The organism is Cypionkella aquatica (assembly GCF_030161095.1).
In the GTDB taxonomy this organism is placed as follows: domain Bacteria; phylum Pseudomonadota; class Alphaproteobacteria; order Rhodobacterales; family Rhodobacteraceae; genus Cypionkella; species Cypionkella aquatica.
Genome location: NZ_BSPP01000007.1, coordinates 623,206 through 680,011, shown reverse-complemented (window position 1 = coordinate 680,011; position 56,806 = coordinate 623,206). Strand labels below are relative to the sequence as shown.

54 protein-coding genes and 1 tRNA gene (2 of these 55 running past the window's edge) are annotated in these 56,806 nt (G+C 60.4%); 23 read left to right on the top strand and 32 right to left on the bottom strand.

From position 1 onward, the window contains the following. On the top strand, positions 1 to 2,993 hold the 3' portion of the coding sequence (locus QQJ98_RS11875) for an efflux RND transporter permease subunit (protein WP_284325537.1). Its footprint begins 322 nt before the window's first position; the window shows 2,993 of its 3,315 coding nt (coding positions 323-3,315); the start codon falls outside the window, past its left edge; its stop codon occupies positions 2,991 to 2,993. Between the two features lie 367 nt (positions 2,994 to 3,360). On the opposite strand, the gene QQJ98_RS11870 is transcribed toward QQJ98_RS11875, so the two are convergent. The 3 genes from QQJ98_RS11870 to fabD form a co-directional block, all read right to left on the bottom strand. Continuing rightward, positions 3,361 to 3,594 carry an acyl carrier protein gene (locus QQJ98_RS11870; RefSeq protein ID WP_054008607.1) on the bottom strand — a complete coding sequence of 78 codons (234 nt, stop codon included), beginning with the start codon at positions 3,592 to 3,594 and terminating at the stop codon, positions 3,361 to 3,363. 156 nt (positions 3,595 to 3,750) lie between these two features. Continuing rightward, positions 3,751 to 4,488 carry a 3-oxoacyl-[acyl-carrier-protein] reductase gene (gene fabG, locus QQJ98_RS11865; RefSeq protein WP_284325536.1) on the bottom strand — a complete coding sequence of 246 codons (738 nt, stop codon included), beginning with the start codon at positions 4,486 to 4,488 and terminating at the stop codon, positions 3,751 to 3,753. A 97-nt stretch (positions 4,489 to 4,585) separates the two neighbouring features. After that, the gene (gene fabD, locus QQJ98_RS11860; protein WP_284325535.1) at positions 4,586 to 5,515 is read right to left on the bottom strand and encodes an ACP S-malonyltransferase; all 930 of its coding nucleotides are present in this window, start codon (positions 5,513 to 5,515) and stop codon (positions 4,586 to 4,588) included. A 102-nt stretch (positions 5,516 to 5,617) separates the two neighbouring features. Between fabD and QQJ98_RS11855 the strand changes: the two genes are divergently transcribed. The 5 genes from QQJ98_RS11855 to QQJ98_RS11835 all read left to right on the top strand — a co-directional run bounded on the left by QQJ98_RS11855 (position 5,618) and on the right by QQJ98_RS11835 (position 8,833). Beyond that, complete coding sequence (locus QQJ98_RS11855; RefSeq protein WP_284325534.1) at positions 5,618 to 6,037, top strand: PACE efflux transporter; 420 nt, start codon at positions 5,618 to 5,620, stop codon at positions 6,035 to 6,037. Between the two features lie 371 nt (positions 6,038 to 6,408). Next, the gene (rpsF, locus tag QQJ98_RS11850) at positions 6,409 to 6,852 is read left to right on the top strand and encodes a 30S ribosomal protein S6 (protein WP_284325533.1); all 444 of its coding nucleotides are present in this window, start codon (positions 6,409 to 6,411) and stop codon (positions 6,850 to 6,852) included. A gap of 29 nt (positions 6,853 to 6,881) precedes the next feature. Then, positions 6,882 to 7,109, top strand: a complete 228-nt coding sequence (gene rpsR, locus QQJ98_RS11845; RefSeq protein WP_054008603.1) for a 30S ribosomal protein S18 — start codon at positions 6,882 to 6,884, stop codon at positions 7,107 to 7,109. Positions 7,110 to 7,122: 13 nt separating this feature from the next. After that, complete coding sequence (gene rplI, locus QQJ98_RS11840; protein ID WP_284325532.1) at positions 7,123 to 7,707, top strand: 50S ribosomal protein L9; 585 nt, start codon at positions 7,123 to 7,125, stop codon at positions 7,705 to 7,707. Between the two features lie 184 nt (positions 7,708 to 7,891). Next, positions 7,892 to 8,833, top strand: coding sequence for a DMT family transporter (locus QQJ98_RS11835; protein WP_284325531.1), 942 nt, complete (start codon positions 7,892 to 7,894; stop codon positions 8,831 to 8,833). On the opposite strand, the gene QQJ98_RS11830 is transcribed toward QQJ98_RS11835, so the two are convergent. From QQJ98_RS11830 to QQJ98_RS11820, 3 genes are all read right to left on the bottom strand, one after another. After that, positions 8,804 to 9,550, bottom strand: a complete 747-nt coding sequence (locus QQJ98_RS11830; protein ID WP_284325530.1) for a hypothetical protein — start codon at positions 9,548 to 9,550, stop codon at positions 8,804 to 8,806. The two genes, QQJ98_RS11835 and QQJ98_RS11830, sit on opposite strands and share 30 nt — an antisense overlap. 72 nt (positions 9,551 to 9,622) lie before the next feature. Further along, positions 9,623 to 10,957, bottom strand: coding sequence for a trigger factor (tig, locus tag QQJ98_RS11825; protein WP_284325529.1), 1,335 nt, complete (start codon positions 10,955 to 10,957; stop codon positions 9,623 to 9,625). A 24-nt stretch (positions 10,958 to 10,981) separates the two neighbouring features. Further along, a tRNA-Leu gene (locus QQJ98_RS11820) sits at positions 10,982 to 11,066 on the bottom strand. Between the two features lie 203 nt (positions 11,067 to 11,269). Here QQJ98_RS11820 and QQJ98_RS11815 point away from each other — a divergent pair. Beyond that, complete coding sequence (locus tag QQJ98_RS11815) at positions 11,270 to 11,743, top strand: Hint domain-containing protein (protein ID WP_284325528.1); 474 nt, start codon at positions 11,270 to 11,272, stop codon at positions 11,741 to 11,743. 65 nt (positions 11,744 to 11,808) lie between these two features. Here the strand turns inward: QQJ98_RS11815 and QQJ98_RS11810 are convergent, their stop codons facing one another. Then, a complete protein-coding gene (locus QQJ98_RS11810) occupies positions 11,809 to 13,425 on the bottom strand; it encodes an NAD(P)H-hydrate dehydratase (protein ID WP_284325527.1) in 1,617 nt (538 codons plus the stop codon). 183 nt (positions 13,426 to 13,608) lie between these two features. Here QQJ98_RS11810 and QQJ98_RS11805 point away from each other — a divergent pair, with 183 nt between their 5' ends. The 4 genes from QQJ98_RS11805 to dddP all read left to right on the top strand — a co-directional run bounded on the left by QQJ98_RS11805 (position 13,609) and on the right by dddP (position 18,074). Continuing rightward, the gene (locus tag QQJ98_RS11805; protein ID WP_284325526.1) at positions 13,609 to 13,947 is read left to right on the top strand and encodes a P-II family nitrogen regulator; all 339 of its coding nucleotides are present in this window, start codon (positions 13,609 to 13,611) and stop codon (positions 13,945 to 13,947) included. Between the two features lie 113 nt (positions 13,948 to 14,060). Continuing rightward, entirely contained in the window at positions 14,061 to 15,470 is a 1,410-nt protein-coding gene (gene glnA, locus QQJ98_RS11800; protein ID WP_284325525.1) for a type I glutamate--ammonia ligase, read from the top strand. Positions 15,471 to 15,691: 221 nt separating this feature from the next. Then, a complete protein-coding gene (locus QQJ98_RS11795; protein WP_284325524.1) occupies positions 15,692 to 16,519 on the top strand; it encodes a hypothetical protein in 828 nt (275 codons plus the stop codon). A 214-nt stretch (positions 16,520 to 16,733) separates the two neighbouring features. Continuing rightward, positions 16,734 to 18,074 (top strand): dimethylsulfonioproprionate lyase DddP, encoded by a 1,341-nt coding sequence (dddP, locus tag QQJ98_RS11790; RefSeq protein WP_284325523.1) that lies wholly within the window; start codon positions 16,734 to 16,736, stop codon positions 18,072 to 18,074. A gap of 153 nt (positions 18,075 to 18,227) precedes the next feature. On the opposite strand, the gene QQJ98_RS11785 is transcribed toward dddP, so the two are convergent. After that, positions 18,228 to 18,866, bottom strand: a complete 639-nt coding sequence (locus QQJ98_RS11785; protein ID WP_284325522.1) for a CDGSH iron-sulfur domain-containing protein — start codon at positions 18,864 to 18,866, stop codon at positions 18,228 to 18,230. Positions 18,867 to 19,128: 262 nt separating this feature from the next. On the opposite strand from QQJ98_RS11785, the gene purB reads away from it, so the two are divergent. The 4 genes from purB to QQJ98_RS11765 are packed head-to-tail and all read left to right on the top strand — an operon-like array spanning position 19,129 to position 23,352. Beyond that, positions 19,129 to 20,433, top strand: a complete 1,305-nt coding sequence (purB, locus tag QQJ98_RS11780; RefSeq protein ID WP_284325521.1) for an adenylosuccinate lyase — start codon at positions 19,129 to 19,131, stop codon at positions 20,431 to 20,433. Between the two features lie 60 nt (positions 20,434 to 20,493). Then, a complete protein-coding gene (locus QQJ98_RS11775) occupies positions 20,494 to 21,555 on the top strand; it encodes a flagellar motor switch protein FliG (protein WP_284325520.1) in 1,062 nt (353 codons plus the stop codon). Positions 21,556 to 21,607: 52 nt separating this feature from the next. Then, entirely contained in the window at positions 21,608 to 22,486 is an 879-nt protein-coding gene (locus tag QQJ98_RS11770; RefSeq protein ID WP_284325519.1) for a DMT family transporter, read from the top strand. Between the two features lie 2 nt (positions 22,487 to 22,488). Then, positions 22,489 to 23,352 carry a lysophospholipid acyltransferase family protein gene (locus tag QQJ98_RS11765; protein ID WP_284325518.1) on the top strand — a complete coding sequence of 288 codons (864 nt, stop codon included), beginning with the start codon at positions 22,489 to 22,491 and terminating at the stop codon, positions 23,350 to 23,352. A 33-nt stretch (positions 23,353 to 23,385) separates the two neighbouring features. Here the strand turns inward: QQJ98_RS11765 and QQJ98_RS11760 are convergent, their stop codons facing one another. Continuing rightward, entirely contained in the window at positions 23,386 to 24,096 is a 711-nt protein-coding gene (locus QQJ98_RS11760; RefSeq protein WP_284325517.1) for a DUF1223 domain-containing protein, read from the bottom strand. Positions 24,097 to 24,347: 251 nt separating this feature from the next. Here QQJ98_RS11760 and acnA point away from each other — a divergent pair, with 251 nt between their 5' ends. Further along, positions 24,348 to 27,032 carry an aconitate hydratase AcnA gene (acnA, locus tag QQJ98_RS11755; protein WP_284325516.1) on the top strand — a complete coding sequence of 895 codons (2,685 nt, stop codon included), beginning with the start codon at positions 24,348 to 24,350 and terminating at the stop codon, positions 27,030 to 27,032. A gap of 443 nt (positions 27,033 to 27,475) precedes the next feature. After that, a complete protein-coding gene (locus QQJ98_RS11750; protein WP_284325515.1) occupies positions 27,476 to 28,645 on the top strand; it encodes a Hint domain-containing protein in 1,170 nt (389 codons plus the stop codon). 365 nt (positions 28,646 to 29,010) lie between these two features. Here QQJ98_RS11750 and QQJ98_RS11745 read toward each other — a convergent pair whose 3' ends face one another. From QQJ98_RS11745 to ccmA, 6 genes are read right to left on the bottom strand one after another with little or no spacing between them, the layout of a single operon-like run. Next, complete coding sequence (locus QQJ98_RS11745; RefSeq protein ID WP_284325514.1) at positions 29,011 to 29,403, bottom strand: hypothetical protein; 393 nt, start codon at positions 29,401 to 29,403, stop codon at positions 29,011 to 29,013. Beyond that, entirely contained in the window at positions 29,400 to 29,933 is a 534-nt protein-coding gene (locus QQJ98_RS11740) for a DsbE family thiol:disulfide interchange protein (protein ID WP_284325513.1), read from the bottom strand. The genes QQJ98_RS11745 and QQJ98_RS11740 overlap by 4 nt, the downstream gene beginning before the upstream one ends. Further along, positions 29,926 to 30,084 (bottom strand): heme exporter protein CcmD, encoded by a 159-nt coding sequence (gene ccmD / locus QQJ98_RS11735; protein ID WP_284325512.1) that lies wholly within the window; start codon positions 30,082 to 30,084, stop codon positions 29,926 to 29,928. Before ccmD ends, QQJ98_RS11740 begins: the two co-directional genes overlap by 8 nt. Next, the gene (locus tag QQJ98_RS11730; protein ID WP_284325511.1) at positions 30,081 to 30,809 is read right to left on the bottom strand and encodes a heme ABC transporter permease; all 729 of its coding nucleotides are present in this window, start codon (positions 30,807 to 30,809) and stop codon (positions 30,081 to 30,083) included. The genes ccmD and QQJ98_RS11730 overlap by 4 nt, the downstream gene beginning before the upstream one ends. A gap of 36 nt (positions 30,810 to 30,845) precedes the next feature. Further along, complete coding sequence (gene ccmB, locus QQJ98_RS11725; protein ID WP_284325510.1) at positions 30,846 to 31,502, bottom strand: heme exporter protein CcmB; 657 nt, start codon at positions 31,500 to 31,502, stop codon at positions 30,846 to 30,848. Further along, positions 31,499 to 32,116, bottom strand: coding sequence for a heme ABC exporter ATP-binding protein CcmA (gene ccmA, locus QQJ98_RS11720; RefSeq protein WP_284325509.1), 618 nt, complete (start codon positions 32,114 to 32,116; stop codon positions 31,499 to 31,501). The genes ccmB and ccmA overlap by 4 nt, the downstream gene beginning before the upstream one ends. Positions 32,117 to 32,216: 100 nt before the next feature. Here ccmA and QQJ98_RS11715 point away from each other — a divergent pair, with 100 nt between their 5' ends. Next, the gene (locus tag QQJ98_RS11715; RefSeq protein WP_284325508.1) at positions 32,217 to 33,209 is read left to right on the top strand and encodes an aldo/keto reductase; all 993 of its coding nucleotides are present in this window, start codon (positions 32,217 to 32,219) and stop codon (positions 33,207 to 33,209) included. 81 nt (positions 33,210 to 33,290) lie between these two features. Here QQJ98_RS11715 and QQJ98_RS11710 read toward each other — a convergent pair whose 3' ends face one another. The 5 genes from QQJ98_RS11710 to QQJ98_RS11690 form a co-directional block, all read right to left on the bottom strand. Then, positions 33,291 to 33,644 carry an Mth938-like domain-containing protein gene (locus tag QQJ98_RS11710; protein WP_284325507.1) on the bottom strand — a complete coding sequence of 118 codons (354 nt, stop codon included), beginning with the start codon at positions 33,642 to 33,644 and terminating at the stop codon, positions 33,291 to 33,293. A gap of 63 nt (positions 33,645 to 33,707) precedes the next feature. Then, positions 33,708 to 34,685 (bottom strand): protein translocase subunit SecF, encoded by a 978-nt coding sequence (gene secF / locus QQJ98_RS11705; protein ID WP_284325506.1) that lies wholly within the window; start codon positions 34,683 to 34,685, stop codon positions 33,708 to 33,710. Positions 34,686 to 34,696: 11 nt separating this feature from the next. Further along, the gene (gene secD / locus QQJ98_RS11700) at positions 34,697 to 36,364 is read right to left on the bottom strand and encodes a protein translocase subunit SecD (RefSeq protein WP_284325595.1); all 1,668 of its coding nucleotides are present in this window, start codon (positions 36,362 to 36,364) and stop codon (positions 34,697 to 34,699) included. A 50-nt stretch (positions 36,365 to 36,414) separates the two neighbouring features. After that, positions 36,415 to 36,747: a preprotein translocase subunit YajC gene (gene yajC / locus QQJ98_RS11695; protein WP_284325505.1), complete on the bottom strand. Its 333-nt coding sequence runs from the start codon at positions 36,745 to 36,747 to the stop codon at positions 36,415 to 36,417. A gap of 270 nt (positions 36,748 to 37,017) precedes the next feature. Continuing rightward, a complete protein-coding gene (locus tag QQJ98_RS11690) occupies positions 37,018 to 37,899 on the bottom strand; it encodes an acyltransferase family protein (RefSeq protein ID WP_284325504.1) in 882 nt (293 codons plus the stop codon). 334 nt (positions 37,900 to 38,233) lie between these two features. Between QQJ98_RS11690 and serS the strand changes: the two genes are divergently transcribed. Continuing rightward, positions 38,234 to 39,523: a serine--tRNA ligase gene (gene serS, locus QQJ98_RS11685; protein ID WP_284325503.1), complete on the top strand. Its 1,290-nt coding sequence runs from the start codon at positions 38,234 to 38,236 to the stop codon at positions 39,521 to 39,523. A gap of 30 nt (positions 39,524 to 39,553) precedes the next feature. Next, positions 39,554 to 40,267 (top strand): tryptophan-rich sensory protein, encoded by a 714-nt coding sequence (locus QQJ98_RS11680; RefSeq protein WP_284325502.1) that lies wholly within the window; start codon positions 39,554 to 39,556, stop codon positions 40,265 to 40,267. A 218-nt stretch (positions 40,268 to 40,485) separates the two neighbouring features. Here the strand turns inward: QQJ98_RS11680 and der are convergent, their stop codons facing one another. From der to QQJ98_RS11665, 3 genes are all read right to left on the bottom strand, one after another. Then, a complete protein-coding gene (der, locus tag QQJ98_RS11675) occupies positions 40,486 to 41,955 on the bottom strand; it encodes a ribosome biogenesis GTPase Der (RefSeq protein WP_284325501.1) in 1,470 nt (489 codons plus the stop codon). A 48-nt stretch (positions 41,956 to 42,003) separates the two neighbouring features. After that, positions 42,004 to 43,365 carry an outer membrane protein assembly factor BamB family protein gene (locus QQJ98_RS11670; RefSeq protein ID WP_284325500.1) on the bottom strand — a complete coding sequence of 454 codons (1,362 nt, stop codon included), beginning with the start codon at positions 43,363 to 43,365 and terminating at the stop codon, positions 42,004 to 42,006. A 71-nt stretch (positions 43,366 to 43,436) separates the two neighbouring features. Further along, a complete protein-coding gene (locus tag QQJ98_RS11665) occupies positions 43,437 to 44,123 on the bottom strand; it encodes a hypothetical protein (protein WP_284325499.1) in 687 nt (228 codons plus the stop codon). Between the two features lie 263 nt (positions 44,124 to 44,386). Here QQJ98_RS11665 and QQJ98_RS11660 point away from each other — a divergent pair, with 263 nt between their 5' ends. Further along, positions 44,387 to 46,075: a calcium-binding protein gene (locus QQJ98_RS11660; RefSeq protein ID WP_284325498.1), complete on the top strand. Its 1,689-nt coding sequence runs from the start codon at positions 44,387 to 44,389 to the stop codon at positions 46,073 to 46,075. A gap of 18 nt (positions 46,076 to 46,093) precedes the next feature. On the opposite strand, the gene QQJ98_RS11655 is transcribed toward QQJ98_RS11660, so the two are convergent. Next, positions 46,094 to 48,733 carry a caspase family protein gene (locus QQJ98_RS11655; RefSeq protein ID WP_284325497.1) on the bottom strand — a complete coding sequence of 880 codons (2,640 nt, stop codon included), beginning with the start codon at positions 48,731 to 48,733 and terminating at the stop codon, positions 46,094 to 46,096. Between the two features lie 54 nt (positions 48,734 to 48,787). After that, positions 48,788 to 50,557, bottom strand: coding sequence for an ABCB family ABC transporter ATP-binding protein/permease (locus tag QQJ98_RS11650; RefSeq protein ID WP_284325594.1), 1,770 nt, complete (start codon positions 50,555 to 50,557; stop codon positions 48,788 to 48,790). Between the two features lie 189 nt (positions 50,558 to 50,746). On the opposite strand from QQJ98_RS11650, the gene QQJ98_RS11645 reads away from it, so the two are divergent. Next, entirely contained in the window at positions 50,747 to 51,103 is a 357-nt protein-coding gene (locus tag QQJ98_RS11645) for an ArsR/SmtB family transcription factor (protein ID WP_284325496.1), read from the top strand. Here QQJ98_RS11645 and QQJ98_RS11640 read toward each other — a convergent pair. Continuing rightward, positions 51,081 to 52,574, bottom strand: coding sequence for a LysM peptidoglycan-binding domain-containing protein (locus QQJ98_RS11640; protein ID WP_284325495.1), 1,494 nt, complete (start codon positions 52,572 to 52,574; stop codon positions 51,081 to 51,083). The genes QQJ98_RS11645 and QQJ98_RS11640 overlap by 23 nt on opposite strands. A 110-nt stretch (positions 52,575 to 52,684) precedes the next feature. Between QQJ98_RS11640 and QQJ98_RS11635 the strand changes: the two genes are divergently transcribed. Further along, positions 52,685 to 53,242, top strand: a complete 558-nt coding sequence (locus tag QQJ98_RS11635) for an LOG family protein (RefSeq protein WP_284325494.1) — start codon at positions 52,685 to 52,687, stop codon at positions 53,240 to 53,242. Between the two features lie 3 nt (positions 53,243 to 53,245). Here QQJ98_RS11635 and QQJ98_RS11630 read toward each other — a convergent pair whose 3' ends face one another. From QQJ98_RS11630 to QQJ98_RS11605, 6 genes are all read right to left on the bottom strand, one after another. After that, positions 53,246 to 54,061: a metallophosphoesterase gene (locus QQJ98_RS11630; RefSeq protein ID WP_284325493.1), complete on the bottom strand. Its 816-nt coding sequence runs from the start codon at positions 54,059 to 54,061 to the stop codon at positions 53,246 to 53,248. A gap of 75 nt (positions 54,062 to 54,136) precedes the next feature. After that, on the bottom strand, positions 54,137 to 54,736 hold the full coding sequence (locus tag QQJ98_RS11625; RefSeq protein WP_284325492.1) for a superoxide dismutase: 600 nt from the start codon (positions 54,734 to 54,736) through the stop codon (positions 54,137 to 54,139). A gap of 84 nt (positions 54,737 to 54,820) precedes the next feature. Next, positions 54,821 to 55,258: a hypothetical protein gene (locus QQJ98_RS11620; protein ID WP_284325491.1), complete on the bottom strand. Its 438-nt coding sequence runs from the start codon at positions 55,256 to 55,258 to the stop codon at positions 54,821 to 54,823. Between the two features lie 50 nt (positions 55,259 to 55,308). Further along, positions 55,309 to 55,722, bottom strand: coding sequence for a hypothetical protein (locus QQJ98_RS11615; RefSeq protein ID WP_284325490.1), 414 nt, complete (start codon positions 55,720 to 55,722; stop codon positions 55,309 to 55,311). Positions 55,723 to 55,802: 80 nt separating this feature from the next. Beyond that, the gene (locus QQJ98_RS11610) at positions 55,803 to 56,369 is read right to left on the bottom strand and encodes a sarcosine oxidase subunit gamma (protein WP_284325489.1); all 567 of its coding nucleotides are present in this window, start codon (positions 56,367 to 56,369) and stop codon (positions 55,803 to 55,805) included. Further along, positions 56,362 to 56,806 carry the 3' portion of a sarcosine oxidase subunit alpha family protein gene (locus tag QQJ98_RS11605; RefSeq protein WP_284325488.1) on the bottom strand. Its footprint extends 2,564 nt past the window's final position, so only the last 445 of its 3,009 coding nucleotides appear in the window; its start codon lies beyond the right edge, outside the window — the gene reads right to left on this strand; it ends in the stop codon at positions 56,362 to 56,364. The genes QQJ98_RS11610 and QQJ98_RS11605 overlap by 8 nt, the downstream gene beginning before the upstream one ends.

Here is a 56,806-nt window from a genome sequence, read left to right as displayed (position 1 = left end):
TGAAAGACGCAGTGGACCGGGTGCGCAGTCAGCTGCCCGCTGCGGTGGAAACACCGAAGATCACCAAGATCGACGTTGAAGGCAATGCGATCATGACCTTCGCGGTCTCGGCCCCCGATATGACCATCGAAGAGGTGTCGTGGTTCGTTGATGATGTGGTGGTGCGCGGCCTTCAGGGTCGCCCCGGCGTCGGCAAGATCGACCGTTACGGCGGGGCGGATCGTGAGATTCTGGTGGCACTGGACCCGGTCAAGCTGAACAGCTTTGGTATATCTGCCGCTGCGGTGAATGCGCAGCTGCGTGCAACCAATACCAATCTCGGTTCGGGCCGGTCCGAGATCGGCACAGGCGAGCAGGCGATCCGCACACTGGGCGATGCCCGCACCGTGCAGGGGCTGGCAGAAACCACGATTGCGCTGCCTTCGGGGCGGCATGTGCGGCTGACCGATCTGGGCGATGTGCAGGACAGCTATAAGGAATTGCGCAGCTTTTCGCGGCTGAACGGCGAGCAGGTTGTGACATTCGCCGTGTTCCGCGCCAAAGGGGCGTCTGAGGTTTCGGTGGCAGAGACCGTCAACCAGACGCTGGACCAGATCCGCGCTGATTATCCCAAAGTCGGCATCAAGATCGTCGATGAGACCGTGTTCTACACCTATGGCAACTACGAATCCGCGCTGCACACCCTGATCGAGGGTGCTTTGCTGGCGGTGCTGGTGGTGATGGCCTTCCTGCGCAACTGGCGTGCCACCCTGATCACGGCCGTGGCCTTGCCGCTTTCGGCGGTGCCGACGTTCTGGGTGATGGATATGCTGGGGTTCTCGCTGAACCTTGTGTCGTTTCTGGCGGTGACGTTGGCGACAGGCATCCTTGTCGATGATGCGATTGTGGAAATCGAAAATATTGCGCGACATATTCGCATGGGCAAATCGCCCTACCGTGCCTCGATTGAAGCGGCGGATGAAATCGGTCTGGCCGTGATGGCGACCACCGCCACCATCATCGCGGTGTTCATGCCGGTGTCGTTCATGGGCGGGATTCCGGGGCAATATTTCCGACAATTTGGCTTGACGGTGGCGATCTCGGTGGCGTTTTCCCTGCTGGTGGCACGCCTGATCACACCGATGATGGCCGCCTATCTGATGAGCGCGAAAGATGCCAATGTCGGGCATCACGAGGGCGGCCAGGACGGCTGGTTCATGCGCAACTACCTGAAAATGGTCAAAGCCACCACCACGGGCGGATTGCCCCTGCCGTTCCTGCCCAAAGCCAAATCCGGCCGCTTCCGCCGCTTTCCAGCGTATTATTTCACGCTGATGACGGCGATTGGCGTGTTGATCGTGTCGATCTATTTCATGGTGCAGGTGCCGGGTTCGTTCCTGCCACCCGAGGATGTCAGCCGCATTTCGATCTCGGTCGAATTGCCACCGGGCTCGACCTTGGCGGAAACCGACAAGACCACCGCTGAAATCCGCGACCATATCAAGGACGTGCCTTGGGTCGAGAATGTGTTCGTGATCGGCGGCACCTCACCCAAAGGTGATCTTGACGTGCGCCGGGCCTCTGTCACGGTGACGCTGGTAAAGCTTGACCAAAGCCTGCTGCTGAAACTGTCGCAACTGGGCCGCAAGATCCCACTGCTGGGCGCGATTGTGCCAGAAGTCACCGATACTGGTCGCTCTGTCCCGCAAAACGTGATCGAGGCGCAGATTTTTGCCAGCCTTGCCACCGTGCCGGATATCCGCGCGTTCAAATTGAACGACCGCGGCGAGCGTGACATTGCCTATTCGATCCTCGCCAATTCCGAAGCCGATCTGAATACCGCCACCGCAGCGCTTGAATCAGCGTTGCGCGCCGAGCCTTTGCTGGCCGATGTGGCCTCGGAAGGGGCGCTGCCCCGGCCCGAAGTGCAGATCACCCCTCGCGCCGAAGAAGCCGCCCGGCTGGGCATAACCACCCAAGACATCGCAACCACGGTGCGGGTGGCGACGATCGGCGATATTGATGTGTCGCTGGCCAATCTGTCGATTGACGACCGCCTGATCCCGATCCGAGTGCAACTCGCCACGGCGTCGCGCGAAGACCTTGGCCGCATCGCCGCGACCAAACTCACGACCAACACCGGCACTTCGGTGCCCCTGTCAGCGGTGGCTGATATCGCCATCGGCGAGGGCCCATCCATCGTCAAACGCCTGAACCGGCAACGTCAGGCCACCATCGGCGCCAGCCTGCCCGTTGGCGTCGCCCTCGGCACCGCCAGCACGCGTCTGGCAGAGATCGTCAAAGCCACCAAGCTGCCCGCAGGCGTCGTGGTGAAGGAATCCGCCGATGCCGAGGTGCAGACCGAGCTGTTCGCAAGCTTTGGCAAGGCCATGCTGTTGGGGCTGATGCTGGTGCTGACCGTGCTGATCCTGCTGTTCCAATCGGTGATCCAGCCCTTCACCATCCTGTTGTCTTTGCCCTTGGCGATTGGTGGCGTTGCGGCAGCGCTGATCCTGACCAATTCGGCGCTGTCGATGCCGGTGCTGATCGGGATTTTGATGCTGATGGGGATTGTGACCAAAAACGCCATCTTGCTGGTGGATTTCGTGATTGAGATGCGCCGGCACGGCATGGGGCGCCTTGAAGCCATTATCGAAGCAGGTCACAAACGCGCCCAGCCCATCGTGATGACCTCTATCGCGATGTCGGCAGGCATGCTGCCGTCGGCATTGGGGGTTGGCGAAGGCGGTGCCTTCCGCGCGCCCATGGCCACAGCGGTGATCGGCGGGATTATCGTCTCGACCGTGCTCAGCCTTGTGGTGGTGCCTTCGTTTTACCTGATCATGGATGACCTTTCACGGCTGATTTCCTGGGCCTTCAAAGGCATGATCGGTGCAAAAGAAGTGGAACACGAGCCTGCCTCCGCCGAAGCACTCGAGGCCCGCATCGCGGCACTGGAAGCAGATCAACACGTAAAATCGCTGCCGCGCGTCCCCGGCCTTGCGGCGGAGTAAACCCGCAACAAGAGCGGTCTCGGGGGGCATCGAACCCCCGCTCAACCGCTGCTGTCGCAGCCCGGGCTTCAAGCCGGGGTTGTGGCTGTAGATCTGGAAGCCTCCGGCGGGAGTATTTCAAAAAGAGCAATGACTTCAGCCGCGCGCAAGATCTCACGCGATGCCGCCACTTTCCAACCTTCTGAATTGCTCTTTTTGAAATACTCCCGCCGGAGGCTTCGACATATCCACTGTGCCATCATCTGCAATTTCAGACCCGGCAGCCGGGTGAGGCTGGCTCGATGCCAGCCGAGACCGTCCTCTTTTCAGAATCCAAAACAAAAAAAGCACCCCGAAGGGTGCTTTTTCGTTTGATCTGCAAAAGCGATCAGGCAGCGGAGGAGATGAACTTCACCGCATCGCCGAAAGTCTGGATGGTTTCAGCGGCGTCATCCGGGATCTCGATGCCGAACTCTTCTTCAAACGCCATGACCAGCTCGACGGTGTCGAGGCTGTCTGCGCCCAGATCGTCGATGAACGAGGCGGTCTCGGTCACTTTTTCTGCTTCGACGCCCAGATGCTCGACGACGATCTTTTTCACACGATCAGCGATGTCGCTCATGTTCTTTCCTTATACCGTTTAGGGGTCGCCCCCGGTCTTTACCCTGCCCTGTTACGGGCGCTCGGCACCAAGGGCATTGGCCGCTGGCGTATTCTTGCGCGCCTATAGCAAGGGCGCGCGCATTAGGCAAACGGTTTCAAACCGCTTCTTGCAGCCTTATGACATATCACCGCCGCCGTTGATATGCAGCGTTGTGCCAGTGATATACGCGGCCTCTTGTGATGCCAAATAGAGCACACCTGCCGCGACCTCTTGCGGTTTGCCCATGCGGCCTGTGGGCACGCCGACCAGAATTTTCGCGCGCTGCTCGTCGTTCAGCTTTTCGGTCATCGGGGTTTCGATCAGGCCCGGGGCTACGCAGTTCACCGTGATATTGCGGCTGGCGACTTCTTGAGCCAGCGACTTGGACATCGCCAGCACCCCGGCTTTGGTGGCGGCGTAATTGCCCTGCCCCGGATTGCCCGAATGCCCCACCACCGAGGTGATGTTGATGATGCGGCCCCAGCGCGCCTTCATCATGCCGCGCAATGCGCCGCGCATCAGCCGGAAGGTGGCGGTCAGGTTGACGTCAATCACCGATTGCCATTCATCATCTGACATCCGCATGAACAGATTGTCGCGGGTGATGCCCGCGTTGTTCACCAGAATATCAAGGCTGCCCATCGCTGCCACAGCCTGCTTGATCAACTCGTCCACCGCAGCAAGGTCGCTCAGATTGCAGGGCAGCACATGCGCGCGGTCGCCCAATTCGGCTGCCAAAGCCTGCAAAGGCTCGATCCGGGTGCCAGACAGGCCAACCGTGGCCCCCGCCGCATAAAGGCTGCGGGCGATTTCGCCGCCGATGCCACCCGAAGCGCCCGTCACCAGCGCCGTCTTTCCTGTCAGATCAAACATGTTCTGTCCTCCCAAAAGCGGTGCCACTGGCCCCGCCGTTTATCCAGATCGCGGCGGCGTCAGAACCGGGCCACGATTTTTCCCAAAAATCGGGCCCTTAGCCCTTGGCGGCCAGCACGTCATCGGGGGTGCCGACGGCGCGGGTGCTGGCATCTTTGGCGATGCGCTTGATCATGCCGGACAAGGCTTTGCCCGCGCCGATCTCCCAGAATTCGGTCACGCCTGCGCCCGCCATCCACAGCACAGATTCGCGCCAGCGCACCGAGCCTGTGACTTGCGCCACCAACAGCGCCCGGATGCGGTCAGGTTCGGTCACCGCTTCGGCGCGCACGTTCACCACGACCGGCACTTTCGGCGCTGAAATCACCACGCCTGCAAGCGCCTCATTCATCACCGCGGCGGCGGGCTGCATCAGGCTGCAATGGAACGGTGCCGAGACTGGCAGCAGCAAAGCCCGCTTCGCCCCCTTGGCCTTGGCGATGTCCAAAGCACGCTCCACCGCGCCACGATGGCCCGATACTACCACTTGCGCCGGGTCGTTGTCATTGGCGGCTTGGCAAACCTCGCCCTGTGCAGCCTCAGCCGCAACTTCGGTGGCTTGGGCAAAGTCGAGGCCGAGTAGGGCCGCCATAGCGCCCACGCCCACCGGAACCGCCTCTTGCATGGCTTGGCCACGGATGCGCAACAGCCGCGCGGTGTCGGACAGCTCCAGCGCGCCCACGGCACAGAGAGCTGAATATTCCCCCAAGGAATGGCCTGCGACAAAAGCAGCCGTGTCGATGCCGATGCCTTCGCTTTCCAGCGCCCGCAGCGCCGCGATCGAGGTCGCCATCAGCGCAGGCTGCGCGTTTTTCGTCAGGGTCAAGTCTTCAATCGAACCTTCCCAGATCAGCGCCGACAGCTTTTCACCCAAAGCCTCATCAACTTCGTCGAACACGGCTTTTGCCGCCGGATAAGCCTCGGCCAAAGCGCGGCCCATGCCGATGGTTTGGGCACCCTGCCCCGGAAATACGAATGCGCGGCTCATCTGGCCCTCCCTTTTATTCCCTTTGGCTTACCCTGTGAAAGCCATTCGTGCAACGTCTTGCCCGTCCTTGACTTGGCGCGCGGCGGATTCCACACCTACGCCATGACGCCAACCTTTCGCAAAATCCTCTACGCGGTCAGCTTTGAAACCCTTGGCATCGCGGTGGCGACGTTGGGGCTGCTTGCAATGTCTGATGCGGCCCCAGCGCAATCCTTGATCCTGTCGGCAATCACGGCGACGATTGCCATGACATGGAGCATGGGCTTCAACTGGCTTTTTGAGGCATGGGAGGCGCGGCAAGCCACAAAGGGCCGCAGTCTGGCGCGGCGCACGATGCATGCTTTGCTGTTTGAAGGCGGCTTGGTGGTATTGGTGTTGCCGATCATGGCGTGGTGGCTGGGCGTCGATCTGTGGACGGCGCTGAAGTATGAGGCCGGGCTGATCGTGCTATTCATCATCTATACTTACGTTTTCACTTGGAGCTTTGATCGGATTTTCGGCTTGCCCGCGTCGGCGCGGTGAGGTGAGGCTTCAAGTCGACAGAAAACTCTGCGGGGCAGAGTTTTCCGGCTTGTTGCGCATAAGGCGGAACGCAGTTGCGCAAGGGGCGTGATGCAGCAAACCGGCCGCCTGATAATCTGCCCGCGCCTGCCCGGGCTGGCGCAATCGCGCCTGCCGAGGGGCAGGCAGGCGCGGGCAGATTTGTCGCGGGACAAATCCGCCAAGAAAATAAGGCGAAGCGCCCCGTCCCAAGCCTTGCATCCCCACCGCTTTCCTCTATAAGCCCCCAATCTTTCCGCATTTCCACGCAACGGCGCAGCCTCTCGTGGACGGGCCGCGGAAAGTGTTTGCCCGTCCTATGAAATGCGCCACATAGACAGATCGGAGTTAACATGCCCCTTTACGAGCATGTGATGATCGCGCGTCAGGATCTTTCCAACGCGCAGGCTGAAAGCCTCATCGAGCACTTCTCCACGGTTCTGGCCGACAACGGCGGTAAAGTTGTCGAGCACGAATACTGGGGCGTCAAGACGATGGCCTACAAGATCAACAAAAACCGCAAGGGCCACTATGCCTTGCTGAAAACCGATGCACCCGCTTCGGCAGTTCTGGAAATGGAACGCCTGATGCGCTTGCACGATGACGTCATGCGCGTGTTGACCATCAAGGTCGACGTACATGCAGACGGCCCGTCGGTTCAGATGCAAAAGCGTGACGAGCGTGAGCGCGGTGATCGCCCTGAGGGTGGTTTCGGCGGCGAGCGTCGTGAGCGCCCTTCGTTCGGTGATCGCCCAGACCGCGGCGAGCGTCCGTCGTTCGGCGGCCCGCGTCGTTGATCCTCAGCCTTTGGAAAGGAGCCTAAACCATGGCGAATAAACCATTTTTCCGCCGCCGCAAGGTCTGCCCGTTCTCGGGCGACAATGCTCCGGCAATCGACTACAAAGACACGCGCCTGCTGCAACGCTATGTATCCGAGCGTGGCAAGATCGTGCCGTCCCGTATCACCGCAGTCTCGGCCAAGAAGCAACGTGAACTGGCGCAAGCCATCAAGCGCGCCCGCTTCCTCGCCCTGCTGCCCTATGCTGTGAAATAAGGAGCACCCAGATATGCAAGTGATCCTGCTTCAACGCGTGGCCAAACTTGGCCAAATGGGCGAAGTCGTCAATGTCAAGGACGGCTACGCGCGCAACTTCCTGCTGCCGCAAGGCAAAGCGCTTCGCGCAAACTCGGGCAACATTGCCCAGTTTGAAGTGAAGAAAGCTCAGCTGGAACTCACCAACCTGGAAACCCGCAAAGAAGCCGAAGCTGTCGGCGAAAAACTGGATGGACAGACCTTCATCATCATCCGTTCGGCTTCCGATTCGGGTGCTTTGTACGGCTCTGTCACCACCCGTGACGCAGCTGATGCGGCAATTGCGGACGGTTTCACCGTCAACCGTGGCCAAATCGTGCTGGACCGTCCGATCAAAGAGCTTGGCGTGCACACCGTTTCGGTGGTTCTGCACCCGGAAGTCACCGTGAAATTCAGCCTGAACGTTGCACGTTCGGTTGAAGAAGCGGCGCTGCAAGCTTCGGGCAAGTCGATCCAGGAACTCGCAGCCGAGGCAGAAGCCGAAGCCGATTTCGAGATCGCCAACCTGTTCTCGGAAATGGGCGCAGCGCAAGACGGCGAAGACCTGACCCGCGACTAAGCTGGTTTTGGCTACAGATCAGAAACCGCGCGCGGGCAACCGCGCGCGGTTTTTTATTGCACGGGGGCAGCAGCGCAAGGACTGGCTGTCTGATCGCAAAGCTCACTAAACATGCCTTCCAATTTGATCAAACCATGTCGCAAACCGACCAGCCGCACAGCCACCGCCCGCTTAGCGTGGCGTAATGGACCGTAAAACCACCACGCTGGGCATTGTCTATCTGATCGCCGGAATCTCGGTGTTTTCGGTGCAAGACCTGATTCTGAAGCTGATCTCGGGCGGCTACCCTTTGTATCAGGCGATGCTGATCCGCGGCTTCACCTCGATCCCGTTCCTGCTGGCTTTCGCGCATTTTGACGGCGGCATCCGCACGTTGTTCAGCGCGGGCGTGGGCAAGATGCTTTTGCGCGGGCTGGTGATGTTTGTGGCCTATTTCAGCTTTTACATCGCCCTTGCGGGACTGCCCTTGCCGACCACAGTGGCGCTGTACTATTCCGGCCCACTGTTCATCACCGTGCTGTCAGTGCTGTTCTTGGCCGAGAAGGTCAGTGCCACCGCTTGGGCCGCCGTTCTGGTTGGGTTTCTGGGCGTGATCATCATGGTGCGGCCGGGATCGGATCTGTTCGACTGGGCTGCGCTGCTGCCGATACTGTCTGGCCTCACCTATGCGATGTCGATGATCACCGCGCGCAAGATGGGCGGCACCGAGACAGCCGCGGCACTGGCGTTCTGGGCGACAGTGATCTTTCTGTCCGGGGCCGCGCTGATGGCGCTGTATTATCACGACGGCAGCCACACCAACACCAGCCACGCCAGCCTCGCCTTTCTGACCCGTGGCTGGATTACCCCGACCAGCACCGATTTGGCGCTGATGATGGCTTGCGGCGTGGTAGCCTCGATCGGGCTTTGGCTTTTGACCCAAGCCTACCGGATCGCAGCCGCCTCGGTGGTGGCCCCGTTTGAGTATCTGGGCCTGATCTGGTCTGTGCTCTGGGGTTGGCTGTTCTGGCATGATTGGCCGGATGCGCAAGGCTGGATCGGGATCAGCATCATCGCAGGTGCAGGTCTGTTCGTGCTGTTTCAGGAACGCAGGCGTTCACCCCAACGCGCCGAACCGGTCGTGTAGCGCGCCGACATGGCCCGCGAGTTTCGCGGATTTGGCCCATTGGCCGAGCAGATCTTCCCAGCGCAGCGGCACAAAGCTGACGGTATCGCCCGCCACCAGCTTGGCAAACTGCGCCACCTCGCGGCGATGCAGCGCAAGCCGCTTCGGATCAACCGGTTTGCCCGAGGCCCATGCAGCAGGCTCGGCATACAGATAGACAAGCACGCCACCGACAGCACGTTTTTCAGAACGGGTCAGGATCGCGTAAGCCGATTTGATCAGCTGCACCGCGTCCAAGGTCTGAAACCCGGCCTCGCCCGCCACCATATCATCGCGCAGCTTGGTAAAGCGTGCCAGCTTTTCACCCCAGACCGGGCGATCAAAAATCTCGGCAAAACCATTGGCTTTCATCGGGCGAAACGGCTCATACCGCCGGGCTTCAATGCCGATCAACGTGGTGTGGGTTTCAATCGCCACATCCAGCCATGGATGCCGCCCTTCCGCCCACGGAAACCGCATCTCTGCCTCTAAGGTCACGCTTGCCACCTGCCCCGCTGGCACCCCCGGCAGCGGCGGCAAGTCCTGCGCGCGGTTCAAAAACCAGCCAAAAGCGTTGGCGGTCAGCGCTGCAGAGGATTCAGGCCCGTCCATCTTGCCCGAGCGCGCTTCATGCCCCGGCGAGCGGTTGAGACATTCCATGATGCCATCAACAGGCAGATCGGGCAAAAATTCGGGCATCATCGTCTCCGGTGCGGAAAGAAAAGGGCCGCCCCAATGAGGCGGCCCCAGATCATTAGCAGAAAGTTTGGATTACATCTCGTCCAAAGCTTCGATGAACTTTTGCAGCTCTTCTTTGCTGACTTCTTTCTCGGTCACTTTGGCACCAGCCACGATGTGATCGACAACCTTGTCTTCAAAGATCGGCGCGCGCAGCTGTTGCTGCATGTTCGGGTTCTTTTGCACGAACTCGAAATACTGACGCTCTTGGCCCGGATATTGACGCGCTTGCGCCAGCACCGCTTGGGTCATTTCAGCATCCGACACGGTGACTTCGGCTTTACGACCGATTTCAGCCAGAACCAGACCCAAACGCACGCGACGCTCTGCCAGTTTCTTATGCTCTTCAGTTGTTTCGACCGAACCGTGGTTGTGATCATGCACATCCGGGTTTTCTTCGTGCCACAGCTGATGCGCGATCTGCGCAGCCTCTGCGTCAACCAAAGCAGGCGGCAGGTCGAATTTGACCAAGCCATCCAACTGATCCAGCAGCGAACGCTTCAGCACAGCGCGCGAAGCGCCTTTGTATTCGGCCTCCAGACGATCCGAGATTTGGCCTTTCAAAGCAGCCAGATCTTCAGCGCCGAATTTCTTCGCCAGCTCGTCATCCAAAGCGGCCGGAACCGGCTTTTTCACAGCTTTGACGGTGCAAGCAAACACAGCGTCTTTGCCAGCCAGATGCGCCGCACCGTATTCGGCCGGGAAGGTCACTTTGACGGTAACTGCGTCGCCCGCAGCCGCACCAACCAGTTGCGCCTCAAACCCAGGAATGAACGAGTTCGAGCCCAGAACCAGCGGATAATCCTCGCCAGCGCCGCCTTCAAATTCAACGCCGTCCACCGAACCTTTGAAGTCGATGGTGACTTGGTCGCCGTCTTTCGATTTCACGCCCGCTTTGCGCTCCTTGAAATCCTGCGCAGTGGCCGCAAGGTTTTTCAGGGCTTCTTCAACCGAAGCCTCATCCGCTTTCACCGACAAACGGTCCAACGTGATTTTCGACGAATCCAGCTCCGGGATCGGCGGCAGAGCTTCATAGCTCATGTCAACGACAACGTCCTGGCCCTCTTTCCAGGTCTCGCCGCCCTGCATTTTCACGTCGGGCTGCAACGCCGGACGGTCGCCGGTTTTCTCAAAATGCTCTTTCATCGCGCCATCAATGGCGTCCTGCATCGCATCGCCCATCAGGCGCTGACCGAATTGCTTTTTCAGGATCGCCAGCGGCACTTTGCCCTTGCGGAAGCCCTTGATTTCGACCTCGGGCTGCGCCTCAAGGAGTTTTTCCTGAACTTTGGCTTCCAGCTCGGCGGCGGACACCGTGATGGTGTAGGCGCGCTTCAAGCCGTCTTTCAGGGTTTCGGTGACCTGCATGTGTCCGTCCTTCTCACAAACCTTTGGTGCGGGTAGAGGGACTTGAACCCCCACGCCTTGCGGCGCCAGAACCTAAATCTGGTGCGTCTGCCAATTTCGCCATACCCGCATATGTCAACAAGCCACAACCCCACCGAAAGACGGGAGATGCGCCTTGAAATCCGCGCCCTTCTAACAAAGCCCCGCGCGGGAAGCGAGAGGAAAAGTGAAACAGCGATTTGTTGCGGAATTCCCCGAAAAGCCGAAGCCCAAACGCAATCTTGCCGTATTTGGCGGCGACTGAGAGGCACAGAGCGCAGCAAGGGGCAAATCATGACAATCCATTCAAAGATGCAGGCCGCCCAAGCTGCAGTTGGCCTTGATCACGGCCTTGCTGCAGGCACCGAAGTGCTGACGCTTGATGGCTTTCTTCCGGTTGAATATCTGACGCCCGGCGATCGGGTGATCTGCCGCACCGGCGCGCTCAAGCTGAAAGCGATAGAGGTGACCTTGGTGCAAAACCTGCGCGTTGTGCGGATTTTGCAGGATGTTCTGGGGGTTGATTGCCCGGCGCGCGTCATGACCGTCACTCCCGATCAACCCATCTTGATCCGCGATTGGCGTGCCCGCGCGCTGGCAGGCAGTGCAGTCGCGCTGATCGCCGCCGAGCGGCTTGTCGATGGCGCCTATATCCGCGTCGAACAGATCGCCGAGCTGCGCATGTTCACGCTGCGCTTTGACGAAGATGTGGTGATCTATGCAGGCGGGCTGGAGCTGGCCTGCACAGCCGCAAACGTCACCGCATAAGATCGGAATTCGCGCGAATTCCGTGCACGATTTTCGCGCGAAAATCGCCTGTGGCTCGGGTTGCGCTAAACCCCCAAGGCGCGAAACACCTTCGGCAATTCCTCTGGCAGATCTTCGGCAATCAAACCCGGGCCAAAGCTGCGGGCACATTCCACATGCAACCAAGCCGCCGTCTCTGCCGCCTGCATCGGCTGAAATCCACGCGCTAGCAGCCCGGTGATGAACCCCGCCAGCACATCGCCTGACCCGGCAGCGGCAAGCCAAGGGGCGCTGCGCTCATACACCGCTGCATTGATCGAACACCGCCCATCGGGCGTGGCAATCACCGTATCCGCGCCTTTATACAGCACAACGCACCCTGCCCGCGCGGAAGCCTCCCGCGTGGCATCGACCTTGGAATAGGCGGGGCCCTGCGTCGCCGGGGCCGCCAGCCTTTCCGCAATATCCGGGAACAACCGCGCAAACTCGCCAGCATGGGGGGTCAGCACGCAGCGATCATTCAGCAAAGCTAACAGCGCCGGGTCCAGCGCCACAGCCGTCAAAGCATCTGCATCCAGCACGATGCAGGGTGTGTGCTTTGCACGCACCGCCACAGGCAGCAACTCCGCCGCCCGCACCACACCCATCCCCGGCCCGAGACAAACCGCAGTGATCCGCGTATCCGCCAAAACCTCGGCCAGCTTCGCCGCATCTGCCACGGGTTTCAGCATCACCGCATCCAACCGCGCCGCATTTTCGGCCATCGCGGCGGGCGGTGAGGCCACCGTCACCAACCCCGCCCCAATTCGCAACGCCCCGCGCGCCGCAAGTCGCGCAGCACCTGCTTGGCCGTGATCGCCAGAACAGATCAGGGCGTGACCGTGCGAGAATTTGTGGCCGCCCCACTTTGTCAAAATGCTGTTCGCCCCGCGATAATCGCACTCCATCCATCGCTGGGGGAAAAGCACCGCGACAGACCCGTTGGGCTTCGTCTTGGTCAGCGGATCATACCACTCTCCCAAGACCTTCATCGCCGCACCACAGTCAAGGCCGATATCGACACATAGAATTTTGCCGCAATGCTCGGAACCATCAGCAAGGAAATGACCCAGCTTGTGGAATTGAAACGTCACCGTCAGGTCAGCCCGCAACCCACCGCCATTGACGATGCTCAGGTCCCTCCCGCTGTCAGAACAAAGCCCTGATGGCACATCGACGGCAACGATTTGACCCCTGTGATTGCGTGCGGAAGATTCTAGCTCCTTGGAAATTTGACCTGCTGCCCCATTCAATGGGCGGGAAAGCCCGATACCAAAAAGCGCATCGACGTATAGATCAGCTTCGGTTTCCAACGGCGCAAAAGTTTCTGCACTCCGCACCTCGCCAAGCTCGCACCACCGCTCATAATTCACCCGCGCATCCGCCGGCAGCTTGCTAGCATCCCCATAAAGATACACCTCCACCGCCCAGCCGCGCGCCTTGAGCAACCGCGCCACCACAAACCCATCGCCGCCGTTGTTCCCCGGCCCGCACAACACCATCGCCCGCTGCGGCGCAAGCGCCATCTCCGGCCATTCCGCCAGCACCGCAGCCACCACGCCAGCCCCGGCGCGCTCCATCAGCTCCAGCCCGGTCACAACCCCCGACGCAATCGGTGCCGCCTCGATCGCCTTCATCTGCGCCGCCGTCAGCAATTCGCTCATTTCGCCCTCATTCCGTTCACAAACTGCGCAATAAATAAGCACAGTGATCACTACTTAATCACATGCACAATTTTCGCAGCCGCAAGACACGTCCTCTAATCCTACAGAATTGAAGCCCCCGCAGGGAAGTGATCACTACCGATAGAGCCGAAATTTAGTGCAGACTGACTTGGGGAGCAGGCGATGAAGAAAATCGAGGCAATCATCAAACCGTTCAAACTGGACGAGGTGAAAGAGGCCCTGCAAGAAGCCGGAATTCAGGGCTTGTCAGTCACCGAAGTCAAAGGCTTTGGCCGTCAGAAAGGCCATACCGAACTTTATCGCGGTGCAGAATATGTTGTCGATTTCCTGCCGAAAGTGAAAATCGAAGTGGTGTTGTCCGATGACATGGTCGAAGCAGCCATTGCTGCGATCATCTCCGCGGCGCGCACCGACAAAATTGGCGACGGCAAGATTTTTGTAAGCCCTGTCGAGCAGGCCATCCGCATCCGCACCGGCGAGACTGGCGACGACGCCATCTGACGCCACAGCCCCATCGCGCGCAGCCCAAACTGCACGCGCTAAACCGCATAAGGGACAGGCCAACCTGCCCTTCCGATACCAAAGTTTAACCCGAAACCCCGAAAGGCAGCATGATGAGCGCAGTTGCGAAAGCTCTGAAACTGATCAAGGACGAGGAAATCGAGTATCTCGATATCCGCTTCACCGATCCCAAAGGCAAACTTCAGCACGTCACCCTGGTCACCGACCTGGTGGATGAAGACTTCTTTGAAGAAGGCTTCATGTTCGACGGCTCGTCGATTGCAGGCTGGAAGTCGATTGATCAATCCGACATGAAACTGATGCCGGATGCGTCCTCGGTCTATATGGACCCCTTCTACGCCGAGAAAACCCTCTGCGTGCATTGCGACGTGGTCGAGCCGGACACCAACGAAGCCTATGATCGTTGCCCGCGTCAGATCGCCAAGAAAGCCGAAGCTTTCATGAAGTCGTCAGGCATCGGTGAGACCGCCTATTTCGGTCCCGAAGCTGAATTCTTCATCTTCGACGACGTGCGCTATTCGGTATCGCCCCGCAAGGTTTCCTATGAAATCGACGCCGAGGCAGCCGCTTGGAACACCGACACCGTGACCGAAGGCGGCAACTATGGCCACCGCGCGGGCCACAAGGGCGGCTATTTCCCGGTCAACCCAGTGGACGAAGCGCAAGACCTGCGCGGCGAAATGCTGTCGACCATGAAGCGCATCGGCATCCGCGTCGACAAGCACCACCACGAAGTGGCGACCTGTCAGCACGAACTCGGCATGATCTTCGGTGGTCTGGTCGAGCAAGCCGACAACATCCAGAAGTACAAATATGTGATCCACAACGTGGCGCACGCCTATGGCAAATCGGTGACCTTCATGCCGAAGCCGATGAAGGGCGACAACGGCTCGGGCATGCATGTGAACATGTCGATCTGGAAAGACGGCAAGCCGTTGTTCGCAGGCGACAAATACGCAGACCTCAGCCAAGAGGCTTTGTGGTTCATCGGCGGCATCATCAAACATGCCAAAGCCCTGAACGCGCTGACCAACCCGTCGACCAACAGCTACAAACGCCTGATCCCGGGCTTTGAAGCGCCGGTTCTGCTGGCCTATTCGGCCCGCAACCGCTCGGGTGCGGTCCGTATTCCGTGGACCGAATCGCCGAAAGCCAAGCGCGTGGAAGCCCGCTTCCCCGATCCGGCAGCCAACCCCTATCTGGCCTTCGCTGGCCTGCTGATGGCTGGTCTGGACGGCATCCGCAACAAAATCGACCCGGGCCCGGCGTCGGACAAGGATCTCTATGATCTGCCGCCCGAAGAACTGGCCGAAATCCCGACCGTGTGCGGATCTCTGCGCGAGGCTCTGGACGCTTTGGATAAGGACATGGACTTCCTGCTTGCAGGCGACGTGTTCACCCGTCCGATGCTGGAAGCCTATATGGGTCTGAAGTGGGAAGAGGTTTACGCCTACGAGCACACGCCGCACCCGATCGAGTATCAAATGTATTACTCCTGCTGATCCCACCCGGATCGTTGCAAGACCACGCAAAGGCCGCCCCCTCTCGGGCGGCCTTTGGCATTATCAGCCGGGGCGTGGACAATCCGCGCCCACACGCAAAATTGCAAATAAGGCGGAAACAGCACTCAACTTCCGGTTAATAACTTGCTAACGCCGCAATGCCTCCCGGATGCAGGCACAATCATCGGCCAATCATTGATCACCACTGATTGGAGCCCGTGATGAAAGATCATCTAGAGATACAGTTCAGTACGATTGCCGAGTTGTTGTTTCTAAAAACGCCCAGCCTGAACTTTGCCCGCTTGGTGGCAGATCTTGACGTGGTGCTGGCTCGATTTCATGACAGGGATCGCGAACTGACATGGGATTGCGAGGATCTTGCCAGCTTTGATATGCCCGGCACCCGCATCGTGCTGGCAACAGCAGAAAACCCGCGCCCCGGGGTTGCGGCTTCGCTGACCTTGTCGGTCGGGCCGTCACATTTGCCGCCGCGCCTGAACGCCGCGCCAAAGCGCCGGCATCCGCCAGTGCGGCACGAGGCGATGTGCTCAAAACTGGTTGAACGGGTGCAGGCCCGGCTTAACCCCGATGCGGTCTATTGGCATGAATGGGCGCATCCCGTCACCGCCGAGGTGATCGATTCGCTGGCCTATGCCAAGCCGAAATCCAGCCAACGCGCGGAACCCGACCACCCGGTGTTCACCCTGCTTGACGAGGGCAATATCGACGCCATCTACGCGCGCGGCTTCTATCCCAGCAATGATCGGCCACATCTGCCGCTGCCACGCAACCCCGAGCTTGCCCGCTTGCGTGCAGCGCTTTATCCGCCGGAACCGATCGTGCTGCCGCATCTCGATTCGACACAAATGCGGCTTGCGGCGCATACGATGAACGCCACGCTGATGATGGTCGCGCTGCCGGTGGGGGCTGCGATGCTGACCTATTCGGTGCTGCGCGGCGAAAACATGCGACTGACCTCGGCGGCCTTGGTGGGCACCGGCGTTGCATCCTCGCTGATGCACGGCCCAATGGCTGGCATCTTGTTCTAGTACAGGATGTTCTGACATTTAGTGCCTGTCCGGCATCACGACATCGCCCCCCAGCGCCGAAAGGTCGCTGGGGGGCATGCGACTGCGCAAACCAATGCCCTCACAATGCGCGCGCCCAGCCATTTGCGACATGCAGCGTCGCAGCAGGCAAAGATCGCCCCCGCCTGCCTGTCAGTCTGGCCAAAGCCAACGAACCGTCAGCCGGAGCGCACCAATGTCCTACGCCGAAACCCGCCGTAAAATTGACCCCGAGCGCGGCGATCGTCTCGGCGATGGCACCCCGAACGACAATGACCGGGTGGAAATCGGCCCCACCCAACTGGCCTTTGGCGAATGGGCGCAGGCGGGTCTGGCACTGCCAAACCTTGAACGCATGCGCGAATTCCGCTGGAAGCGCCTTGTCGCGTCGATCAACGCCCGCGACTATGGCGGCATGCTGATGTTTGATGCGCTGAACATCCGCTATGCCACCGACACCACCAATATGCAGCTTTGGAACAGTCACAACCCGTTCCGCGCCTGCCTTGTGTGCGCCGATGGTCATATGGTGGTGTGGGAATACAAACAGGCGCCGTTTCTGGTCAATTTCAACCCCCTCGTCAAAGAACTGCGCTCGGGTGCATCGTTCTTCTACAATGTCTGCGGCGATAAAGTGGCCGAGGATGCGACCTCTTTCGCCGCTCAGGTCAATGAAGTCATGCGCGCCCATGCAGGCTCCAATCGGCGCATCGCTGTCGATAAAATCATGATCAACGGCTTGCGCGCGCTGGAACGCGCCGGGTTTGAGGTGATGGAGGGTGAAGAAGTCACCGAACGCACCCGCGCCATCAAAGGCCCCGATGAAATCCTTGCGATGAAATGCGCCCATCACGCCTGCGAAGCCGCGATTGCCGAGATGGAAACCGCCACCCGCGCCGGGGTGCCCGGCGGGCATATGTCCGAAGATGACATCTGGGCCGAGCTTCACAAAGGCAATATCCGGCGCGGTGGCGAATGGATCGAAACCCGGCTGCTGGCCTCTGGCCCGCGCACCAACCCATGGTTTCAAGAATGTGGCCCGCGCTTGGTGTCAAACAACGAAATCGTCGCCTTCGACACCGATCTGATCGGCGCTTACGGCATGTGCACCGATATTTCCCGCACATGGTGGGTCGGCGACAGCAGCCCGCGCGCCGATATGATCTCGGCCATGCGCCACGCGATGGAGCATATCGAGACCAACATGGCGATGCTGAAACCCGGCGTCACCATCCGCGAGCTGACCCACGGCGGCCACCAGTTGGCGGATAAATACTGGAAACAGAAATACTCCTGCAAAATGCACGGCGTCGGTCTGTGTGATGAATGGCCCTTCGTGCCCTATCCCGACGCCCATGTTGACGGCGCGTTCGAGGTGGCGCTGGAACCCGGCATGACGCTGTGTGTCGAAGCGCTGGTATCCCCAGAAGGTGGCGATTTCTCGATCAAGCTGGAAGATCAGGTGCTGATCACCGAAACCGGGTTTGAGAATCTGACGAAATATCCCTTCGATCCGCGCCTGCTGGGCCAAGGCTGACACGGTACCGCGCTGGATAGGCCAAAGGTGCCTCCGGCGGGAATATTTTTACCAGTATGAAATCAGGGGCGCTTGCGATTTCATACTGGCAAAAAATATCCCCGCCGGAGGCTCCTTCAGCCTGACACTTTCCCCGCAAAGCCTTGCGAGGCTCTATTCTGCAACAAACCCCGCTGCCTTATGGCTGCCATCGCAATAGGGTTTGTTCGCCGAATGGCCGCAGCGGCACAAAAACATCTGCGCCGCCCGGTTCACCGTGCGCCCGGTTCCAGACACCACCTCCAGATTGCCCGCGACCTTCAGCGGCCCATTCGGCAGCGGCGACACCTCAACTGCGCCGTCCCGCACTGCCAAAGGCTGCGAGTCTTTTGCAGCAGGCTCACCCGAAGCGGTAAACCCCGCCGCGCTGTGGCTGCCATCGCAAAACGGCTTGTTGGCCGAAGCCCCGCAGCGGCACAGGGTGGCGCGCGGCCCGTCCAGTGCCACCCCGCCCAGCAGGATCGGAGCCTCCAGCGCCAGCGGCCCGTTCTCCCGCACCCGCAAGGTATTCACCACGGGTGGCGCGTCCGACCCCGTCGCGCCATCGTTCCAGAAAACCCGGATCGCGCCAGACGGGCAATTCTGCCCGATCCGCACCACTTCCGCCGCAGGCGCTGCATCGGGATAAATCCACTCGCCCTGCACATTGGGCACAAACACCTCCGGGTGGCTTAGCACGCAGTTGCGCGAATGAACGCAGCGCTTGCCATCAAACACAATCGTCACCTCGCGGCCTTGAACCGTTTCAACCATGGCTACCTCCGTCTTGTCAGTGGCTATGGTGACACTCTGACACGACAAGGCCGCGTTGCCTACTGTCGCGGCGCAGGCAGGGCGATTGCGATCACGGCCCTGCCGAGCCATCTTAACAAATCCTAAACAACCCCCTGCTAACCCATTGATTTCATATAAACTGCCAGAAGCGCCACGCGTGGACACGCCCTGCCCGCTTGCCCTTTGCCCCGTCCCGGTCTAAAGCGCACTATCCCATTTCCAAGCCGCCCGGAGGCACCCGATGATCCCGCGCTATTCCCGCCCCGACATGGTCACCATCTGGTCGCCGGAAACCAAATTCCGCATCTGGTTTGAAATCGAGGCCCACGCCTGCGACGCCCTCGCCGCCATCGGGGTGATCCCGAAAGAAAGCGCCGCAGCCGTCTGGAAAGCCCGCGACGTGACCTTCGATGTGGCCCGGATTGATGAGATCGAGGCCGTCACCAAACATGACGTGATCGCCTTCCTGACCCATCTCGCCGAACATATCGGCGCGGAAGAGGCCCGCTTTGTCCACCAAGGCATGACCTCGTCCGACGTTCTGGACACCACCTTCAACCTGCAACTCGTCCGCGCCACCGACCTGCTGCTGGTCGGGCTGGATCGCGTTCTGGCCGCGCTGAAATCCCGCGCGTTTGAACATAAAAACACCGTCCGCATCGGTCGCAGCCACGGCATCCATGCCGAGCCGACCACAATGGGCCTGACCTTCGCCCGCTTTTATGCCGAGATGGATCGCAACCGCACCCGCCTGATGACCGCCCGCGCCGAGATCGCAACCGGGGCAATTTCCGGCGCCGTCGGCACCTTCGCCAACATTGATCCGTCTGTGGAAGAGCATGTCTGTGCCCAACTTGGCCTGACACCCGAGCCGATCAGCACCCAAGTCATCCCGCGCGACCGCCATGCGATGTATTTCGCCACCCTTGGCGTGATCGCATCCAGTATTGAAAACATCGCCATCGAAATCCGCCACATGCAGCGCACCGAAGTGCTTGAGGCGGAAGAGTTTTTCAGCCCTGGCCAAAAGGGCTCCTCGGCCATGCCGCACAAACGCAACCCGGTTCTGTCAGAAAATCTGACGGGTCTTGCACGTCTTGTACGGATGTCCGTGATCCCGGCATTGGAAAATGTGGCTCTATGGCACGAGCGTGACATCAGCCATTCCTCGGTTGAACGCGCGATTGGACCCGACACCACCATCACCCTCGATTTCGCGTTGCACCGCTTGGGTGGGCTGGTTGAAAAGCTGGTTGTTTATCCTGAAAACTGCCTGAAGAATATGAACCAGTTCAAAGGCTTGGTGATGAGCCAACGGGTTTTGCTGGCGCTGACCCAAGCAGGTGTCAGCCGTGAAGACAGCTATCGTTTGGTGCAGCGCAACGCGATGAAGGTCTGGGAGCATGGCGCGGATTTCAAAACCGAGCTTCTCGGCGATCCCGAAGTCACGGCGGCCCTGACCCCGGCGCAGATCGAAGAAAAATTTGACATCGGCTATCACACCAAACATGTTGATACGATTTTCAAACGGGTGTTCGGCGCTTAAACCGACCTTAACCTGATGCGGTCATTCTACCCCTGAACCAGAACGGATCAGGGGATAGATATGGCGGGCGAACCAGCAGTTCTGGCGCGGATAACTCCGGTGCAACGCAGGGCGCAGGCCCCGCAGCCCAGCCCACGCCAGAAGGCCGCGATCATCGTGCAATTTCTGTTAGCAGAAGGCGGCAGCCTGCCGCTTGCCAAGCTGCCCGATCAGATGCAGGCGGCTTTGGCCGAACAGATGAGCCAGATGCGCACGGTTGATCGCCGCACTTTGGCCGCGGTGATCGAAGAATTTCTTGGAGAGTTGGATCAGGTTGGCCTGTCATTTCCGGGCGGCATTGAGGCGGCTTTGTCGATGATGGATGGCCATATTTCGGCCAATGCCGCCAGCAGGTTGCGCAGGATGGCGGCCAGCAGCGCCTCGTCTGACCCGTGGGAGCGGCTTACCGCGATGCCGGTCGCCAGCTTGCTGCCGGTGTTGGAGCAGGAAAGCATTGAAGTGGGCGCGGTGATGCTGTCAAAGCTGCCCGTTGCCAAATCTGCAGAACTGCTGGGGAAACTTCCCGGCGAAAAGGCGCGGCGGGTGGCTTATGCGGTGTCGCAAACCGGCAATGTTGATCCGGACACCGTGCGCCGTATCGGGATTTCCTTGGCAAACCAGCTTGAATCGCAGCCTTTGCGGGCGTTTCAATCCAATCCGGTGGATCGGGTCGGGGCGATCCTGAATATCTCGCCCGCCCTGACGCGAGAGGATGTGTTGAAGGGGCTGGACGAGGCTGATGCGGGGTTTGCGCAGCAGGTCCGCCGCGCCATCTTCACTTTTGTGCATCTGCCAAAGCGTTTGCTGGGGCGCGATGTGCCGAAGCTGATCCGCATAGTTGATCAGGCGCAGCTGATCACAGTACTTGCAGCCAGCGCGGGCGTCGCCGAGCGTGAAGCTTCGGCAGAATTTTTGCTGTCAAACATGTCGCAGCGCATGGCGCAGGGTCTGCGCGAAGAAGCTGTCAGCCGTGGCCGCGTCAAGGAAAAAGACGCCGAAGATGCGATGAACCAGATCATCAGCGCGGTGCGGCAACTGGAAGCCGCCGGAGAGCTGGTGTTGATCCAGGAAGACGATCAGTAGCGCCGCATGTGCAACCCTTGCCGCCCGGTCGGTGCCGCTTTAGGGTCGCCGGATGAACGCCAAGATCCTGCCCACCGCCGCCGCCACTCGCAAGGGCATCTTGATCCTGATGCTGGGGGTGGCCTTGTTCAGCACGATGGACGCTGTGGCGAAAGGCTTGCTGCAAAGCTATCCCACTGCGCAAGTGGTTTGGGCGCGCTTTATCGGCCAAGCGGTGCTGGTGCTGGTGATCTTGGGCCCCAAACGGATCGGCCCCACCCTGCGCACGCCCTATCCTTGGCTGCATATGGCGCGCTCGGGCTTTCAACTGGCCACGACCGCTCTGTTTTTCCTAAGCCTTGGCTATATTGGCTTGGCCGAGGCGACGGCTTTGGCCGACACCAGCCCGTTGTTGATCACGCTGGGCGCCGCACTGTTCCTTGGCGAAAAGCTGGGGCCGCGCCGGATTGCGGGCGTTGTCGTGGCGATGATCGGCGCACTTATCATCATCCGCCCAGGGGCTGGCCTGTTCAGCCCCGCGGCACTGCTGCCGTTGGCTTGCGCTTTTTGTTATGCGATTTCGGCACTGCTGACCCGGCTTGTAGGGCAAAAAGAAGGCCCCGCGACATCCATGCTGCACGCCGCTTTGTTTGGCGCAGTGGCAACAAGCATCGCGGTGATCTTTGTCTGGCACCCGATTGCGCTGGCGGATCTGCCACGGTTTGTCGCTCTGGGTTGCCTTGGGACCGCCGCACAATTTTGCCTGATCCGGGCGTTCTCGATGGCTGAAGCCTCGGCCATCGCACCGTTTTCTTATCTGGGCATCGTCTATGCCACGCTGTTCGGTATCGCCTTTTACGGTGAATATCCCGACTTTTGGGCGGTCATCGGGGCGCTTGTGATCGCGGGATCGGGGCTTTATGTCTGGCACCGCGAAACCATCAAGCGATAACCATGTCCGATACGCCCTTTCAACCGCTGGCCTTCGCGCAAAACCTTGTGGTGCGCGGTCTGATCGGTTTGGGTCTGGCCTTGCCGTACCGTTGGCGCGTGCCCTTGCTGGGCGCGATCTTGCGCGGCCCGGTCGGGCGGATTGCGGGCTATCGCCAGCGGGCAGAGGCCAATCTGGCTCTGATCTGGCCGGATATGCCGCTGGCAAATCGCAAGAAGATCGCCACGCAATCGCTTGATAATGCAGGACGAACCCTGATCGAGAATTACTCGACCAAGGATTTTCAGGCCCGGCAGGCGCAGATCATCCCGCAGGGCGCAGGCGTAGCCGCTTTGGCAAAGGCGCAGGCCGAGGGTCGCGCGGCGATCTTGGTCTCGGGGCATTTTGGCAATTACGAGGCCGCCCGCGCCTGTCTGGTGGCCCAAGGCTACACGATCGGCGGGCTGTATCGCCCAATGTCCAACCGCTATTTCAACGCGCATTATGTGCAAACGATGGAAGCTTTCGGCGGCCCGGTTTTTCCGCAGGGCCGCGCCGGGACCACGGGCTTTGTCAAACATCTGAAGGCGGGCGGCTTGCTGGTCTTGCTGTTTGATCAACGTGCAGGCAGCAATCAGATCTGTTTTCTGGGCCAACCCGCGCGCACCGCCCTGTCCGCCGCTGAACTGGCGCTGCGCTACAAGGCCGATCTGATCCCGTTCTACGCCACCCGCCAGCCCGATGGCCTTGGCTTTGCGGTTGAATTGGAGGCCCCGATCCCGCACAGCAGCGCGCTAGAAATGACAACCGCGCTGACCCGCAGCCTAGAGGCCCGCATCATCACCAATCCCGGGCAATGGTTCTGGATTCACCGCCGCTGGAAATAGTGTGCAGCACCTGTCACGCGCCACTGGCGCTGATCACTTCAGCCGTGCCGCTGCAATGACTTGCCCCGGCCACGGCCCCGCCTGCAACAACACCACAACCGGGCCCTCGCCCGCTGGCGTCACCAGATCCAACGGGGCCGCACCCGACCAAGATCCGACCTTTTGCCACGCCGTCACGATGTTATGATAGGCGACCTTCATCCCGGCGTTCTCGCCACGATCAATCTCCACCATCGCTTTGTCGGTGTAATGCACCAGTTGCACCGTCACATCCTTCGCCAAGGCCTGCGCCGAACTCGCCTTGATCACCAGATCGCCGCCCTGCCGCGCCAATGTCAGCGCGACTTGGCTGGGGGGCACGGCGGCGAGTGCCGCTGCAACCTGATCCGGCTGATTTCCCGCCACACGCGCACCACCCGCGACGATCATCTGCGGCGTGTAGATCATCTTTTCACCCGAAGCATGCGCATAGGCCTTTTGGCGCTCGGTGAATTGCGCTTTGCCGAAGGTGTCAGTCCAGCCGATGTAATCCCAGTAATCCACATGCAAGGTCAGCCCGATCACCCCCGGCATCGTGGCAAGCTTTGCCATCAATTCATCTGCAGGTGGGCACGACGAACACCCCTGCGAGGTGTAAAGTTCGACCAACACGCCTTGCTCTGACTCGGCCAGCGCCTGAACAGGAAGCATCACGGCTGCAGAAACGGCCAAAGCACCAAGTCCACTGAAAATCTGCTGCATCATGGCGTTTCCCGATCTCTTACCCGCGTGTTTTGTTCTACATGATGCAAGCAACCAGCCGCCAATCAAGGTTTTGCGAGCCATGATCATCAGATATTCACAGACTGGTTCCAAGGATAGCCGCAGCTTGCCAATTCCACACTGGAATATCGGCATACCATTGTATACAATACCGCCAAGACCAAGATGATTCCCTTGCACACACCCCGCCCTTAGGGCAAAGCCAAAGCAATCCGTCAACCGCAGGAGGCCACATGACCGTCACCGTTGGACACGACAGCAGCAAAACCCGCAAAACTTTGACCGCTGGCGGACAAAGCATTTCCTACTACTCGATCCCCGCCGCCGAGGCCGCTGGTTTGGGTGAGTTTTCCAAGCTTCCCGCCGCACTGAAGGTTGTGCTGGAAAACATGCTCCGCTTTGAAGACGGCAAGACCGTCTCGGTGGATGACATCCGCGCGTTTTCCGATTGGGGCAAATTGGCGGGCAAGAACCCGCGTGAAATCGCCTACCGCCCTGCCCGCGTGCTGATGCAGGATTTTACGGGCGTCCCCGCCGTAGTCGATCTGGCGGCAATGCGTGACGGGATCAAGGGTCTGGGCGGCAATGCCCAAGCGATTAACCCGCTCGCCCCCGTCGATCTGGTGATCGACCATTCGGTGATGATCGACGAATTCGGCACCCCGCGCGCATTCCAAGCCAACGTCGACCGCGAATATGAGCGGAACATGGAGCGGTATGTCTTCCTGAAATGGGGCCAGAACGCGTTTAACAACTTCCGCGTCGTGCCTCCGGGAACCGGGATCTGCCATCAGGTTAACCTTGAATATCTGGCGCAAACCGTCTGGACCGATACCGACCAAGACGGCAACATGGTCGCCTACCCGGATACCCTCGTCGGCACCGACTCGCATACCACAATGGTCAACGGTCTGGCCGTGCTGGGCTGGGGCGTCGGCGGGATCGAGGCCGAGGCCGCAATGCTGGGCCAGCCGGTTTCCATGCTGATCCCCGAAGTTGTCGGCTTTAAGTTGACCGGGCAGATGGTCGAAGGCACCACCGCGACCGATCTGGTGCTCAAGGTTGTGCAGATGCTGCGCAAGCATGGCGTGGTCAACAAATTCGTCGAATTCTATGGCGAAGGTCTGGATCGTCTGCCTTTGGCCGACCGTGCCACCATCGCCAATATGGCGCCGGAATATGGCGCGACCTGCGGCTTCTTCCCGATCGACGGCGAAACCATTCGCTACCTGCGCAACACCGGGCGCGAGGAAAGCCGGATTGCACTGGTCGAGGCGTACGCCAAAGCCAACGGCATGTGGCGTGATGCAAGCTATGATCCGATCTACACCAGCACCTTGCATCTGGATATGGGCACCATCGTTCCGGCAATTTCCGGCCCGAAACGCCCGCAGGATTATCTGCCGCTGACCGATGCGAAAGCTTCGTTCGAGAAAGAAATGAACGACAGTTTCAAGCGCGCCTTGGGCAATGAAGTCGCCGTCAAAGGCCATGATTTCACCATGTCGTCGGGCAAGGTTGTGATCGCCTCGATCACCTCTTGCACCAACACATCGAACCCCTATGTGATGATCGGCGCGGGGCTCGTGGCCCGCAAAGCCCGCGCGTTGGGCCTGAAATCAAAGCCTTGGGTGAAAACCTCGCTCGCGCCCGGAAGCCAGGTCGTTAGCGAATATTTGAACGCCGCGAACCTGCAAGAAGACCTTGACGCGGTCGGCTTCAACTTGGTTGGCTACGGGTGCACCACCTGTATCGGCAACTCTGGCCCGCTCGATCCTGCGATTTCGGCCGCGATTGCCGAAGGCGATCTGGTCGCCACCGCAGTTCTCTCCGGCAACCGCAACTTTGAAGGCCGCATCAGCCCCGACGTGCGCGCCAACTATCTGGCAAGCCCGCCCTTGGTCGTCGCCTACGCCCTTGCAGGCGATATGAACATCGACATCACCACCGAGCCTTTGGGCATGGGCACCAACGGCCCAGTCTATTTGAAAGACGTCTGGCCGACCAACCAAGAGATCTCTGATCTGGTGGAATCGACTGTCACCCGCGCCGCGTTCCAGAAGAAATATGCCGACGTGTTCAAGGGTGACGAGAAATGGCAGGCGGTGAAGGTGACCGATTCGGAAACCTATGACTGGCCCGCATCGTCCACCTATATCCAGAACCCGCCCTATTTCCGCGGCATGGCCAAGACCCCCGGCGTGATCAGCAACATCCATGGTGCCCGCGTTCTGGCACTGCTGGGTGATATGATCACCACTGACCACATCAGCCCTGCCGGTTCGTTCAAAGCGGGAACGCCCGCCGGTAAGTATCTGACCGAACGGCAAGTTCCGGTATCCGAGTTCAACTCTTATGGGGCGCGTCGTGGCAACCACGAAGTGATGATGCGCGGCACTTTCGCCAACATCCGCATCAAGAACGAGATGCTCGATGGCGTTGAAGGCGGCTACACCAAGGGCCCGGATGGCGTTCAGACCAGCATCTTTGACGCCTCGATGGCCTACCAAGACGCAGGCACGCCCTTGGTGATCTTTGGCGGCATCGAATATGGTGCAGGCTCCAGCCGCGACTGGGCAGCTAAAGGCACCGCCCTCTTGGGCGTCAAAGCCGTGATCGCCGAAAGCTTCGAGCGTATCCACCGCTCGAACCTCGTTGGCATGGGGGTGATTCCGTTCGAGTTCACGGGCGGCATGACTCGCAAAACCCTCGGCCTAAAGGGCGACGAAGTCGTCAGCATTGACGGTCTGGCTGGCGATCTGAAGCCGCTGTCGACAGTGCCCTGCACCATCACCTACGCCGATGGCAGCGTAAAGGTCATCGACATCAAGTGCCGCATCGACACCGAGATTGAGATTGAATACGTCGAACATGGTGGCGTGCTGCACTATGTTCTGCGTGACCTCGCCTCGCGCTGAATCATATATCAACCTAAAATTGTAATGAAATCAGGCATCCTTCGGGATGCCTGATTTTTTATTGAGCTTAGCGATAACCCATAGGCAGCCCGAATTGTTGCGCACTTGGAAACATTTCGTTTCCCATAGTGTTCCAAGCGGTTAGATTGTGACGGAAGTAAGGCAGGCGGTCATGCCTTGACTGATCCAGACCACACACACCCCCAAGCTAATATATTGTTAACATTAAATTAATATATTTCCGCTTAGGATGCCCTAGGGTAGCACGAAACCATGGGCAGAATAACCGCCCCAAAAAGAACAATTTTTCCAAATACAACCCAAGATGCAATTTGAACAACCTAAAGTTTATATTTGATTAAGGGGGATTAGACTATACTCTACCCATGGGGACTGTAACAACCTATGGGCGATTACTTGCCCTCTGCCGAGGAGCGACTGCCATGCCGGACCGGACGAGAGAGATCGAGCTGTATCAAAATGAAGGGGCCTTGCTGCAGGTCGGAACAAGCCAGGTTATCAGCTTTACCAATTTTGACACCTCGACATCTGCCACCGTGACATTTGACGATTCCAGCCCGAACAACGGCGCGTGGAACTCTGGCGAAACCGCGACGATTGGCGGCAACGCGGCACAACTGCTTGGCACTGGTCTGTCCTATGCCGGCGTCAAAGTGACGATTGCGGGCATCACTTTGGCCAATATCCAACTCAGCACACCGGTGCAAACCGCGCTCTTGACCGCGAATGGTGTGCAATCGCTGCATTTCTATAATGCCGACGGTTCTGAAGCCGATCCTGCGGCGCTGCTCGATTCTCTGGCAACCCAGCTTGTCACCGCACTCAGCACCGGGATTCCGCCGCTGCTGCAAGGCACGGTGAACCTGATTCTCGCCAATCCGCTGCAATATGTGCAGAACAACGCGCTGCTGACGATGAACCTCACCGCGGGCGGTGAGCTGCCATTCGTGCCCTGCTTTGCGGCTGGCACCATGATTATGACCCGTTTGGGTGAGGTGGCGGTCGAGGATCTGTGCGTCGGCGATGAACTTTTGACCATCGACAACGGCTTCCGTCCGTTGCGCTGGATCGGCACGCGCTTTTTGTCGGCGCGTCAGCTGCAGCAAGCGCCGCACCTGCGTCCAATTCGCATTGAAGCCGGGGCCTTGGGCAACGATTTGCCTGTGCGGCCGCTGGTCGTGTCGCCGCAGCATCGTTGCCTGATCCGCTCGGAAATTGCCCGCCGTATCGTGGGTGAACGCGAGGTTCTGGCGGCAGCTAAACATATGTTGGCGGTAGAAGGCATCTCTGTGGTCGAAACCGCAGCGCCCGTCACCTATTATCACCTGCTGCTTGATACCCACGAGCTGCTCATTTCCAACGGCACCCCAAGCGAATCCTTCTTCTTGGGACCAATGGCGATGTCAGGCATATCTGCCGCTGATCGGTTCGAGATCATGACGCTTTTCCCTGAAATCTGCTCGCAAGAGGCGCATCATGTCATGCCACCCGCCCGCAAGTTTCTTGTCGGACATATCGCAAAATCCATCGTCGCGCGTGCGATCAAAGAAACCACGCCAGTTATTGAGTATCGCCAATACATCAATGCCTAAACGCGACGACGACGGCGATGATCGCAAGATCAGCTGGTGGATTGTGCCATTTATCGGCGGCGGTTCGGCTATTTGGGCTGCCGTGATCTACAGCATTCTCAGCTAGCGACGCCGCACGCTGTCGAAGAAACGGATTGTTTCCAGAAATAGGGCCTCGTCCAAGCCGCGGGGCGGTGCGGCCTTATGATGCCATTAATATCTTCAAGGCAGGCTGTTCCCAAACCAAACAGGTACTCAGGATGACCAGCCGCTTTCCACCGCTTATGCCACCCGAGCCACGCAATAGCGCGCCACGGCTGCTGCGGGCCTTGCCGATTGGCGAGGCTGGCGTTCTGCTGGCGATATTTTTGTTGTTGCTGTGCTGATCAGCCTGCGCAGCTGCTGCGCGCACCTGCGGCCATCGGCCAAAGCGTAAAAGCCGCGCCATCCGCCGCTTTGCACGTCAGGATCGGGCGGTTGTAGCCGTTGTTGTGGAACAGACACTCGACCACGATCCCTGCGCTGCTGCCTGTCATCAGATTGGTCACCTCAAACGCCGGGCCAAAGCTCATCGCAAGCACGGGCCCGGTACAAGCGGCGATCACCACGCCCTGCCCGTCTGGCACAATCGTCACAATGTCATTCAGCAAAGCCGCCTGCCCGCTGCGCCCGATCCGCTCGTAACTGCCGCTGAAATACGCGGGTCCCGGCGTGCCGGGCTTTGCCACCGCGACCCCGGGCATAGACAGCATCCCGATCAGCGCCAACCGGGCGATCATTCGGCCAAAGCCTTGTCCAATTCAGGCCGGAAGCGTTGCAGGTAATCGTCGCCGATCATCGGCCCGATGAATTTATACGCAACCGTGCCATCGCCGCGCAGAATAAACGTCTCGGGCGGCGCGGTCACTCCCCAATCCAGCCGGGTCTTGCCCTTGGGATCAAAGGCAATCGCCGCGAAAGGGTTGCCATCAGCGGCCAAAAACGCCGCTGCATCATCCGGGCGATCCATCATGTTGACGCCGACGACATGAACACCTTCAGCCGCCAGAGCCATCAGTGTGCCGTTTTCAGCGCGGCACGGCGGGCACCAGCTGGCCCAGAAATTCACCACCGTCACGCCGCCATTGCGCAAATCCGCATCGGTCAGGGCCGCAAACCCCGGCAAAGCGGCGGCGTTCAGGCTGGGGGCTTGTTTGTCGATGAACACCGATGGCAGCGCATTCGGATCACTGCGCTGCATGCCGACGTAAAACATCGCAGCGAGACCCGCGAACAAAATTGGCGGCAGAAACATCAGCCACTTACCCATGCGTCTTCTCCTGCCGCGCTTCCACTTCTGCCAAGGCACGTTTCACCCGCGCCGCGCGCCAGATCGACAGCGCCACCAACACGGCGATCAACGCGATCGAGGCCGCATAGGACCCGATCACCGCGCTTGCATATTTGCCAAGCTCCATCATGCCACTCTCTCACGCGCCAGCAGCGCCTGCAGCCTGCGTGCCCGAATTTCCGTGCGGGTGCGCAGCAGCACCAGTGTGATGAACAGCAGAATGAACCCCGCGATGCAGACATAGAGCGGGTTGGAATAGACATCCGCGACATGCTCTTCACGGTCCAGCGACAGGCTTGCGCCCTGATGCAGGCCCTGATTCCAGAACAGCACCGCATAGCGCGACAAAAACGCGAAAACTGATCCGACAATGCACAACACCGATGTAAGATCGGCGGCGGTATCGGGGTCTTCAACAGCTTGCCACAGCGCAATATAGCCCAGATAAAACAGCGCGAGGATCAGAAACGAGGTCAGCCGTGGATCCCATGCCCACCACGTCCCCCACATCGGTTGCCCCCAGATCGCCCCGGTCACCAGCCCAATCAGCGTAAACATCAGCCCTACCGGAGCCGCCGCCTTGGCCGACAGTGCCGAGACATGGTGCCGCCGGATCAGCCAGATCAGGCTGGCCACCAGCATCATCATCCAAGCCGAAATCGCCATCATCGCCGCTGGCACATGCAGATAGATGATCTTGACGGTCGAGCCGAACTTGTCCGCATCTGGGGTAAAAAACGCGCCCCAGACCAGCCCGACCACCAGACACACCAACGCCGCCGCCGTCACCCAAGGCAGCGCCACGCCCGATGTCTGCATGAACCGCCTTGGGTTCGCATAGTCCCAGATCGACATTCAGATCCCCTTCATCGTCATCTTAACACGGTCCTCTCAGCGCAGGTTGCTGCGGATTGCCGCAGCCGAGGCGAAAGGGAGCAATGCAGCTGCGCCCAATGTGATCGCGCCCAGCAGGGCCAGTGGCGTTGCTACAGCCAATCCCTGCGCACCGCGCTTCACAACTTCGGCACCAAAAATCAACGTCGGCAGATACAGAGGCAGCACCAATAGGCTTAACAGCAGTCCACCGCGCTTGACCCCCACCACAAGCGCTGCGCCAAACGCCCCGATCACCGACAAAGCCGGGGTTCCCAGCGCCAGACTCGCCAGCAGCCAGCCATATCCCGCGCCATCCAGTTGCAACAGCAGCGCCATCAGCGGCGAGACCACCACCAACGGCAAACCTGTCACCAGCCAATGCGCCAACGCTTTCACCGCCACCACGGATTCAAGCGGCATCGGCGCGGTTGCCAGTAGGTCCAGCGAACCATCCTCGTAATCCAGCGCGAAAATCCGGTCGAGCGACAACAGGCACGCCAGCAATGCGCCAACCCACAAGATACCCGGCGCAATCCGCGCCAACAAAGCAGGCTCTGGCCCGACACCCAACGGCACAATCACCGCCATCAGCAGGAAAAACGCAAGGCCAAGGCCAAAGCCACCGCCCGCCCGCACCGCCAGCCGCAGATCCCGGATCAGCAGCGCGATCATCCAAAGGCCTCATCAAACGCGCCCAAGCGTGCGCCCGCGCGGGCTTTGAAGGCGGCAAGTTCTAGCACCTCGGCCTCTAGCCCCAGATCAATGTGGCTCGCGATCAGCGCAGAGCCGCCGCCGCCCAAATGCCGCACCACCACGCCCGCGAACAGCGCCACCGAATCTGCATCCAGCGACACTGTCGGCTCGTCCATCAGCCAGATTGGCCGTCCCGTCACCAACAGCCGCGCCAGCCCCAGACGCCGCTTTTGCCCCGCTGACAATTGCGCAGCCTGCCGATCCGCCAAGGCCTGCAGATTCATCGAAGCCAAAGCCGGCTGGATCGCCCCGGTGCCGTAGATCGCCGCCCAAAACGCCAAATTCTCGGCCACCGTCAGCGTCGCTTTTACCCCATCGGCATGGGCCGCATAAGCCACGGCCTCAGCCGCCACGCTGACCTTGCCCGCGATGGCTGGCTGCAACCCGGCCAAGCACCGCAGCAAGGTGGTCTTGCCCGCGCCATTCGGCCCGCGCAGCAGCAAGGCCCGCCCCGGCAGCAACCGAAACGACACGCCCTCCAGCACCGCCACGCCGCCTCGCGCCACAGCAAGATCGCTTACCTGCATCTCCATACCTCACCCCTAACGCATCGCGGCGATTGCGAAAAGACCCTGCGACGCCATGGCCCATTCGCCCAGAACGCCCTATATCTGCCGCAAGCAGGAGGATATCATGACCCTATCAACCACGATTTTTGGCCAGACTGGCAAAACCACCACCCGGCTGGGCTTTGGCGCTTGGGCCATTGGCGGCACTTGGGGCGAAGTCAGCCATGACGACGCCAAGGCCGCGCTGCACGCCAGCCTTGATGCCGGTGTGCAGGTCATCGACACGGCCGACGTGTACGGCGATGGCAGATCAGAGCGCATCATCCGCGAGGTTCTGGCCGAACGTCCCGGCACCCGTCCCTTTGTCGCCACCAAAGCGGGCCGCCGCCTGAACCCGCATACCGCCGAGGCCTATACAGGTGCGGCGATAGAATCGTTCATCGACCGCAGCTTGCAGAACCTTGGCGTTGAGTGCCTTGATCTGGTGCAGCTGCATTGCCCGCCAACCCCGGTATACAGCAACCCTGCGATGTTCGCGGCGCTGGATGAGATCAAAGCCAAAGGCAAGATCGCCAATTATGGCGTTTCGGTCGAAACCATTGCCGAGGCGATGGAGGCGATCAAGAATCCCGGCGTGGTCTCGGTGCAGATCATCTACAACCTTTTGCGCCAGCGCCCCGCCGAGGTGTTCTTCAAAGCCGCCCGCGCGCAAAACATCGCGGTGATCGTGCGGGTGCCGCTGGCCTCTGGTCTGCTGACTGGCAAAATGTCGGCACAAAGCCAGTTTGCTGCCGACGATCACCGCAGTTTCAACCGCAACGGCGAGGCGTTTGACAAGGGTGAGACTTTCTCAGGCGTGCCCTATGATGTGGCGCTAGAGGCGGTCGAAGAATTGCGCCCGCTGGTCCCGCAAGGGGCCACGATGGCCGAATTTGCGCTGCGCTGGATCTTGATGGAAGAGGCTGTAACTGTGGTGATCCCCGGTGCAAAATCACCGGCGCAAGCTGAGGCCAATGCGAAAGCTGATGCTTTGGCAGCGCTTTCGCCCGCAACCATGGAAAAAGCGCGTGAGATTTACACGCGCCTGATCGCGCCACACGTTCACGCGCTTTGGTAATTTCAACGCCGCCCCAGAGATGATCTGGGGCGGCGCGTCCTATCACACGAGGCCCCGGATCAAGTCCGGGGCGGCTTGGGATCAAACGGCCAGCACCGCCGCAGCAATCCGGCGGCCCTCGCCCAATAGCACGTTATAGGTCCGGCACGCGGCGGGGGTGTTCATCGGTTCGACACCGATGCCCTGATCCTCTAACGCCTGCCGGAACGCTTTCGGCACCACGGCAATGTCTGCGCCCAGCCCCAGCAGTAAAACGTCGATCTTGCCCACCAACGAGAGTGGCCCCGCCAGATCGTCGAAGCCGCCCCACGCCCCAGCGTCCCACGGCGTGATTAGGGTTGCCCCCCGCAGAACATGGCTACCGACCCGGAAAAACCCCGGCCCATACCCTTCAATCGCCAAGGCAGAGCCATAGGTGATCTCGGTCAGGCGCATATCAAAAGCCTTTCAGGCAAAAGGTTTCCCGGTTGTGCAGCCCGAAAGGCTGCACCCAAACATTTACGCCTCGATATTGGCGAATTCGTGATCGGAAGGCTTGCCGCCTTTCGGCTTTTCGCTGCGATCAAGGCCAATCATCAACACGATGTTCTTCGCCACATACACCGAGGAATACGTGCCCAGCAGAACCCCCATGAAGATCGCGAATGAAAAGCCGCGGATCACATCGCCGCCAAACACCATCATCGAGCCCACCGCAATCAAGGTGGTGATCGAGGTCATCAGCGTCCGGCTGAGAGTTTCGTTCACCGACAGGTTCATCACATCCCGCAGCGGCATGGTTTTGTATTTGACCAAATTCTCGCGCAATCGGTCAAACACCACCACGGTATCGTTGATCGAATAGCCCAGAATGGTCAGCAAAGCCGCCACGATGGTCAGGTCAAACTTGATCTGGAAAAACGCGAAAATCCCGACGGTGATGAACACGTCATGCAGCAGCGCCAGAACGCCGCCCAAAGCAAACTGCCATTCGAACCGCATCCAGATATACAGCATGATGCCGATCGAAGTCACCGCCACCGCCAGAACCGAGCTATACACCAGCTCGCCCGACACTTTCGGCCCGACGGTTTCTTCGGATACAAACTTGATCGCCGGATCATAGCTGCTCAGCGCGGCTTTCACCTGCGCCAGCCCATCCTCACTGACCGCCTCGTCGCTATCAGCCGAGGATATCCGGATCATCGCCACATGCTGATCGGCCCGGAACGACGGGTCGAACACTTCGGTGATCACCACATCACCCAGCGGCAGCCCTTCCAGCGCTGTGCGATAGCCACCAACATCCACCGCCTGCGAGGAATCGGTGCGCAACGTGGTGCCGCCCTTAAAGTCGATGCCGTAGTTCAGCCCTTCGGTGCCCCAGAACAGGAACGCCGCCAGCATCAGCAGGATAGAACCGCCAAAGGTCAGCCATTGGTGGCGGAAAAAGTCGAAGTTGGTTTTCTCGGGTGCAAGTCGCAAACGCCAAGCCATCAGATTTCTCCTTAAACCACGATTTCTTTAGGCTGACGCCAGTTGAACCAGACCGAGATGATGAAGCGCGTCACCCACAGCGCGGTAAACACCGAGGTGACAATGCCGATCCCCAAAGTCACCGCAAAGCCGCGCACAGGCCCCGCGCCCAGGAAAAACAGCACGGCGGCGGTGATCAAAGTGGTGATGTTGGCGTCAACAATCGCCGACATCGCCCGCTCATAGCCAATCTCAATCGCCCGCGCCGTGGTTTTGTGGATGCGCAATTCCTCTCGGATACGCTCATAGACCAGCACGTTGGCATCGACGGCCATACCAATCGTCAACACGATCCCGGCGATCCCCGGCAGCGTCAGTGTGCCACCAATCGCCGAAAGTACCGCGAAAATCAGCGCCATGTTGATCACCAAGGCCACATTCGCAAACAGCCCGAACAGCCCATACGAAGCAAACATGAACAGCGACACCGCCACCATACCGATGATCGCCGCCGTCTTGCCCGCATCAATGCTGTCTTGACCCAGTTCCGGCCCGATTGTGCGCTCCTCAAGGAAATTCATCTTCGCAGGCAACGCCCCCGCCCGCAGCAGAACAGCGAGATTGGTCGATTCTTCGGTGGTGAAACTGCCGGTGATGATGCCCGAACCACCCTGAATGGCGCTTTGGATCGTCGGCGCCGAGATCACCTTGTCATCCAGCACAATCGCAAACGGTTGGCCGATATTGGCCGAGGTATATTCTCCAAACTTCCGCGCGCCCGATACGTTGAACTTGAAGCTGACCGCAGGCCGGCCGTTCTGGTCAAACGATGGCTGCGCATCGGTCAATTCCTCGCCCGACACCACAGGCTCATCGGCGACGATGTAGTAGACGTCTTTCTCATCCGACGAGGCCAGCAGCGAATTGCGCGCACCCGGATCAGCCGCCGGATTGGTGGTGCGCCCAATCACGGTGTTGAACGTCAGCTTTGCCGTGGTGCCAATGATCGCCTTCAATTCAGCGGCCGAACCCAAACCCGGCACCTGAATCAAAATCCGGTCGGTGCCTTCGCGCTGAATGGTCGGCTCGCGCGTGCCAACCGCATCGACACGGCGGCGAATGATTTCCAGACTTTGCTGCATGGTGCGGGTATCCGTCGCCACCCGCTCGGGCTCTGAAAGCTGCACCACAATCTCTTGGCCCTCGGTGGTGACCTCCAGATCGTTCTGGCCCACACCTGTCAGGCTGACCACGGGTGTGGCCAAAGCCTGCACCGCAGCCACTGCCGCAGCCATGCCATCGGCATTGCCCACCGACACCCGCAACACGCCCGGCACCGACGGCATCCGCCGCACCGCCCCAACCTGATCGCGCACATCCCGCAAAGCATCGCGCACATCCGGCCACAGACTGTCGATGCGCTGCGCATAAACGTCCGAAACCTGAACCTCTGCCAGCAGATGCGCACCGCCGCGCAGATCCAGCCCCAGATTGACCAAAGCCGAGGGCACATAAGACGGCCATTCGGCCAGCGCCGCTGTCTGCTCGGGCGTCGCGACCCCAGCAGCAGCCTCAATGGCCGAGACCGCATCATTATGCGCCTCAACTTTGGTGTAGAACATATTTGGCAGCGCGCCCAAAATCCCCCAAGCGCATAGCGCAAGGATCAAAAGGCGCTTCCACAGCGGCGAATAGAGCATCATGTTGTGTCTCGGGTTCAGGATCGGGCGCAGTGCAATCGAAACAAGCCTTAAGCTGCTTTGGCAGGCTCGGTTTTATTCATCACTTGCGCGATGGTGTGGCGCGGCATTTTCACTTTCACGCCTTCGGCAATCTCGACCTCAAGCACGCCATCATCGCCAACCTTGGTCACCTTGCCGATGATGCCGCCTTGGGTCAGCACCTGATCGCCCCGGCGCAAGCCGTCGACCATCGCCTTCAGATCCTTCATCTTCTTTTGCTGCGGACGGATCAGCAGAAAATACATGATTGCGAAGATCAGCACCAAAGGCAGGAACGAAGCGAAGGCCGAGCCTGCGCCAGCAGCACCAGCGGTTTGCGCGAAAGCGGGGGTCACGAACATGGAAGTCCTTTCTTATAGGGGCTATTTCCCCTGATTTGTCGGCGGGCACCCTATCCGCGCTGCGGCAGATAGGCAAGGCAAGGCCGATCTAAGTGGCCCGACCGCCGCTTACAGCCCCAACCGCGATAAATCGCCGAACTTTACCTAAAATTTTTCATCTGTTCAAAAATATCCCACGGGTGCGAAGATGTTTGTTTGCTCTGAAAGAGCGAAGACACATCGAAGCGGAGGGTGTGAAACCCTCGATCCGACAGCACCACCAGCGCGGCCTTACAAAAACCGCTGCACCCACGGCACCCTTTGCAACACAGCCGTCAGCGCCCAAGCCAAAGCAAAGGCAAAAATCGCGGCAAAACTGCGATCCACTGTGTCGGAAAACAGCTTGAACGCCACCAGCATGGTCGCCGGATGCAGCAGATAAATGCCAAAGGCAAAGCCTGCCAACCATGTCGGCCAAGTGCCTTTGATGTTGATACGCCAGACAATTTCAAAAATCACCGCCACCAGTATCATCTGCACCGAGGCAAATTCCGGGCTGCGCCAATACAACAATCCACTGACCACCGCCGCCGCCGCAATTACCGGCCAAACCAGCCCCATCCGTTTGCCGACCGCCAGAACCGCGCCAAACCAGAACAACGGCAAAGAGAAAAACCACTGCGGCAGCGGTTGTGGAAAGCCGTTCGGGTTGATGAACCATGCCGTCGCGGCGAGCTTGGCATGCAAAAGTCCCAGCGGGATCGACACCACGACCAGCAGCACGGCGGCGCTGTACATTCGCAGCGGTCGGTCGATAAACCGCGAAATCCACGGAATTGTGACCAGAAAAATCATCACAAACGGCAAGAACCACAGATGGATCGACGGCCCGATCAGCAGCGTCCAAGGGTCTGACAACAGATGAAACGGCTCATCCGAGATAACTTCATAGACCACACGGAAGAAGACGCACCAGAACAGCCACGGCAGCGCAATCCGCTGCGCCCGCGACAGCCAGAACGCCTTGCCGTCCGAGCGTTCAAATGAACCCACCGCAAGATAAGAGGTCAGCACCAGAAACAGCGCAAGCGCTGTGTAGCCAATATCAGCATAGGGCGCGCGGGCATGGTCCCAGACAATGCCAAAGGCGGCCACGAACCGCGCAAGGTCCACAGACCGCTTGTATCCCTGCTTTATTATTGCTTGTGCCACACTCTGCCCCGCGCCTATTGAACGGCCTTAGCCTAATCCCACCGTTGCGCATAGAGCAACTTCGGCAACTCTGCGTTTACAAAACACGCTACAGGGTTGCCTTGGGCACTACGTTGGTCGCGCTTGGGAAGTTGCACAGAAATGAGATCATCATGCTGCCCCACAGCCTGAACGCGATGCCCAATAGCCTTTGATCTGGGCGAGGTTGCAGGGTTTCAGGCAGGTGGATGGCCTCCCTTCCCCTTGGCGGTCAAATCAGGCATAACCAGCCCAATCTGATTTCAAGAGGGCAATCATGCACGACATCCGCGCCATCCGAGAGAATCCCGCCGCTTTTGAAGCCGCCCTCGAACGCCGTGGCCTGTCGGGCGTCTCGGACGAAATCCTTAAACTCGACAGCGCGCGCCGGGCGAAAATTCTCGCCGCCGAAACCGCAACCGCCGCACAGAATGCCGCCTCGAAAGAGGCCGGTGCCGCCAAAGGGCGCGGCGATGATGCCGAATTCAACCGTTTGCGCGCCTTGGTGGCCGAGAAGAAATCCGAAACTGCCGCGATGAGTGCCGAAGCCGAAGCCCTGGATTCCCAGCTGCGCGACGTTCTGATGGGCCTGCCCAACCTGCCGCTGGCTGAAATCCCGGATGGCGCGGATGAGGATGACAATGTCGAGATCCACCGCTGGGGCGCGCCGCGCAACTTCGACTTCACCCCGCTGGAACATTTCGACATCGCTGGCGTCAAGCCGGGTATGGATTTTGAAACCGCCGCCAAACTGTCGGGCGCGCGTTTTGTGGTGCTGAAAGGTGCCGTGATCCGGGTTCACCGCGCATTGGCGCAGTTCATGCTGGATACCCATATCGAAGAGCATGGCCTGCAAGAGACATGGACCCCGGTTCTGGTCAAAGAAGATGCGATGTATGGCACCAACCAGCTGCCAAAATTCGCCGAGGACAGCTATCAGACCACAAATGGCTGGTGGCTGATCCCGACATCGGAAGTCACGCTGACCAATTCGGTTGCCGGGGATGTGCTGGAAGAAGCGGCGCTGCCGATCCGCATGACCGCGCATACGCAATGCTTCCGCTCGGAAGCGGGCTCTGCTGGTAAGGACACCAGCGGCATGCTGCGCCAGCACCAGTTTGAAAAGGTCGAGATGGTGACGATTTGCACCCCCGACACGGCGCTGGCCGAGCATGAGCGGATGACCAACTGCGCGCAGGCCATTCTGGAAAAGCTGGAGATCCCTTACCGCACCATCGTGCTTTGCACGGGTGACATGGGCTTTGGCGCGCAGAAAACCCATGACCTTGAAGCATGGCTGCCGGGGCAGAACAAGTATCGTGAGATTTCGAGCGTATCGACCTGCGGCCAGTTCCAAGCCCGCCGGATGAATGCGCGCTTCAAGGTGCCGGGCGGCAAGCCTGATTTCGTGGCGACGCTGAACGGCTCGGGCCTTGCGGTGGGGCGCTGCCTGATCGCGGTGCTGGAGAATGGCCAGCAGGCTGATGGTTCGGTTGATCTGCCTGCGGTCCTGCACCCCTATCTGCGCGGCAAAACCAGAATTTCGGCGGCGGGCGTTTTGGAGTGAACCAAACCCCGGCTCAGGCGTATTAAAGGTATGAAACGCATCATCCAACCCGCCCTGCTTTTGGCCACGCTGGCCTTTGCCGTAGCCCCGGCTTTCACACCGTCCTTCCGGGGGTATGACCCCGCGACGTTTCCGGTGCAGATCGCCCAACCCAGCGTGCAGCCTGCGGGCTATGCGTTTGCGATCTGGGGGCTCATCTATCTGTGGCTGATCGCACATGCTGGCTTTGGGCTGATCAAGCGGCGCGGGGATGCGGCATTCATCCGGCCTGCGCTGGCGCTGACGGTTTCGGTTCTGCTGGGCACGGTGTGGCTTGCCATTGCGGTGGCGGCGCCAATCCCTGCGGCGGTGGCGATTGTCGTCATGGCGGCGACGGCGATTTATGCCTATTTGGTCGCCGACCCTGTGCAGGATCGTTGGCTGCTGGCGGCACCTCTTGCGATTTATGCGGGCTGGTTGACGGCGGCATCGGCAGTCTCAACCGGGGTGATCATCGCGGGATATGGCATTTTGCCCGATACCACAGCCGCGCTGGCGATGCTGGGCTTGGTGTTGGTGGTTGCGATTGCCATTCAGATCAAGCGGCCGCGCATGCCGATTTACGGCGCAACAATTGTTTGGGCGATTGTCGGGATTGTCGTCAAAAGCTGGGGCAGCAATGCGACCGTGGCTTATGCAGCACTGGCTGGGGCGGTGATCATGGCCTGTGTCACGCTGGTGTCGCTGCGCGGGCGGATCAGCTGATCTGAGGCTGCAAATTTTGTCCCAGCGGGGACACACTTGTGCTTTTCCTCAGGATAGCAGGGTAAAACCACAACATATTGTGGTATTTTGTCTGCAGAGGCGAAAACAGCCGCCACCCGCTGAGGGCAGTCTGCGCTAAAATCGTCCTGCGCGACTGTCCTATTGGCACCACGCCGCCCCGGATCGAGTCTGGGGCCGCGTGGGAACATCGCGCAAAGCTATTGCCCGGTGTTCTTTTCCTTGTGCTTGCGCAGTCGGCTTGGCGTGTGGAATTTTGGATTGCGGAACGGGTTCTTGTCGCCCTGCCCCCGGAAGGTCAGGCGGATCGGGGTGCCGGGCATGTCAAAATGCTCGCGCAGACCGTTCACCAGATAGCGGCGATAGGTGTCGGGCATATCGTCGGGGTGCGAGCACATCGCGATGAATCCCGGCGGACGCTGTTTGACTTGGGTCATGTAGCGCACCTTGATGCGCCGCCCGCCCGGAGCCGGTGGCGGATGCGATTCGATCATCGCCCCGAGCCAGGTGTTCAGACGTGCGGTCGGGATCCGGCGGTTCCAGACTTCGTGTGCTTTCAGGATGGCATCGTGCAGACGGTCAAGGCCGCGCCCGGTTTTACCAGACACCGTGATCATCGGCGCACCGCGCAACTGCGGCAAAAGACGCTCGAACATCTCTTTCAGCTCGGCCAGCTTTTCCTGCTTTTCGTCTTCGAGATCCCATTTGTTGACGGCGATCACAACGGCGCGGCCCTCTGTCTCGGCGAAATCAGCGATGCGCAGATCCTGCACCTCGAACGGGATTTCAACATCCAACAGCACCACGACCACTTCGGCGAAGCGCACTGCGCGGATGCCATCGGACACCGACAGCTTTTCCAGCTTTTCGTTGATCCGCGCTTTCTTGCGCATCCCCGCCGTGTCAAAAATCTTGATCGGCGTGCCCAGCCATTCGGCCCGCACCGAGATCGCATCGCGGGTGATGCCAGCCTCTGGTCCGGTCAGCAGACGGTCAAAACCAAGGATCTTGTTGATCAGCGTCGATTTTCCGGCATTGGGCCGCCCGATTACCGCAATTTGCAGCGGTTTCTTGGCGGTGGGGCGGAAGGCGTCAACGTCCTGCTCCAACTCGGCGTCTTCTTCCGAGATGTCGATTTCGGTGTCGGGGGTATTCTCGGCCTCACGCTCGGCAAACTCGCCCTGCAGCGGGAGAAGCATGTGGTAAAGATCGTCCATGCCTTCGCCATGCTCGGCAGAAATGCGCAACGGCTCGCCCAGACCAAGGCTCCAGCCCTCAATCGCGCCCGCATCGCCAGCTTTGCCTTCGGCCTTGTTCACCGCCAAAATCACCCGCGCGCCTTTTTTGCGCAGAATGTCGGCAAAGGTTTCGTCCGAAGGTGTGACGCCGATGCGGCCATCAATCACGAACAGGCTGACATCGGCCATATCTACGGCGCGCTCGGTCAGCCGCCGCATGCGGCCCTGCAGGCTGTCATCGGTGATTTCTTCAAGCCCTGCCGTGTCGATCACGGTAAAGCGCAGATCAAACAGCTTGGCATCGCCTTCGCGCAAATCGCGGGTCACGCCGGGCTGGTCATCGACCAGCGCCAGCTTGCGCCCGACAAGGCGGTTAAAAAGCGTCGATTTGCCCACATTGGGGCGGCCGACGATGGCAAGAGTAAAGCTCATTTCAGGCGTCCGGGTATAACTAAGCTGTCCCCATACACGCACCCAGCCTTAACGGAAAGCGTGAAGTTGCCCGTTGCCACCGACCACAAACAGCAAACCCTGCGCCAAAGCGGGGGCCGAGGCCGCGCCACCCGGTATTTCCGCGCTGTAGACAAGGTTGCCATTGGTCGGATCAAAGCCGCGCAAGCTGCCGTCGGACGAGGCCACAACGATGCGCCCGCCCGCCAGAACCGGGCCATAATGCGCATAGATCGCCTGACGTTTCTTCGGCTTGTCCTTGACGAAATACGGCATTTCGATCGACCAGATCACCTCGCCGGTGCTGGCATCCAGCCGCACCAGCCGTGCCTGATCATTGACCACGAACACCGAGCCGCCAGCCACCAAGGGCGGATTCAAAGCGCCCTCATTTGTGGTCCAGATCCGCCCGCCGGTGGTCATGTCAATCGCCACGGTGCGCCCGGCTGCGGTGCCCAGATAGACCGTGTTGCCGACGATCACCGGATCACCGGTCACATCGCCCATGCCGCCGTAGCTGCGGCCCAGCCGTTGGCCCGAGACACCCGCGTTCCAGATCGGATCGCCCGCAGCCAGCGATACTGCCGAGATTTGGCCGCTGGCAAATGGCAACACCGCATCGTTATCGCCCACTGCAATCGCCGCCGTGCCGATCATCCCCGATGCATTCGGCGCACCCGGAAGCTGCCAGAGCTGCTTGCCGCTGTCCGCCGCGACCGCCAAAGCCGAGCCATCCCGGCCCATCGCATAGACCACATTGCCCGACACGGTCGGCGCCCCGGTCAGCGGGCTGTCAAAGCGTTGCCGCCAGACGATGCCGCCGGTGCTGGCGTCCATCGCCACCAGCTCGCCATAGCCCGAGGTCGCATAGACGCGGTTGCCCTGTGCCGCGAGACCACCGCCGACGATTTTGCTGGCGTCGCCTGAGTCTGGGGCGATGCTTGCGGTCCAAAGCGCGGCCCCCCCGGTCGAGGTCGCAGCCACCCGCGCGCTTGCGTCCATGGTGAACACCCGCCCACCTGCGACCACGGGCGATGCGGCGATGCGCATGCGTTTGCTGTCTCCTGCGCCGATGCCGACACTGAACACCCGCTGCGGATTGGCAGACAACGCGCCATTGCCAGAGGCATGCCGCGCATTGCCCCCCCGGTTGCCCCAATCGGCATTGGCTGAAGCGGCGGGCAGCGAGATCGGCACCGAAGTGTTCACCGGGCCTTCGACTGGTGCCACGGGTGCTGCCTGTCCTTCGACTGCCACCGAATCCTCAAGCGGGGTGCGCACGGGAAAGCGTTCGCCTTGCAGGATCACGTCTTTCTCGCATCCGGCCAGACCAATGCACAGCACCAGCCCCGCTGACATCAGCTTCGCCATTCCGATCTTGCCGCTGCTCATCACGCGAAACACTCCCAGATTCATTCTACAGCGCCGCTTGGGCGCATCAACCAAAGCACCCTGACAGCGCGTCAGCCCGCATCGGCCACAGGTTCAGCCGCCGCATCCGTCGCGGGTTCAGGCGGTGTGCCCCCCAGCGCCGTGATCATTTGAGCGGCACGCGTGCGCAGCCCCTGCGGACTGTCCTGATCCTGCATCAATGCGCCAAGCGCCGCAATCGCATCGGCTGTCTTGCCATCTTCGATCAGCAGATAAGCCAGTTGCTCTGCCGCCAACGTGCGAAACGCCCGGCCCGGCACCGCAAGCGCCTCTAGTGCGGTGCGACGCTCGGCAATCGGCATATCTTTGCCTGCCAGCATCACCCGGCGCAGGGCGGCCAGATCACGGTAGACCTGCGGTTGGGTGGCATCCGCGCTCAGCTTATCCAAAGCCGCCAAGGCTGCCGGCTTGTCCTTGCCCGCATCGCTGGCCAGCATCAATTCTTTCAGCGCCACTTGGCCGCCATCGGCAGGCACGGCAGCCATTGCCGCCGCACGATCTTCCGGTGCGCCCAGATCAACGGCATCCAGCATCGCATCGCCAAAGCTTTGCGCCCGTGCCGCAGCCGAGGCCTTGGCCCATTCTGTGTAAGCTGCGCCGCCGACGACACCGACAACGATCACCACGCCGATCCAGCCATATTTGCGGAACATCGCAAACAGACGGTCGCGGCGCACTTCATCAGTGACCTCGCTGATAAAGCTGTCAGGATTGCTCACACTGGCCTCTCTTTCGTGCCAAAGCGCGCGCGCCCCAGCTTTGGTCTTTTGCCCTGCCACGCGCAGGGGCATCTTGCACCCGTCTTACAGGCAAATCCCGTAACTTGCCAAGCCCCGCAAGGTGCGCGGGTGGACCCTGCCCCCGATGCAGCCCATCCAGAGGCAAATTCAGCAAAATCGGGGGCGCCGCCGCGTTTGCGACCAAGTTTCACCATATTGTGCTGACATACCCCGCAAACCTGTCCTTTCAGCCCGAGCATCCGATGGAACCCGCACTTCTGGCCAATATCTTCATGTTTCTGGGCGCTTTGGGCCTGAACCTTGGGTTAAGCGAAACCGATGATACGCCGGACAGCGGTGTATCGCGCGATGATCCGCTGTATGATCGGCAAAATTACGCGGGCCGCACGGACGGCACCGAGGGTGATGACACTGTTACAGCCTCGTCCGACAGTCAGGCGTGGTTTCTGCACGGCGGTGATGATGCGCTTACGGCCGCTTCCGGCAATGACTATGCCAATCTGGGCGATGGCGATGACCAAGCTGTGATGGGTGCTGGCAGCGACATCGCGTTGGGCGGTGACGGCGCGGACAGTATCGCAGGCGGCGTTGGCGCAGATTCGCTGTTTGGCGGCTTGGGCGATGATCAGCTGCAAGGCAATCTGGGCGATGACGGCCTTGCCGGTGGCGACGGCGATGATGCGATCTGGGGTGGCGCGGGCAGCGATGTTCTGAACGGCGGCGCGGGTGATGACACCTTGTCGGGCTTTGTCATCGGATCGGCGGGCGCAGGCGGCATGACCGGCACCGAGGGCAGCGATCAGCTGATTGGCGGCGATGGCAATGATCTGTTGGTGATTGGCCACGGTGACATCGCGCAGGGTGGCTCTGGCGATGACACGTTCAATCTGGATACCCGCTGGAACGATGGCACCGCTCTGACCCATATCACCGATTACACCGCCGATCAGGATCAGCTGCACATCACCTATACACCGCATTACTCGGCCGATGGTTCGGTTGAGATCGTGCCAGTGATGACGCTGACCCACACCACCGATGGCAGCACCGAGATCCGCATGGATGGCTCTGTTGTAGCGCAGCTGGATGGGGTGAGCGATTTCAACCTGAATGACATCGTGCTGGTGCCGGATGCGGCAACCGATACGCAATATGTGCCGGGGCGCTATACATCAGAGGTCGATGGCACCGATGGCGACGACAGCTTTGCTGGCGGCAGCGATCCGACGGCTTGGCTGCTGGGTGCGGGCGCCGATCATCTGACCGGATCATCCGGCGCAGATTATGCCGATCTGGGTGCGGGCGATGATCATGCCGTGCTGGGTGACGGCAACGATTCGGTGCTGGGACATGCAGGCGATGACAGCCTCGACGGCGGTTTGGGTGCGGATACTTTGCGCGGCGGCGATGGGCTTGATACGATGCAGGGCGGTGCGGGCGCTGACCGCATGGCGGGCGACGGCGGCAATGATCTGATGGCAGGTGGTGCCGGGGCTGACAGCCTGCTGGGCGGCGGCGGTGATGACACCTTGTCAGGCTATACCTATGATCATGCTGCCGAGGCTGGCATGACGGCGATGGATGGCGCAGACACGCTGGCGGGCGGAGACGGCAATGACACCTTGATCATCGGCCATGGCGATACTGCCAGTGGCGGCGCGGGCGCTGACCGCTTTGTGCTCGAGTCGCAATGGGCCGATGGCACGGCTGCCGCGACGATCACCGATTACAGCGCTGACAATGACGCGCTAGAGCTGCATTATCAGCCGCAGTTCGACGCCAACAATATCGAAATCGCCCCTGTCGTCAGCGTGCAACAGGCCGCGGATGGCACCTCGACCGCGATCAGTCTGGACGGGGTTGTGGTTGCCAATGTCACCGGCACCCGCGCCGTGGGCTTGGCCGACATCACCTTGGTGCGCGCAAGTTAACGGCCAAACACGCAGGACTTACGGCACGTTCAACTGCGCCGCAATCACGCCCCGCCACTGCGCGCGCGCAGGGTCGAGCTTGCCCGCCGACAGCAACGCATCCAGCAGCGCCAAAGCTTCGCGCTGGCGCGGTTTGGGGTCTGCGTCAAAGATCGCCATCCGCACGAGGCTTGCGACCAGAGCCATCTGATACTCCACATTACCGGGATCACGCGCGGCCATAGCTTGGGCGATCTGATAGCTCTGCTGCACATAATCCCGCGCTGCCGCGATATCGCCCTGCATCATCGCCACATCACCCAGCCGGTCCAGATTGCCCGCAACATCTTGCTGATACAGCGCATTGCCCGGATCGGCGCGCGCAAGGCCCTGCGACATCGCTTGCGCGGCGCTGAACCATTGCGCCGCCCCGGCAAAATCCTGCGCCTTGAACGCAAGATCGCCCAAGCGCGATTGCGTCAGCGCCACACCGCGCTGCCAGTCGACATTGGCCGGATCCATGCCCATCAGCTTTTTCCGCAGATCAAGCGATTTGCGGTAAAGTGCCGCCACACCTTCCGGCTGCTGCGCCACCCGCAACGCATCGCCCAGTTTGACATAGGCCATCGCCAGATCGTTTTGCCATTTTGCCTGCCCGCCATCGCGCGCGACCAGCTTTTCCAGCACAGCCACCTCGGCCCGAAAGCGCAACAACGCGGCCTTGGCATCGCCCATCGACAAGAACACATCGCCGATCTTGTCAAAACTGGTCGCCAGATCATTGGCCCAATCGCCGCGCGCGGGCTGGGTGGCCAACAGCGCCTGCCGCAATGCCATCGCGTCATTATAGACCGCCAGCGCGCCGCCAAGATCACCGCCCAGCTTGCGCAGATCACCCACCCGGTCGAGCGACAGCGACAGATCACGCCGCACATCATCACGGTCCGGATATGCCGCCACCAACTGCCGCAGCACCGCCAACCCGGCCTCTTGCAGCTGCAAAGCCTTTGCCAGATCGCCGCGCAGCTGTGCCACATCGCCCAGTTTCGATTGTGCGACGAAAACATCATGCCGCCATTTCAGCGGCGCATCCGGGCGGGCTGCCAACTCTTGGCTCACCAGCAAAGCCGCCTGAAACTCGGCCTCTGCCGCATCCAGATCGCCCTGCAATAACAGCATATCGCCGATATTCACCCGCGCCACCGCCCAGTTGCGCCGAAAATCGGCATCCCCGGGCGCGGCGGCCACCCGCGCCGCAGCCAGTTCTTGCCACGCGCGATAGGATCGCAAGGCCAGCGAGGTGTTGCCAGTATCGCGGAACAGATCGCCCTGATCCCAGAGCAGATCGCTGTAAGCCTCGCGGTCTTTGCGCGGTAAGGCGGCCCCCTCTAGCTCGGCATAAAGCGCCAAAGACTTGGCAAGATCGGCGCTTGCCAGATCATAGCGCAGATCGGCTTTTGCCGCATTTGCCGCCAGCGCAAGGGTCTGGGCCTGTGACAAGGTGCGGGCGCGGTAATTGTCGCGCAAGGCATCGCGGGCGGCGGCATCCAGCTTTGCGGCCTGATCCAAAGCGGCCCGCGCAAGATCAAAGCTGCCCAAGTTCAACGCAACTTCGGCCTGCGCACGGTAATCGGCGACCTTGGGATCATCCGCTGACAACAGCTGCAGCTGCGCGCGAAACCGCAAGAAGGATTGCGCCGATTGCAGCAAAGCCTGTGCGCGTTCCGGCCCGGTTTTGCGGCCCAGATCCGCCGACATCAGCGCGCCATAAAGCGGTGCCAGCGGCATGTCGTTTTGGGTGGCCAAGGCCTCGACCTCGGCGCGCAAGGCGGGCGAAAGCCCTGCCATGGCAAGCAAAAGCCGATCCCGCTCGCCCAACGCGCCTGCCGATATGCCGTCAGATGCCGCGAAGAACAGCTGCGGCAAACCGCTTTCGATATAGGGCAATTGCGCGCCGCGACTGCGATCATAGACATCCTGCTGCACCAAGGTCAGCGCCGTGCGCACCTCGACCCCCGGCGTTGCAAAATGGCGCAACAGTGCCTCGGTGAACGGGCTGTCCTGGCCGGTGCCATCTGCCGCCACCTCTCCGGGAGCGGCGGAGAACGCGAACAGCACGCCATCGGCGCGGCCCACCCGGCCCAGACCGGGCTTGGGTTGATCCACCGCATCCTCTAATGCGACAGCCGAGCGCCCCTGCCCCGAAGCCCCACCGCCCCAAGGATCTTCGCGGCAGGCGTCCAGCAGCACAATGCCGATCGGTGCCACCGCCGCCAAAGCCGCCTGCACCTCTGCCAGCGGCAAAGCACTGCCCGCCACCGCCTGCGCCGACCCGGCCTGTGCATCAACCGGCAGCAGGTAATTCAGCCCCGCAATCTCGACCCCATGCCCTGCGTAGAACACCAAGGCCACATCCGCCCCTGCACCATCGGCGCGAAAATCCTCCAAGGCGCGGCGCATCCGGCGCAGATCGCGGTTGGTCTCAACCGTCACCGCAAAGCCCAGATCTGCAAGCAAGCCTTCCACCGCCAGCGCATCATTGACCGGATTTTCCAGCTTGCGCAGGCTGCGATAATCTTGCGCCGCCAACACAAGCGCCACCCGCCGTTCGGCCATGGCCTGCACGGGAGCCTGCAACAGCAGCGCAAGGCAAAATATCATAAACAAACGGGGCAGCATGAAATCACCCTAAGGTGACGTCATTCTGCCCCGAAAACCGCAATCGGTAAAGCGTTACGCCGCCTCGGCCTCTTGCTCATCCGCCGATTGGCGCGCCCACATCGCCGCATATTTGCCATCGCGCGCCAGCAATTCCTCATGCGTGCCGCGCTCGGTGACTTCGCCCGCTTCAAGCACAAGGATGCAATCGGCGTCGGCAATCGTCGACAAACGGTGCGCAATGGTGATCACCGAGCGGCCCTGCCCCATTTCGCGCAGAGATTCCTGAATACTCTGCTCGGTCTGGGTGTCCAAGGCGCTGGTGGCCTCGTCCAGCACCAGAATCGGCGGGTTTTTCAGCAAAGTCCGCGCGATACCGACACGCTGCTTCTCGCCGCCCGACAGCTTCAAGCCACGCTCGCCCACCGTTGTCGCATAGCCATCCGGCAAGGACATGATGAAATCGTGAATTTTCGCCGCCTTCGCCGCAGCCACAATCTCGGCCTCGGTCGCCCCTGCGCGACCATAAGCGATGTTGTAATGCACGGTATCGTTGAACAAAACCGTGTCCTGCGGCACCACGCCGATCAGCCCATGCAGGCTGGTCTGCGTCACATCGCGCAGATCTTGCCCGTCAATGCGGATCGCCCCGCCCGTCACATCATAAAACCGGAACAGCAGCCGCCCGATGGTCGATTTGCCCGAGCCGGAAGGCCCCACCAAAGCATAGCGCTGCCCGGGTTTCAGGGTAAAGCTGACGCCCTTCAGAATGGGCCGCGCCGGATCGTAGGCAAAGCGCACATCGTCAAACGTCACCTCGCCGCCTGTGACCTGCAAGGCCAAAGCCCCCGGTTTATCGGTGACTTCCTCGGGTTGGCCCAGCAGATGAAACATCGCAGCCATATCGACCAAAGCCTGCCGGATTTCGCGGTAAACCGTGCCAAGGAAGCCCAAGGGCATGGTGATCTGCACCATATAGGCGTTCACCATCACGAAATCGCCGACGGTAAACTGGCCAGCCTCGACGCCATAGGCCGACATCACCATCACCAAGATCAAACCGGTGGTGATGATGAAGCTTTGCCCCATGTTCAGCACCGAAAGACTTTGGCCGGTGCGCACGGCAAAGCCTTCGTAAGCCGCCATCGCGCCGTCATAGCGCTGCGCTTCTCGTGCCTCGGCGTTGAAATATTTCACGGTTTCAAAGTTCAGCAGGCTGTCGATGGCCTTCTGGTTGGCGTCGGTGTCCTGATCGTTCATCTGACGGCGGATCTGCACGCGCCATTCGGTGACCTTGAACGTGTAGACCACATAAATCGTGATCGTCACCACCACGACGACGGCATAAGCCCAGCCGAAGTAAATCGCGAATATGATGGACACTAGCGAGAGTTCCAAAATCAGCGGCCCGATCGACAGCAACATGAAGCGCAACAGGAAATCCACGCCCTTGACGCCGCGCTCGATCACGCGAGACAGCCCGCCCGTTTTGCGGGTGATGTGATAGCGCATAGACAGGCGGTGAATATGGGTGAAGGTTTCAAGCGCCAGCTTGCGCAAAGCGCGCTGGCCGACCCGCACAAAGATCCAGTCGCGCGCCTCGCCAAAAGCCACCGAGCCGAACCGCGCAAGGCCATAGGCCACGGTCAGACCAATCGCGCCCAGCCCCAGCATCGTCGGCGCATCCGGGGTGCGGCCAACCAAGGCATCCACCGCCTGTTTGTACATGTACGGCATGGTGATCGCCACCAGCTTGGCCATCAGCAGGAACAGCAGCGACGCCACCACCCGCACCTTGATCCCAGTTTCGCCTTCGGGCCACAGATAGGGGGCGACTCGTTTCATCGTCGCCCAACCGCCCGCATGGCCATCCGTATCGTCAACCGCGCTTGCCTTGACCGCGCTGGCCTTGGGTGTCACGTTTCGCATATTCCCAGATCCTTCATCGCGGGGGCCAAAAGGCCGCACCCGCTTTACCGACAGCCCCATATCCGCTATGGAAAGATAGTTCAATGATTCATGAGCAGTTGAAACGTGGAGAAACCGCAAGCCCTCGCCGCTTTGTCCGCCCTTGCCAATGATGCAAGGCTGGATCTGATGCGCTTGCTGATGCCCTTGGGCGATCAGGGTCTGGCGGCTGGAGAGATCAGCCGCGTGCTGGGCCTGTCATCCTCGCGGCTGTCCTTTCATCTTTCGGCGTTGGAGCAAGCGGGCCTGATCCGCTCTCGCAAGCTGGCGCGCAACGTGTTTTATTCGGTCGATGCGGCGGGTATGGGCGGCACCATCAGCTTTTTGCTGAATGATTGCTGTATGGAACATCCCGAGGTTCTGGCGTGCTGCCGTCGTGGCGACAGCGCCAAATCCACTGTTACGGAGCCGCAGGGATCGTAAACACCTGCCCCGGATAGATCAGGTCAGGGTCTTTGATCTTGGCCTTGTTGGCCTCAAACACCTGCACATACATCACGCCGTCTCCGAAATTCTGCTGTGCGATGCCCCATAGCGTATAGCCGGGTTGCACGGTGACGGAAACCGGAGCCGGTTTGGCGGCTGCCAATGCCGGCTGCACCGCCGTGGTTGCCATTTCTGCCCCGGCCGCCTCTGCCGCTTCGGGTGCGGCGGCTTCCGCCATCGCCGCTGCAGGGTCAACCGCTGCAGGTTCAGCGCCCGCCGCATCGGCGGCCATTGCCGCTTGGCTGGTTGTGACGGTCGCAGGCGCGGCGCTTTGTGGATCTGCAACAGGCGCTTGTGTCCCTTGCGCCGAAGCAGGCGCGTTCGCCGCATCTGGCGCGGGTGATGCCGGATCGGCACTGCTGCCGGGTTGTTGCAGGGCTGCGGCCAGATCCTCGACGGTTTCGCGTTTGAACGGAGTTTCAAACCGCGAAGACACCTTGCCATCCGCGCCCAGCTGATCGACGCGCAGGGTGTAGATCCCCGCAGCCACATCGCGCAGGGTAGCCGCCCAAGCGCCATCGCCGCCTGCCGTCACATCGGCAATCGCCGCACCGTCCAGATAGATCCGCAACGGCGCAGCAGCAGCCGCCCGCCCGCCCAGCAGCACCGCGCCATCCGGTGCATAGCTGATCGTATCCACCCCCACACTGCCGCCGACATCGGCGCTGGCCGAAGCCGTAGATTGCAGCACCTTTACCCCATCCGGTGCAACCAAAACCGCAGACGGCGCTTGCAAGACGGGCTCTGCCCCGGCATCTCCGCCCGTCGCGGCCCCCGGCGTTGTCTGCGTCGGGGACGCCACGATCGGGGCCGCCACAATCGGAGCCAAGGCCACGCTATCCGCGCCCGGCACAATCACCCCATCAACGCCCACCGCCTGCAGCGACAACATCCGTGCGTCCGGCCCCAAAGTCACATCAAACAGCGCCGCAAACTTGCCCTGCGCATCCGCCTTGGCCTGCGCCACCTCGACGCCATCAACCAGCACCTTGACCGCCGCGCCCGGAGCCGCAATCCCTGCCACCGTCGCCGCACCATCCGCCGCCACCCGCGCCACATCAAAGCTGGGCAATATCACCGCAGCCGGGGCGACATCGGGCACCGAAGGCGCATCCGCAACCGATTGGGCGGGCACGGTTTCAACAGTTGTTTCAGGGCTTGCCGCCACATCTGCACTGGCAGCCGGATCTGCGCTGGCTTCCGTCTCTGCGCTGACCGCCGCCGGAGCATCCGTTGCAGCAGGCTGCGCAGCGGGGTCCGCCACGGCCACCTGATCGGGCGCAGGCCCCGGTGGCGGCGCGTCCGGCCCGCTGGCAAAACCGAGATAGGCCACTACGGCCAGCACTGCGGCACCACCGGCAACCACCGCCCCGCGCGCAGCGCTATTCAACGCGTTCCAACCAGCCATCGCTTCCCCCGATTCAAAGCGTGATAAAGGCCTGTTCCCGGCCCTTCTTTCTTTCGTCATGGAACCCCTATATCAGGCGGTAACGCAACAATTTTCGGATAGATATGCTCATGGCCCGTGCTCTGCCTTCGATCTGTGTCTTCTGTGGCGCGCGCGCCGGTCACAATCCCGCCCATGCCCAAGCCGCCCGTGCCATGGGTCAGGCGATTGCCGCGCAGGGCTGGCGGCTTGTTTATGGGGCGGGTGATGTGGGTCTGATGGGCGAGGTCGCACGTGCCGCCCAAACCGCAGGGGCGCCGACCTTTGGCGTGATCCCGACGCATCTGATGTCAGCCGAGCGTGGCAAGCACGATCTGTCGCAACTGGTGATCACCGAGGATATGCACGAGCGCAAAAAGGTGATGTTCATGAACTCGGATGCTGTCGTGGTGCTGCCGGGCGGTGCTGGCAGTCTGGACGAGTTCTTTGAGGTGCTGACTTGGGCGCAGATCGGCCTGCACCGCAAACCGATCTATCTGTTGAACGTCGAAGGCTATTGGAACCCGCTGATCGCCCTGCTCGATCACATCATCGCCGAGGGTTTTGCCGATGCTTCGGTGAAGACCTATTTCACCGCGATGCCGGATGTGCCCGCTTTGACCAGCGCCCTGCGCGCAGCGCTTGGCTGACGCTTAAGACAGATCAACCACGGTGATTTCGGGCGGCACACCGAAGCGGATGGGCAGGCCCGAGCAGCCCAAACCGCCCGACACCACCAGATCGCGCGCGCCTTCGCGGAAATGGCCGTAGTCAAAGCGCTGGCCAAACCGCGACGGCACCACCGGCGCCCAAGGACCGAAGCGTATCTGCCCGCCGTGGGTATGCCCCGACAAGGTCAGCGCCACCCGATCCGGCACGGTCACGAACTGATCGGGTTCATGCGCCAACAGAATAGCAGGATCACTGTCGTTCATCTGTGCGACAGTTCCGGCCACATCCGACATGCCGACGATATCACGTCGATCCTCGCGCTGAAAACACGCTTGACTGTCGGTGCCACCCAGCCAGAACGCAGCCGCGGCCTGCCCCAGTTTCACCGCGCGATTGGCCAGCACCGGGATGCCCGCGGCCTCTAGCACGGTCTGGCTGTGGCACGGGCCTGCCCGGCGCGCGATGGCTGCGGGATCGTCCCACCAATCATGGTTGCCCATCACCGCATAAACGCCAAGCGGTGCGCGCAGGCCCGCCAGAATAGGGGCGACGGCCTCAATCGGCACTATGCGGGTCTGAAACCGATGCGAGGCGCGGTAATCGCCCATCAGCGCGATCAGATCGCCGCCCTGCGCATTGGCAAGGCTGACCATCTCTGCCACACGCGCCTCATTCATGCCAAACCCAGTGGCGTGCAGATCAGCGACCATGACGATGCGCAAGCGTTGGCCACGCCGCCAGCCCGCAGGCGCAAGCGCCCAGTGCTGCACCCTCAACCGCAATGCCGCCTCTGCCACTGCATATCCCGCAGATAAAAGGCCTGCCAGAGTTCCCCCCAGCAGGCCCTTCAGAAATCCCCTTCGGGAGATCATTTACAGCTTGGCTGCAACCGCTTCCCAGTTCACCAACTTCTCAAGGAAGTTCGACAGGTAAGCCGGGCGCTTGTTGCGGAAGTCGATGTAGTAGGAATGTTCCCACACATCGCAGCCGAGCAGCGCGGTCTGGCCAAAGCACAGTGGATTGACGCCATTCTCGGTCTTGGTGATCTTCAGGCTGCCGTCCTTGTCTTTCACCAGCCACGCCCAGCCCGAACCGAATTGGCCCGCGCCTGCCGCAGCGAAATCTTCCTTGAACTTGGCAACCGAACCGAACGCCTCAACCAGCGCCTTTTCCAGATCGCCGGGCATGGCTTTGCCCGCAGGCCCCATCACTTCCCAGAACAGGTTGTGATTCCAATGCTGCGAGGCATTGTTGAAGATGCCATTCTGCGCCACGGAGCCCGCCGCATAGGTGCCTTTGACGATATCTTCCAGCGACTTGGACTCCCACTCGGTGCCCGCGATCAGCTTGTTGCCGTTGTCAACATAGGCCTTGTGGTGGATGTCGTGGTGGAATTCCAACGTCTCTTTCGACATGCCAAGGGCCGCCAGAGCGTCATGCGCATAGGGAAGATCGGGAAGGGTAAAAGCCATCGGATGAACTCCTGTTTTCAGATGTGCGTTGCCCTCTATAAGTGACTTTGAATCGGCAAGGTCAAGGGCAACACTGCCAATTCGTTACTTCTTGCTCGACTTCTTGCCTGCTTTTGCAGACTTGGCGGTGCAGCGTCCGACATCGTCGATCTGGTTGCTGAAGCTGGGCGCGTACAGCGAGAAAGTCATCTTGCCATCAGGTTTGTGCAGCTTGATCCGATAGTCCAGATCGGCGCTGACAGAGCCCATCTTCAACCGCTCGATATGCCAGGTAAACGTCACCCAATCGGCTGATTCCGAAGCGATTTTTGCCTTGGTGGGCGCGCCGTACACATGCATCACCACGCCATCATTGACAAAAGCCTCGCCGGTCTCGGAATCATGCACGATCAAGACCTGCTTTTGCACGATGGAATTGTCCGCACCCGAACTGGGGCTACAGTCATACAGCACCGGCTTGGCCGCGGCATGGCCTGCAACGGATACCAAAACGGCAAAAGCCGCCAAACCTAATTTACGCATAGCATATTCCTTAACCGCAGCGACTTGTCCGCAGGCGTCATAAACCAAGCTTACTTCTGAACCGTGCAGCGTCCCTGCGACGAAAACTGGTTGTCAAAGCCAACCGGTGTGACCGTCATCGACAGCCGCCCGTCCGCCTTGAACACCCGCGCGCGATATTCCCATGACGCACTGCCCTCGGTGCCTTTCAGGGTTTTCAGCTTCCAGTCAAACACCGTGCGCACATCGCTTTCGGATTGCACCACACCTTTGATCGGTTTGCCAAAGGTGTTCATAATGATCGGATCATTGATCAACACCTCGCCCGTCGCCTTGTCATAGGCGATGACATATTCGGGTTGCAGCACGGAATCCGAACGGCCCGCATCGGGCTTGCAATCATAAATCACTGGTTTGGCCAGCGCAGGCTGCGCGCAAACCATCAAAGCCATCAAAATAGCGAAACCTCTTACGCGCGGCGGCATCGGGCAAACTCCTTGTTCCCATTTGCCCCATACCAACGCCGCGCCAAAGGCTTCGTCAACCGCCAAATGCCGGAGGTTGCTTAAGAAATCTCACTGCCCTTCATCGCAGAATGGCTGAGCAATCCCATCACATAGCCCGCGACAGAGCGGAAGCAGACAACAGTAAAGCCATCTCCATCTTTCCAGAATGCAGCGGCCACCTGTGCCGCCCGGGTGCGACGCAACTCTTTTGGCCCCAGAGTCGCAAAATCGACCGGCGAAAGTTTTGCCAACACCTGATCAGCCTTGGCCCCTTCGACGCGAAACACCGCGCGCGCATCCGAAATCGCAACTGCCAGATGGTGCTGGCCTTGCAGCGCATCCGCAATCGCCGTCAGCGCTGCATCGGTTTCGCCATAAGGCAGGATCAGCAGATATTCGTCCGGGCTCATCCAGCCCGCCGCGCGATCGCCAGCAATCTCGATCTGGCGCTGTGAGGGCGCCGCAGTGCCCACCGCCGCCTTGATCGCGGCCGCAAGCCCCGGCACATCGGCTTTCGCCCGCAAACCGATCATGCCCACGGGGCCGATCTCGGACACTTTGGCAAAGCCATCAAATGACGCATGCGCCAGCGGGCTGACAATGTGGGTGCTGATCCGATCAGACATTATTCTTCTCCCCGTCTTTGTCATAGAACACCGGATCCACCACTTTCGCCTTCACCACACCGCCGGTGATCGTGGTAAATTCCACCACATCACCGATCCGGTCCAAGCCGCCCTTGATCAACCCCATCGCAATGCCCTTTTTCAGGGTGGGCGAATAATAGGTCGAGGTCACGCGGCCTTGGGTATTGCCCTGCCCGTTCGCATTTTTGCCAGCAGATGGAATATAAGCGCCGTCCTGCACAACTGAGCCGTCCAAAGTCTCAAACCCAGCCAGCTTCCAGCGGTCAGGCGAGGCAAGGAAATTGCGTTCCTGCCCGCGCTTGCCCAAGTAATCGGCCTTTTTCTTCGAGATCGCCCAGCCGAGGTTCAAATCCTGTGGAATGATGGTGCCGTCGGTTTCATCACCGATCATGATAAAGCCCTTTTCGGCCCGCATG

Coding starts and splice junctions, on each gene's coding strand:
- QQJ98_RS11870 (WP_054008607.1), bottom strand. CDS start 3,594: ATGAGCGACATCGCTGATCGTGTGAAAAAGATCGTCGTCGAGCATCTG.
- QQJ98_RS11810 (WP_284325527.1), bottom strand. CDS start 13,425: ATGAGCGAATTGCTGACGGCGGCGCAGATGAAGGCGATCGAGGCGGCA.
- QQJ98_RS11855 (WP_284325534.1), top strand. CDS start 5,618: ATGACGCCAACCTTTCGCAAAATCCTCTACGCGGTCAGCTTTGAAACC.
- QQJ98_RS11770 (WP_284325519.1), top strand. CDS start 21,608: ATGAACGCCAAGATCCTGCCCACCGCCGCCGCCACTCGCAAGGGCATC.
- tig (WP_284325529.1), bottom strand. CDS start 10,957: ATGCAGGTCACCGAAACCCTGAAAGACGGCTTGAAGCGCGCCTACACC.
- QQJ98_RS11830 (WP_284325530.1), bottom strand. CDS start 9,550: ATGCCCGAATTTTTGCCCGATCTGCCTGTTGATGGCATCATGGAATGT.
- QQJ98_RS11625 (WP_284325492.1), bottom strand. CDS start 54,736: ATGGCTTTTACCCTTCCCGATCTTCCCTATGCGCATGACGCTCTGGCG.
- QQJ98_RS11670 (WP_284325500.1), bottom strand. CDS start 43,365: ATGAGCAGCGGCAAGATCGGAATGGCGAAGCTGATGTCAGCGGGGCTG.
- QQJ98_RS11760 (WP_284325517.1), bottom strand. CDS start 24,096: ATGATGCAGCAGATTTTCAGTGGACTTGGTGCTTTGGCCGTTTCTGCA.
- rpsR (WP_054008603.1), top strand. CDS start 6,882: ATGGCGAATAAACCATTTTTCCGCCGCCGCAAGGTCTGCCCGTTCTCG.
- secD (WP_284325595.1), bottom strand. CDS start 36,364: ATGCTCTATTCGCCGCTGTGGAAGCGCCTTTTGATCCTTGCGCTATGC.
- QQJ98_RS11655 (WP_284325497.1), bottom strand. CDS start 48,733: ATGCTGCCCCGTTTGTTTATGATATTTTGCCTTGCGCTGCTGTTGCAG.
- QQJ98_RS11620 (WP_284325491.1), bottom strand. CDS start 55,258: ATGCGTAAATTAGGTTTGGCGGCTTTTGCCGTTTTGGTATCCGTTGCA.
- QQJ98_RS11710 (WP_284325507.1), bottom strand. CDS start 33,644: ATGCGCCTGACCGAGATCACCTATGGCTCTGCCTTGGCGATTGAAGGG.
- QQJ98_RS11795 (WP_284325524.1), top strand. CDS start 15,692: ATGAAAGATCATCTAGAGATACAGTTCAGTACGATTGCCGAGTTGTTG.
- der (WP_284325501.1), bottom strand. CDS start 41,955: ATGAGCTTTACTCTTGCCATCGTCGGCCGCCCCAATGTGGGCAAATCG.
- QQJ98_RS11835 (WP_284325531.1), top strand. CDS start 7,892: ATGGACCGTAAAACCACCACGCTGGGCATTGTCTATCTGATCGCCGGA.
- rplI (WP_284325532.1), top strand. CDS start 7,123: ATGCAAGTGATCCTGCTTCAACGCGTGGCCAAACTTGGCCAAATGGGC.
- QQJ98_RS11660 (WP_284325498.1), top strand. CDS start 44,387: ATGGAACCCGCACTTCTGGCCAATATCTTCATGTTTCTGGGCGCTTTG.
- fabG (WP_284325536.1), bottom strand. CDS start 4,488: ATGTTTGATCTGACAGGAAAGACGGCGCTGGTGACGGGCGCTTCGGGT.
- QQJ98_RS11680 (WP_284325502.1), top strand. CDS start 39,554: ATGAAACGCATCATCCAACCCGCCCTGCTTTTGGCCACGCTGGCCTTT.
- acnA (WP_284325516.1), top strand. CDS start 24,348: ATGACCGTCACCGTTGGACACGACAGCAGCAAAACCCGCAAAACTTTG.
- QQJ98_RS11650 (WP_284325594.1), bottom strand. CDS start 50,557: ATGAAACGAGTCGCCCCCTATCTGTGGCCCGAAGGCGAAACTGGGATC.
- QQJ98_RS11785 (WP_284325522.1), bottom strand. CDS start 18,866: ATGGTTGAAACGGTTCAAGGCCGCGAGGTGACGATTGTGTTTGATGGC.
- QQJ98_RS11715 (WP_284325508.1), top strand. CDS start 32,217: ATGACCCTATCAACCACGATTTTTGGCCAGACTGGCAAAACCACCACC.
- QQJ98_RS11805 (WP_284325526.1), top strand. CDS start 13,609: ATGAAGAAAATCGAGGCAATCATCAAACCGTTCAAACTGGACGAGGTG.
- QQJ98_RS11815 (WP_284325528.1), top strand. CDS start 11,270: ATGACAATCCATTCAAAGATGCAGGCCGCCCAAGCTGCAGTTGGCCTT.
- QQJ98_RS11635 (WP_284325494.1), top strand. CDS start 52,685: ATGGCCCGTGCTCTGCCTTCGATCTGTGTCTTCTGTGGCGCGCGCGCC.
- fabD (WP_284325535.1), bottom strand. CDS start 5,515: ATGAGCCGCGCATTCGTATTTCCGGGGCAGGGTGCCCAAACCATCGGC.
- purB (WP_284325521.1), top strand. CDS start 19,129: ATGATCCCGCGCTATTCCCGCCCCGACATGGTCACCATCTGGTCGCCG.
- QQJ98_RS11615 (WP_284325490.1), bottom strand. CDS start 55,722: ATGCCGCCGCGCGTAAGAGGTTTCGCTATTTTGATGGCTTTGATGGTT.
- ccmA (WP_284325509.1), bottom strand. CDS start 32,116: ATGGAGATGCAGGTAAGCGATCTTGCTGTGGCGCGAGGCGGCGTGGCG.
- ccmB (WP_284325510.1), bottom strand. CDS start 31,502: ATGATCGCGCTGCTGATCCGGGATCTGCGGCTGGCGGTGCGGGCGGGC.
- QQJ98_RS11775 (WP_284325520.1), top strand. CDS start 20,494: ATGGCGGGCGAACCAGCAGTTCTGGCGCGGATAACTCCGGTGCAACGC.
- serS (WP_284325503.1), top strand. CDS start 38,234: ATGCACGACATCCGCGCCATCCGAGAGAATCCCGCCGCTTTTGAAGCC.
- ccmD (WP_284325512.1), bottom strand. CDS start 30,084: ATGATGGAGCTTGGCAAATATGCAAGCGCGGTGATCGGGTCCTATGCG.
- glnA (WP_284325525.1), top strand. CDS start 14,061: ATGAGCGCAGTTGCGAAAGCTCTGAAACTGATCAAGGACGAGGAAATC.
- QQJ98_RS11730 (WP_284325511.1), bottom strand. CDS start 30,809: ATGTCGATCTGGGACTATGCGAACCCAAGGCGGTTCATGCAGACATCG.
- QQJ98_RS11765 (WP_284325518.1), top strand. CDS start 22,489: ATGTCCGATACGCCCTTTCAACCGCTGGCCTTCGCGCAAAACCTTGTG.
- rpsF (WP_284325533.1), top strand. CDS start 6,409: ATGCCCCTTTACGAGCATGTGATGATCGCGCGTCAGGATCTTTCCAAC.
- QQJ98_RS11750 (WP_284325515.1), top strand. CDS start 27,476: ATGCCGGACCGGACGAGAGAGATCGAGCTGTATCAAAATGAAGGGGCC.
- dddP (WP_284325523.1), top strand. CDS start 16,734: ATGTCCTACGCCGAAACCCGCCGTAAAATTGACCCCGAGCGCGGCGAT.
- QQJ98_RS11745 (WP_284325514.1), bottom strand. CDS start 29,403: ATGATCGCCCGGTTGGCGCTGATCGGGATGCTGTCTATGCCCGGGGTC.
- secF (WP_284325506.1), bottom strand. CDS start 34,685: ATGGCTTGGCGTTTGCGACTTGCACCCGAGAAAACCAACTTCGACTTT.
- yajC (WP_284325505.1), bottom strand. CDS start 36,747: ATGTTCGTGACCCCCGCTTTCGCGCAAACCGCTGGTGCTGCTGGCGCA.
- QQJ98_RS11610 (WP_284325489.1), bottom strand. CDS start 56,369: ATGTCTGATCGGATCAGCACCCACATTGTCAGCCCGCTGGCGCATGCG.
- QQJ98_RS11640 (WP_284325495.1), bottom strand. CDS start 52,574: ATGGCTGGTTGGAACGCGTTGAATAGCGCTGCGCGCGGGGCGGTGGTT.
- QQJ98_RS11740 (WP_284325513.1), bottom strand. CDS start 29,933: ATGGGTAAGTGGCTGATGTTTCTGCCGCCAATTTTGTTCGCGGGTCTC.